The organism is Microcoleus sp. AR_TQ3_B6 (assembly GCF_036702785.1).
Taxonomy (GTDB): Bacteria; Cyanobacteriota; Cyanobacteriia; order Cyanobacteriales; family Microcoleaceae; genus Microcoleus.
This window is the reverse complement of the sequence record NZ_JAUBVJ010000044.1, coordinates 1-57,671: the sequence shown is the minus strand read 5'-3', so window position 1 is coordinate 57,671 and position 57,671 is coordinate 1. Positions and strand designations below refer to the sequence as shown.

The 57,671-nt window shown below is 41.8% G+C and carries 42 protein-coding genes and 2 pseudogenes (1 of these 44 running past the window's edge); 26 read left to right on the top strand and 18 right to left on the bottom strand.

The genetic code is table 11. From position 1 onward, the window contains the following. The 4 genes from QUB56_RS20710 to QUB56_RS20695 form a co-directional block, all read right to left on the bottom strand. Positions 1 to 590, bottom strand: the 5' portion of a protein-coding gene (locus QUB56_RS20710; protein ID WP_332957716.1) for a T3SS effector HopA1 family protein. It extends 526 nt beyond the left edge of the window; the window shows 590 of its 1,116 coding nt (coding positions 1-590); it begins with the start codon at positions 588 to 590; its stop codon lies off the left edge, out of view. 26 nt (positions 591 to 616) lie between these two features. Continuing rightward, complete coding sequence (locus QUB56_RS20705; protein WP_332957714.1) at positions 617 to 1,774, bottom strand: phosphotransferase; 1,158 nt, start codon at positions 1,772 to 1,774, stop codon at positions 617 to 619. Between the two features lie 538 nt (positions 1,775 to 2,312). Then, positions 2,313 to 2,525: a hypothetical protein gene (locus tag QUB56_RS20700; protein WP_332957712.1), complete on the bottom strand. Its 213-nt coding sequence runs from the start codon at positions 2,523 to 2,525 to the stop codon at positions 2,313 to 2,315. A gap of 301 nt (positions 2,526 to 2,826) precedes the next feature. Then, positions 2,827 to 3,093: a hypothetical protein gene (locus tag QUB56_RS20695; protein WP_332957710.1), complete on the bottom strand. Its 267-nt coding sequence runs from the start codon at positions 3,091 to 3,093 to the stop codon at positions 2,827 to 2,829. A 411-nt stretch (positions 3,094 to 3,504) separates the two neighbouring features. On the opposite strand from QUB56_RS20695, the gene QUB56_RS20690 reads away from it, so the two are divergent. The 4 genes from QUB56_RS20690 to QUB56_RS20675 all read left to right on the top strand — a co-directional run bounded on the left by QUB56_RS20690 (position 3,505) and on the right by QUB56_RS20675 (position 6,766). Beyond that, on the top strand, positions 3,505 to 3,837 hold the full coding sequence (locus QUB56_RS20690; RefSeq protein WP_332957709.1) for a Nif11-like leader peptide family natural product precursor: 333 nt from the start codon (positions 3,505 to 3,507) through the stop codon (positions 3,835 to 3,837). Positions 3,838 to 4,290: 453 nt separating this feature from the next. Beyond that, the gene (locus QUB56_RS20685; RefSeq protein WP_332957708.1) at positions 4,291 to 4,659 is read left to right on the top strand and encodes a Nif11 family protein; all 369 of its coding nucleotides are present in this window, start codon (positions 4,291 to 4,293) and stop codon (positions 4,657 to 4,659) included. Positions 4,660 to 5,318: 659 nt separating this feature from the next. Beyond that, a complete protein-coding gene (locus tag QUB56_RS20680) occupies positions 5,319 to 6,587 on the top strand; it encodes a nif11-class peptide radical SAM maturase 3 (RefSeq protein WP_332957706.1) in 1,269 nt (422 codons plus the stop codon). A 29-nt stretch (positions 6,588 to 6,616) separates the two neighbouring features. Continuing rightward, positions 6,617 to 6,766, top strand: a complete 150-nt coding sequence (locus QUB56_RS20675) for a hypothetical protein (RefSeq protein ID WP_332957705.1) — start codon at positions 6,617 to 6,619, stop codon at positions 6,764 to 6,766. 101 nt (positions 6,767 to 6,867) lie between these two features. Here the strand turns inward: QUB56_RS20675 and QUB56_RS20670 are convergent, their stop codons facing one another. Continuing rightward, the gene (locus tag QUB56_RS20670) at positions 6,868 to 7,308 is read right to left on the bottom strand and encodes a nitrogen fixation protein (protein WP_332957704.1); all 441 of its coding nucleotides are present in this window, start codon (positions 7,306 to 7,308) and stop codon (positions 6,868 to 6,870) included. 196 nt (positions 7,309 to 7,504) lie between these two features. Next, complete coding sequence (locus tag QUB56_RS20665; RefSeq protein WP_332957703.1) at positions 7,505 to 7,714, bottom strand: hypothetical protein; 210 nt, start codon at positions 7,712 to 7,714, stop codon at positions 7,505 to 7,507. Positions 7,715 to 7,851: 137 nt separating this feature from the next. Between QUB56_RS20665 and QUB56_RS20660 the strand changes: the two genes are divergently transcribed. From QUB56_RS20660 to QUB56_RS20640, 5 genes are all read left to right on the top strand, one after another. Beyond that, positions 7,852 to 8,004, top strand: a complete 153-nt coding sequence (locus QUB56_RS20660; RefSeq protein WP_332957702.1) for a hypothetical protein — start codon at positions 7,852 to 7,854, stop codon at positions 8,002 to 8,004. A 449-nt stretch (positions 8,005 to 8,453) separates the two neighbouring features. Continuing rightward, positions 8,454 to 10,103 carry a sigma factor-like helix-turn-helix DNA-binding protein gene (locus QUB56_RS20655; RefSeq protein ID WP_332957699.1) on the top strand — a complete coding sequence of 550 codons (1,650 nt, stop codon included), beginning with the start codon at positions 8,454 to 8,456 and terminating at the stop codon, positions 10,101 to 10,103. 4 nt (positions 10,104 to 10,107) lie between these two features. Further along, a complete protein-coding gene (locus QUB56_RS20650; RefSeq protein ID WP_332957698.1) occupies positions 10,108 to 11,577 on the top strand; it encodes a DUF1822 family protein in 1,470 nt (489 codons plus the stop codon). Between the two features lie 28 nt (positions 11,578 to 11,605). Further along, on the top strand, positions 11,606 to 13,966 hold the full coding sequence (locus QUB56_RS20645) for a CHASE2 domain-containing protein (protein WP_332957696.1): 2,361 nt from the start codon (positions 11,606 to 11,608) through the stop codon (positions 13,964 to 13,966). 123 nt (positions 13,967 to 14,089) lie between these two features. Next, a complete protein-coding gene (locus tag QUB56_RS20640) occupies positions 14,090 to 14,800 on the top strand; it encodes a DUF928 domain-containing protein (protein WP_332957694.1) in 711 nt (236 codons plus the stop codon). Positions 14,801 to 14,830: 30 nt separating this feature from the next. Here QUB56_RS20640 and QUB56_RS20635 read toward each other — a convergent pair whose 3' ends face one another. The 7 genes and pseudogenes from QUB56_RS20635 to QUB56_RS20605 all read right to left on the bottom strand — a co-directional run bounded on the left by QUB56_RS20635 (position 14,831) and on the right by QUB56_RS20605 (position 30,080). Beyond that, complete coding sequence (locus QUB56_RS20635; RefSeq protein ID WP_332957692.1) at positions 14,831 to 17,701, bottom strand: CHAT domain-containing protein; 2,871 nt, start codon at positions 17,699 to 17,701, stop codon at positions 14,831 to 14,833. A gap of 62 nt (positions 17,702 to 17,763) precedes the next feature. Then, positions 17,764 to 19,710: a ShlB/FhaC/HecB family hemolysin secretion/activation protein gene (locus tag QUB56_RS20630; RefSeq protein ID WP_332957691.1), complete on the bottom strand. Its 1,947-nt coding sequence runs from the start codon at positions 19,708 to 19,710 to the stop codon at positions 17,764 to 17,766. After that, positions 19,700 to 22,429 (bottom strand): two-partner secretion domain-containing protein, encoded by a 2,730-nt coding sequence (locus QUB56_RS20625; RefSeq protein WP_332957690.1) that lies wholly within the window; start codon positions 22,427 to 22,429, stop codon positions 19,700 to 19,702. Before QUB56_RS20625 ends, QUB56_RS20630 begins: the two co-directional genes overlap by 11 nt. A 394-nt stretch (positions 22,430 to 22,823) precedes the next feature. Continuing rightward, the gene (locus tag QUB56_RS20620; protein WP_332957689.1) at positions 22,824 to 22,964 is read right to left on the bottom strand and encodes a hypothetical protein; all 141 of its coding nucleotides are present in this window, start codon (positions 22,962 to 22,964) and stop codon (positions 22,824 to 22,826) included. Between the two features lie 163 nt (positions 22,965 to 23,127). After that, positions 23,128 to 27,453 (bottom strand): S8 family serine peptidase, encoded by a 4,326-nt coding sequence (locus QUB56_RS20615; protein ID WP_332957688.1) that lies wholly within the window; start codon positions 27,451 to 27,453, stop codon positions 23,128 to 23,130. 726 nt (positions 27,454 to 28,179) lie between these two features. Continuing rightward, positions 28,180 to 28,827 (bottom strand): annotated as a pseudogene (locus QUB56_RS20610) (IS1 family transposase); the annotation flags it as partial. A 29-nt stretch (positions 28,828 to 28,856) separates the two neighbouring features. Beyond that, a pseudogene (locus QUB56_RS20605) lies at positions 28,857 to 30,080 on the bottom strand (ISL3 family transposase). Positions 30,081 to 30,329: 249 nt separating this feature from the next. Between QUB56_RS20605 and QUB56_RS20600 the strand changes: the two are divergent. Both QUB56_RS20600 and QUB56_RS20595 read left to right on the top strand, forming a co-directional pair. Beyond that, positions 30,330 to 30,893, top strand: a complete 564-nt coding sequence (locus tag QUB56_RS20600) for a hypothetical protein (RefSeq protein ID WP_332957687.1) — start codon at positions 30,330 to 30,332, stop codon at positions 30,891 to 30,893. 30 nt (positions 30,894 to 30,923) lie between these two features. Further along, positions 30,924 to 31,469, top strand: a complete 546-nt coding sequence (locus QUB56_RS20595) for a hypothetical protein (RefSeq protein ID WP_332957686.1) — start codon at positions 30,924 to 30,926, stop codon at positions 31,467 to 31,469. Between the two features lie 276 nt (positions 31,470 to 31,745). Here the strand turns inward: QUB56_RS20595 and QUB56_RS20590 are convergent, their stop codons facing one another. Genes QUB56_RS20590 through QUB56_RS20580 form a run of 3 tightly spaced genes read right to left on the bottom strand, consistent with a single transcriptional unit; the run spans position 31,746 to position 34,156 of the window. After that, complete coding sequence (locus tag QUB56_RS20590; protein WP_332957685.1) at positions 31,746 to 31,871, bottom strand: DUF6760 family protein; 126 nt, start codon at positions 31,869 to 31,871, stop codon at positions 31,746 to 31,748. Between the two features lie 5 nt (positions 31,872 to 31,876). After that, entirely contained in the window at positions 31,877 to 32,269 is a 393-nt protein-coding gene (locus QUB56_RS20585; protein WP_332957684.1) for a phage tail assembly protein, read from the bottom strand. Between the two features lie 24 nt (positions 32,270 to 32,293). After that, positions 32,294 to 34,156 carry a tetratricopeptide repeat protein gene (locus QUB56_RS20580; RefSeq protein WP_332957683.1) on the bottom strand — a complete coding sequence of 621 codons (1,863 nt, stop codon included), beginning with the start codon at positions 34,154 to 34,156 and terminating at the stop codon, positions 32,294 to 32,296. 213 nt (positions 34,157 to 34,369) lie between these two features. Between QUB56_RS20580 and QUB56_RS20575 the strand changes: the two genes are divergently transcribed. The 7 genes from QUB56_RS20575 (at position 34,370) to QUB56_RS20545 (ending at position 45,087) form a co-directional block, all read left to right on the top strand. After that, positions 34,370 to 35,623 (top strand): pentapeptide repeat-containing protein, encoded by a 1,254-nt coding sequence (locus QUB56_RS20575; protein ID WP_332957682.1) that lies wholly within the window; start codon positions 34,370 to 34,372, stop codon positions 35,621 to 35,623. Between the two features lie 65 nt (positions 35,624 to 35,688). Beyond that, positions 35,689 to 36,912 carry a DUF4159 domain-containing protein gene (locus tag QUB56_RS20570; protein ID WP_332957681.1) on the top strand — a complete coding sequence of 408 codons (1,224 nt, stop codon included), beginning with the start codon at positions 35,689 to 35,691 and terminating at the stop codon, positions 36,910 to 36,912. A 160-nt stretch (positions 36,913 to 37,072) separates the two neighbouring features. Continuing rightward, the gene (locus QUB56_RS20565; protein WP_332957679.1) at positions 37,073 to 39,376 is read left to right on the top strand and encodes a hypothetical protein; all 2,304 of its coding nucleotides are present in this window, start codon (positions 37,073 to 37,075) and stop codon (positions 39,374 to 39,376) included. Continuing rightward, positions 39,360 to 42,647: a hypothetical protein gene (locus tag QUB56_RS20560; protein WP_332957678.1), complete on the top strand. Its 3,288-nt coding sequence runs from the start codon at positions 39,360 to 39,362 to the stop codon at positions 42,645 to 42,647. Before QUB56_RS20565 ends, QUB56_RS20560 begins: the two co-directional genes overlap by 17 nt. Positions 42,648 to 43,240: 593 nt before the next feature. Then, positions 43,241 to 43,741, top strand: coding sequence for a hypothetical protein (locus tag QUB56_RS20555; protein ID WP_332957677.1), 501 nt, complete (start codon positions 43,241 to 43,243; stop codon positions 43,739 to 43,741). A 43-nt stretch (positions 43,742 to 43,784) separates the two neighbouring features. Further along, on the top strand, positions 43,785 to 44,489 hold the full coding sequence (locus QUB56_RS20550) for an eCIS core domain-containing protein (protein ID WP_332957676.1): 705 nt from the start codon (positions 43,785 to 43,787) through the stop codon (positions 44,487 to 44,489). Between the two features lie 16 nt (positions 44,490 to 44,505). Further along, complete coding sequence (locus QUB56_RS20545) at positions 44,506 to 45,087, top strand: DUF6714 family protein (protein ID WP_332957675.1); 582 nt, start codon at positions 44,506 to 44,508, stop codon at positions 45,085 to 45,087. A gap of 434 nt (positions 45,088 to 45,521) precedes the next feature. On the opposite strand, the gene QUB56_RS20540 is transcribed toward QUB56_RS20545, so the two are convergent. Both QUB56_RS20540 and QUB56_RS20535 read right to left on the bottom strand, forming a co-directional pair. Next, positions 45,522 to 47,627, bottom strand: a complete 2,106-nt coding sequence (locus tag QUB56_RS20540; protein ID WP_332957674.1) for an ATP-binding protein — start codon at positions 47,625 to 47,627, stop codon at positions 45,522 to 45,524. A gap of 327 nt (positions 47,628 to 47,954) precedes the next feature. After that, positions 47,955 to 49,208 (bottom strand): DUF4255 domain-containing protein, encoded by a 1,254-nt coding sequence (locus QUB56_RS20535; protein WP_332957673.1) that lies wholly within the window; start codon positions 49,206 to 49,208, stop codon positions 47,955 to 47,957. Positions 49,209 to 49,610: 402 nt separating this feature from the next. Between QUB56_RS20535 and QUB56_RS20530 the strand changes: the two genes are divergently transcribed. The 8 genes from QUB56_RS20530 to QUB56_RS20495 form a co-directional block, all read left to right on the top strand. Continuing rightward, a complete protein-coding gene (locus QUB56_RS20530; RefSeq protein WP_332957672.1) occupies positions 49,611 to 51,275 on the top strand; it encodes a phage tail sheath C-terminal domain-containing protein in 1,665 nt (554 codons plus the stop codon). Positions 51,276 to 51,377: 102 nt separating this feature from the next. Next, positions 51,378 to 51,848, top strand: coding sequence for a phage tail protein (locus QUB56_RS20525; protein ID WP_332957670.1), 471 nt, complete (start codon positions 51,378 to 51,380; stop codon positions 51,846 to 51,848). Between the two features lie 188 nt (positions 51,849 to 52,036). Then, positions 52,037 to 52,528: a phage tail protein gene (locus QUB56_RS20520; protein ID WP_332957668.1), complete on the top strand. Its 492-nt coding sequence runs from the start codon at positions 52,037 to 52,039 to the stop codon at positions 52,526 to 52,528. A gap of 16 nt (positions 52,529 to 52,544) precedes the next feature. After that, positions 52,545 to 52,874 carry a hypothetical protein gene (locus QUB56_RS20515; protein WP_332957667.1) on the top strand — a complete coding sequence of 110 codons (330 nt, stop codon included), beginning with the start codon at positions 52,545 to 52,547 and terminating at the stop codon, positions 52,872 to 52,874. A 239-nt stretch (positions 52,875 to 53,113) separates the two neighbouring features. Next, positions 53,114 to 55,555, top strand: coding sequence for a substrate-binding domain-containing protein (locus QUB56_RS20510; protein ID WP_332957665.1), 2,442 nt, complete (start codon positions 53,114 to 53,116; stop codon positions 55,553 to 55,555). A gap of 3 nt (positions 55,556 to 55,558) precedes the next feature. After that, positions 55,559 to 55,717 (top strand): hypothetical protein, encoded by a 159-nt coding sequence (locus QUB56_RS20505; RefSeq protein WP_332957664.1) that lies wholly within the window; start codon positions 55,559 to 55,561, stop codon positions 55,715 to 55,717. Continuing rightward, a complete protein-coding gene (locus QUB56_RS20500) occupies positions 55,717 to 56,229 on the top strand; it encodes a phage tail protein (RefSeq protein ID WP_332957663.1) in 513 nt (170 codons plus the stop codon). The genes QUB56_RS20505 and QUB56_RS20500 overlap by 1 nt, the downstream gene beginning before the upstream one ends. Before the next feature lie 37 nt (positions 56,230 to 56,266). Beyond that, positions 56,267 to 57,671 (top strand): hypothetical protein (locus tag QUB56_RS20495; protein WP_332957661.1); only part of this gene is annotated, 1,405 nt, incomplete at its 3' end.

The following is a 57,671-nucleotide window of genomic DNA, read 5'->3' as shown; positions in this document are numbered from 1 at the left end:
TGTGGCCCCACATTGCCTACTGCCATGTAAAATCCGTTTTGAACGAAATTTTTAGGCATCCGAATAGCTATATAATCACCAATTTCAGCTTTTTGTTGGCTTGCTTGAAGATGGCGATTGCGCTCGATATGTAAAGTCAAACCGCCTTTATTTACAGCTAAAGTATCATCAGTTTCTTGTCTGACTACAAACCAACCTGGATCGAAGTACCCTTCCCCATCGTTACTTTCGTGCAAGCGTTCATAAAAAGCTAAATCCACTCCCAGAATGCTGTTATTTTCTAAATTTTGATACAGGGACTTGGCATCTGAATTCGCATCTGTATCAAGGGCAGCTTTCAAGGAACCATTATAATGAATACCATACAGAAAGCTGCGAAGTTGCAGGTTGATATATCGATTTTGAACTTCTGTTGACATTTTTTTAAACCGATTGACGATTTCCAAAGGAAGTTCTAACGGTTTGTAATCGGGGTGGAGAATACAGAAATTAGGCTGAATCTGAATTTTGATGATGTCTTGCAGAGTATCTAGCACTCTGTTTTCAGGAAAACTTTGTTGTTGAGTGGGGGGAGAATCTATTAGTTGCATGTTGACTTTAATGACGAGAGAATATTTTAAGCAGCTTGGGTGACTTGAGTTAGGCTAGCAGCAGCATTGCCGAAAACAGTTGGCATTGATTCTTCGGGACGACATAGCAAACTTTTGGCAACTTGGAGCATACAAATTCCCATATTGCCAAAAGATTTTTGATATTGAATCATGGCTTGAATTTGTTGAATTAATGCTAAACCAGCGAATTGGATAACGTGCTTTAAGAAGTCGGGGCGCTCTTCAATTATTTCTGGGAAGGTATTAAAATAAGCTACAGTCAAGGCACTAATGGAAGGCTGAATCTGTTCGAGGGGAGTTGCAGCTAATCGTAACGATTCTTCGATGGTGAGTGTTTGACTGATAACTAAGCTATTTAACCAAATTAGCAAATAGCTGGCGATTAAGGTTCCTAAATCAAAAGCGGGTTCTCCCCAAGCAGAGCGTTCCCAATCAATTAGTCGGACAATGTTGTGGTTAGATTGTGGCCAATCTTCGTGAAGGAGAATGTTGTTTAGTTTCAGGTCGTTGTGAGTTAAGCAACAAGGCTTGTAAGCAGTAGAAAGTTCTGCTATTGCTTGTGCAAGGCTTTCGTAGCGTTGGTAAAGAACAAAGAATTTTAGACCATCTTGGGGAACTAAACCGAAGATTTCTGGAGTAATTCGTTCTAAACTGCGAATTATGTTAGGAACTTGGTCTTTTAGTTCAGTCTCAGTATCTTGGGAAAAGAAATCTTGATAATTTTGATGGTTGTAAGTTGAGTGATGGATTGTGGCTATAATAGTGCCCAGCGAAGATGCGATCGCACTCGGAAAAACATTCTCTTTAGCATAGAAATCAGCTAAATCGCGATAGTCATCTAGATACTGGGAAACCATGATAGAATTTTCCCTATCAAAATGTAACACGACTGGCAAAAATCCACGGAAGTTTCCCAGTTCGGGAAACAGATGCAAAAACTCTTGGATTCGCCATTCATTCAAAAATTCGCCAGCCGTTTTTCCATCAGAGGTATAACGTTCCTGCTTCACCAGGTATTTATGACCGTTAGGGAGAGTTACTAACAAATTAAAATTTTTAGCGGGGATTGAATCAATCTGAACCAGGTCTTGGTCTGCATCAGTACAGAGAGCTAAGCCTCTCAAATAATTGGCAACGTTGTGGGAACTTAAAAGAAGTGCCATAATTTAAGGATATACAAAGAATTTATCGCAACAGGGAATTGTTGTGGTTTTTAACATCTTAGACAATTAGAGTAATTTTGTATCCTAGCTTGAGGTGATTTTCTAGCTAAAATATTCAAAATTATGTCTGCAAATTTATGCAAATTGTTCGAGAGCCGATTTCAGGGTGCAAGAAATTATCAAATATTGAAGCTAGCAATAGCGATCGCATTTGAGCAAGTAGATGAGCAATACCTTTGGAATGGGTTTACTGACTGCTGTTATAACACCTCATTTATATGAGACAAGTTCTCTATAGGAGAAAGATTATATGTAGAATCATGCTTCTCGCTCCCAAAACACAACACACCCCAAAGAATTTTTACCCACCTGCCACCTAAGACATAAGCAACCAAAGTACGGACGATCGTTCAAAAGTTTGAAAAGCCATCTCCCTTTTTCGGCACGCTATATATAGCGTGCCTGTATAAGTCCTGTGAGAGAGCAATTGTTGGAACTAGCTTTCCAACAACTTTTCCCCACTGCTATAAGATGAGGTTCAGGGTTTCATTAATCTTCCAATGGGAAATATTCTTCCGAAGGGAATTATTCTTCCGAAGGGAAGTATTTTACCACCCTTGACTTCACCTGCTTGCTCCTCAGACAATAACTCTTCTGCTTGGTTGCGTCGTGCTTCTGCATTAACCACAGCTTCAGCAATCAAATCGTTAATTTCAAGTTGACTCGGTTTTTTTCTGGAATTAGCGTCCATTTTTACTTGTCTCCTCAATTAATTGTGCTTGAATATTTTTCAGCGAAGTATGGCTTATTGATAACTTTCAGGTTAACGTAATTTAATTAATGATTCCAAGTATTTTTAGTTTATTTTGAGACCAAAATAAGCTAATTATGTCTAAAAAAATATAGTTGTTAAAGAAATCAGCTTTCCAGCTTGGGTTGCAATATACGAGCTATTTTAATCATGCTCAAAAGCTCTAAATAGAGCTTTTACTTAATTTTTTTACTTAAAAGCCCTTCGATATTTATTTAAAGGGCTTTGTTTATTCAGCTATTTAGCTGAAATTAGTTCCGGCAATATTCTGACTAATATTGCTTGGAAATTCGATGGGATGAATTATTATTCCACATATGATTGGAGGGAATGATCTTCTTCCCAATGTGGTTGGAAATATGGGTCTTCCACCTTTGACTGCGGCTGCTTGCTCGTCAGACAATAACTCTTCTGCTTGGTTGCGTCGTGCTTCTGCATTAACAACAGCTTCCGCAATCAAATCGTTAATTTCAAGTTGACTTGGTTTTTTTCTTGAATTAGCGTCCATTCTTACTTTTCTCCTCTTTAATTGTGTTTGAACGTTTTTAAGCTAGCTATGGCTTATTGATAACTTACAGATTAACCTAATTTCACTAATAATTCCAAGTATTTTTAGTGGTTTTTTAAGACAAAAACAAAGTAATTATGTCTCAATAAAAAAGGGCTGTTAAATAAAGTAGTTATACTTTATTTAATTTTTGTAAGATTTTGCCATTAAAGTATTTGCATCTATACAAAGCTGTTGAATATCCCATAAATGACCATTTCATAAAAAGACATAATTAAAGTATTTAAATCTGAACTTTTTTTCCCGCACATTGAATTATTATTAGAACTTGTGGCAACCTTTAATCAGAACTGCTGAATGTTCTGTTTTCGGCTTTCTACTGCCTTTAAGTTTCATTCAAAGGAATAATATATGTCTGTAAATTTGTTTGAAAGACTGAAAGAATTTTTGGTAAGGTTGGTTAAAGATCAATCCTTCCGCACTGAACTTGATAACGGCACAGTTGAGGAACGTCAGCAAATATTAAAATCGGCTGGCTACATTTTTTCAAAAGAAGAATTTGAAACTGCTGCTCTCCATATATTAGAGTCAAAAGAGCGGGGCGAATTCACTGAACTCACTGAAGAGGAATTAGCTGGAGTTCTCGGGGGATTTGTTGGCGCAAAAGCTCTAATTCCTCAATTCACCATAGACAGCGCGATCTCGCAAGCGCCATACGGAACAGTTACCGCAAGCAACGAATAATTACATTTTTCATTTGTCGCTTTGAGGATGACAAGCGCAATCGCTATATTTTAAGAAAGTATTTGTTGCCACACCGAAGTTAATTCCTCAAGCGGCGAAGATTTAAACTAGGAGTTTACTAATAAAAAATTTACTTTCTTTCACTCTAACAGATTCAACCATTTAAATTAAGAGGACATTACGCCTGGCTAGTATCACTATATCTGACGTGAAGCGTGCGGGGTCTGAATTGTTTGAACGAGTCAGAGTTTTCTGACTGACTTAACGGATTAGTTGTTTAATATCCCATAAATTACAATTTTAAAAAAAGACATAATTAAACTATTTAAGTCTGAATTGTTTTTTCAGCATATTGACTTATTCTTCCAACTCTTGGCAAACTATAGTCAGAACTGCTGAATGTTTTGTTTTCAGCTTTCTCCTGCTTTTTAGTTTGATTCAAAGGAGGAATATATGTCTGTAAATTTGTTTGAAAGACTGAAAGAATTATTGGTAAGATTGGTTAAAGACCAATCCTTCCGCACTCAACTTGATAACGGCACAGTTGAGGAACGTCAGGAAGTATTGAAATCATCTGGCTACATTTTTTCAAAAGAAGAATTTGAAACTGCTGCTCTCCATGTATTAGAGTCAAAAGAGCGGGGTGAATTCGCTGAACTCACTGAAGAGGAATTAGCTGGAGTCCTCGGGGGATTTATTGGCGGAAGGTATCGAACTATTCAAGCCGTATACGGCGCGGTCTCGTGGCCACGAACCGCCTCGTTGACACCAACAGACTCGTTTGCCCAACCGATATACGGAGTAATTATCGAACCCGACTAATAATTACATTTTTCATCTGTCGCTTTGAGGATGGCAAGCGCGATCGCTATCTTTTAAGCAAGTATTTGTTGCCACACCGAAATTTATTCCTCAAGCGGCAACGATTTAAACTAGGAGCTTACTATAGCAATCCTAAATCAGTTTCAATAACTGGTTAACTTTTAACTTCCAGGCAGAGCCTGGGAACCGATGTCCAGAGGCTCTGCCTCGGCCTAGACTGTGGAGGCAGAGCCTCCGGATCTGCGTTACCAGGCAGAGCCTGGTAACGAGTATAACGAGTATAATCATTTAGGATTGCTATAATGATAAATTTACTTTCTTTCACTCTAACAGATTCAATCATTTAAGTTAAGAGGAAATTACCCCGGGCTAGCCTCATTATATGTGACGCAAAGCTTGCGGATCCGGAATTCTGTTAAGGAGTGAGAGCTTCCTAACCGACCTAACATATTACAAGCAATTGTATACCGCAGGTGGTTTTATTAGCATTAGTAGAATTAGCGTTGTCAGAGTTCTCCGAACTGAAAATATTTACTCCGTCTCTATTTCTTTTGTGTTCTGAGGCTAAATAAAAATGGAGACCTAAGGTTTTGAGTCTGTCTCCCACAGGATAAGAAATTAACTTAACCCATTTATCTCAAAAAAAACTAAAGGTTTTTATGACATACCGTCGCACGAGTTACGCTGTTTGGGAAATTACTCTAAAGTGCAATTTGGCTTGTAATCACTGCGGTTCGCGAGCCGGACACGCACGCACCACAGAGCTTACTACAGAAGAGGCCTTTGACCTCGTTCGGCAGATGGCAGAAGTCGGCATTAAAGAAGTTACATTGATTGGTGGCGAAGCATTTATGCGTCCAGATTGGCTGCAAATTGCTGAAGCGATTAATCAAGCGGGGATGCTTTGCAGCATGACGACTGGAGGTTATGGCATCTCGCTGGAAACAGCACGTAGAATGAAAGAAGCAGGCATTGCCACCGTCTCGGTTTCCATTGATGGCAAGGAGGAAACGCACGATCGCTTGCGCGGACGGCAAGGCTCTTGGAAATATGCGTTTAAAACGATGAGCCATCTCAAAGAAGCCGGCATAAAATTCGGTTGTAACACCCAAATTAACCGCCTGTCAGCGCCAGAATTTCCTTGCATCTACGAACATATTCGCGACGCCGGAGCGATCGCTTGGCAAATTCAACTAACCGTGCCGATGGGTAATGCGGCAGACAACGCCCATATTCTCCTGCAACCCTGCGAACTACTGGATATTTATCCTATGCTAGCCCGCGTAGCTCGTCGGGCAAAGCGCGAGGGTGTTCAAATCCAGCCCGGTAATAACATCGGTTATTATGGCCCTGACGAACGGTTTTTGCGGGGACGCGGTGACGAAAACGAGTGGGCATTTTGGCAAGGCTGTTCTGCGGGACTTTCTACTTTAGGAATTGAGGCAGATGGTGCGATTAAAGGCTGTCCCTCTTTACCCACATCAGCTTATACTGGTGGCAATATCAGAGACCATTCACTCCGTAAAATTGTTGAAGAAACTGACGAGTTGCGTTTCAATTTAGGAGCGGGAACGCCTCAAGGAACAGCGCATTTATGGGGCTTTTGTAAAACCTGTGAGTTTGCGGAGCTTTGCCGGGGAGGCTGTACTTGGACTGCCCATGTTTTCTTTAACCGTCGCGGAAATAATCCTTACTGCCACCATCGGGCGATCGTACAGGCAGAAGAGGGAATTCGGGAGCGCGTTTCTCCTAAAGTTTCCGCGCCAGGCCTGCCGTTTGATAATGGTGAATTTCAACTAATTGAAGAGGCTCTTGATGCTCCTTGGGTGGAAAATGACCCGCTTCATTTTACAAGCGATCGCATCCAATGGCCGGCAACTTGGGCGGATGAACAGGAACCCTCCGAATCCCCATTAGTTAAAGTTTAATCAATTGCAGTTGTAAGGATGTATAAGTTATGACAGAAAATCTCAATTCCTTCAATGATAATTCTCCAATTACTATCCTTCCGCGCAGGGCATGGAGCAGCGAGTTAGCTTTTTTAAAAGCTATGTTAAAAGCCAAACAAGCTTTAGATAAAAAAGAAAAAGCTTTGGGCACAAACTAAATTCTAATCTTTACAGATTAGCTAGGCTTTCTAAATAGAGTATAGTAAAAGCCCTCTAATTAATCATCAGAGGGCTTTTACTATGCAGTTGATTGAATTGATTAAACAGTCCTAGGTGTCGCTACCTCAAGTAATTGTTCAGATTGAATGTAGTTATCTGTAATAATTTGCGGACAGCGCATACACGCTGCTTTACCTTCTTGCTGCCACCACCGACACTCGCGACGGATAGGGCAAGGTGGTAAATTCTCCGACACTGCATCCATTTGGTTTGCAACTCGCGTTGCTAGACCACAATTTGCGCCATCAAAATGCTGGCAACCTGTCTTCGCACATGGAGCCGCAATCCGAAACACTTCTGTTGGCGTAACGGACCCGCTCAAAGCAACGAGTTCGTCAGTTAGAGGCTGAACTTGTTTAAGATAAGCGACTTGAGGGTTTTCTACTGTGCCAGCAATTACCCCAAATACTGCACTATTCCCGACTTCAGCTCGCGCACTGGGGCAAAGGGTTGTAGAACTATTAACATCGATTTCTTCCATTAGACCTCTCCGAAAATTTCCCAGCTTTTCATGTAAGCAGTTTCTAGCAATTTAAGACGGAATGCTAAATCACCACAAACTAACCAAGTGATAAGGCTTTAAAGAGTAGTTGATAAAAATCCGTCTATTCAATCAACTATTTTAATTGATTTTTTTTCCCAATCCTCGACTGCTGCAAAAACTCTTGAATTCGCCATTAAGTCAAAAATTCGCCAGCATTTTTTCCATCAGAGTCATAAGGTTCCTGCTTCACAAGGTATTTATGACCGTTAGGGAGAGTTACTAACAAATTAAAATTTTTAGCGGGGATTGAATCAATCTGAACTTTGTCTTGGTCTGCATCAGTACACAGAGCTAAGCCTTTCAAATAATTGGCAACGTTGTGGGAACTTAAAAGAAGTGCCATAATTTAAGGATATACAAAGAATTTATCGCAACAGGGAATTGTTGTGGTTTTTAACATCTTAGACAATTAGAGTAATTTTGTATCCTAGTTTGAGGTTATTTTCTAGCTAAAATATTCAAAATTATGTCTGCGAATTTATGCAAATTGCTCAAGAGCAGATCGCACTCCCGAACCAAAGGGCGATCGAGCTAGCCAACAACCAGAGCCGATCGCACTCCCGAAGCTCGCGGGCGATCGCAGCCCAGTTGTGGGACAATGCAATGGCAAAGGCAACCAGCCAGCTCTTCTGAAACAGCCTGTGAGGTATAGCGCCCCACTTTTTGAGAAATAGACTGAGAAGCTCGCCTGCAGTAAATTCAACTCAAGGAGTTATGTCTCAAGAGTTAGACACCAACTTCACTTTCAGCCGCAGCCCAGGGGGAAACAACAGATGCACTGCTAGTCTCTTGCTCAAAGAGAATGTTGCATCCCCGACTCAGAGTGCCCCGCATAATTGCCGACAGGCGGTGTCAATAAGTTAGTAGTACGCTTTCTAAAGTTTTCTGACAGCCTCCATGCTCAAGCCATTTGCACCCCTCCTCAACTGCCGCTCAACAACATCTCCAACCTCGTACTGGCGAACAACCGGAGATCGCATATCTACCTAGGCTGAGACATTGCTTTGGACAAGGCGAGTCGAGCTTAAACTAAAAAATCCCGTCTCAATTTTTCCTTTATTGTTCTTGGAGAATCGGCTAAGATGCCCAACCCTTTTAACCAGGAAATTATTCCCAGACTGCCTGAGCGGCGAGACAACGCCGAGAATTTTTTTACCTATCTCATACTGGCAACCCGCAATCGTCGCCCTGTCATTCAGTGGCAAAATCATGCTGAACTTAAACGGAACTTTGAGTTATACCAAAAATGCAACCAGGCGTTTTCACAGTTGTGTAGCCAGCCTAATCAAACTAAAAATATAGCTGAATTTTGGCGGCAGATAGCGATCGATCCATCACTGAGTGTCCAAGACTGGGAGCCAGAAAATAGAAAAACGCTAGCTTTGCAACACTTGGCTAGTTACTTTGAAAAAGACTGCTACTACGCAGCTATAGAAGTAGGGTCAAAGTCAAGCGATTGCTTTTGGGAGGAGTATCTCTACTGCGCCAGGGTTTTTATTTGTAATTACGAAGATTTTATTAAGCTGTTACAGTCTTATAACGTTTCTTATCAGGCTTCTTTAGATACCTACGTTCAGCAAAGTTTGATCAAAACCATCCAGGCATCTATCAGTAAGTTCTCGCGGTGGCGGTTGCTAACTCACGAAAGTGATAAATATCTCCGGGAAGCCCTACAAAGAGCTGGAAATCAAGAACCTAACATTTCTCAATTTATATTTGCACGAAAATATTTTAAACAAGTTTATCGCTTTAATAAGGTTAATAATCCCGCAATTCGGAAACCAGGGCAAAAATGGCCGAATCCTGACAGCGAAGACTTTCAGGCAGCGGCGGAGTGTTACAATGCTGAAAAGTATCTGCCTTCAGCACCCCATGAAGTTTCGGCAGGTTTAAGCATTAACGGAGAGCAAATGCAAGCTTGGATGAAAATCTGCATTGCTGCCTTACAAAATTATCCCAAATCCATCAAGCCTCAATACTCTATAGAAGCACTTCAAGAACAAGGTTATGAAGGATTCTTGGATAAGTCACAGCTAGAAAATGCCAATATAGCAAAAACCAAAAATTCTGGCACAGCAATAAGAGGATTACTTAACCGAACTGACTCTGCTCTTCGCAAACAGCTAGAAAGCCTCAAACCTGACCAGCACAAAATTCTTTTACTTTATTACGGTGCTGGATTCAAACAAAAGCAACTAGCTATTCACTTAAATTTGAATCAGTCATCCATTTCTAGACGACTTGATGCTATTAATATTCAACTCCTACAAGCTATGGTAGAAATATCCCAGCCCCATCAATGGGTTACCGATTATGTATTTGAATGGCTACATAAAAATTTTCGCGCTCCCCTGCACTCAGATTTAATTCAAGTCGCTTTAGTTCAAGCAATTAAAGAACTTGAATCTGAAGAACAAGAGGTTTTACGCCTCCGGTACGGTCAGCAGGTAGCGGAAGAAAAAATCGCTACTGAGTTGGGCATGGATTTGTTAGCGGTCAGTGCCATAATATCTCAAGCTCAGCAGAAATTACAGGCAAATTTAATCAAGGTACTGAATACTTGGGTGAAGGAGTATGTGGAAACATGGCTAGTGAAGTTTTATCAAGCTCAAATTTCAGCTACTGGTCGAGCTCTGAATTTATCTGTAACAGGTAAAGATACCCCCCAAATTATTGAGAGTATCGTTCAAGAATGCTTGCAAACTTTGATGAGTTGTAAAAAAGGAGAATAATAAAATGTTTGACTTAAGCCAATTACAGACTTTTGATTTTGAAAATTCCCACCTGTTACGGTTAACAATTAACGAAGCCGATCGAGAAATTGCCTGGCAGCAAGCTCAACATCATTCTAATCCAATTTCTCGTTATAATGCTTATCTCAATGGGGCTTGTTTAAACGCTGTCTTAAACTGGTTATCAGAATGGCTGGCAGGAGAAGCATTCCCTCAACCTTCAGTCTGGCACAGTCAGGATATTTCTAGCATTTGGGAAGTGGTGAATGGCACTGCAATTGAGATTGGCGATACTAGATTAGTATTAATCCCCAGTGCCGAGGGAGATTTGGAAGAATTGTGTGTACCCCAAGAGTGGGTTGATATTCCTAACTGGAGTGCTGATTATTATCTCCCTGTGCAGGTGGATTTGGATGGTGATGAGGATGAGTTTTGGGTGGAGGTGTGCGGGTTTGCGACGCACCGCCAACTGAAGAATGAAGGCACATACAGCGCGGGCGATCGCACTTATGCTTTGCCAACAAAGGAATTAACCCAATCTCTGGTTGTCATGCAAATTACTCTAGGGTTAAACTTGCAAGCAGAAGTCTCACCCTTGCCAAGTTTATCCGAGCTAAAAGCGACTGAATTATTACAGGATTTGGGTAATCCATCGGTATATTCTCCCCGGCTGATATTCCCATTTGAACAGTGGGCATCTTTCTTAGCCAATGATCAATGCAGGCAACAACTATATAATCAGCGAATTCTTCCGGAAGTAGCAGCAGTAGCTGCTGCGCCATCTGTGATGATTCAAAGTCAAGCAAATTTACTTCAGCGGGCAAAGAATTATTTCCAAGCTGGGTGGCAGATGACTGATGAAATAATTGAGAAGCTGGGAATTTTCGATCCTAATTTGGTTTTTGCAGTCGCAGGTTCTGAAGCGTATCGGTACGGTGGTTCTAGCAGCCATTCGGGAATTCCTACATTGCTTGACTTATTGCACGATCGCAATAAAGGGAATCAATTGCGGGCTGCTGACTTATTAGGTCGTGTTGAGCCTGGAAATGCCGAGGCGATTTCAGCATTGACTAACTTGCTGAAAACCACGCAAGATGATGATGTGCGCTGCCAAGCAGCCGTCAGTTTGGGAAAACTTGACCCAAAAAATTCCGCTGCGGGGGTCAGAATTGGTAAAATTATTGAATTAACAATACGCCTTGATACTGCTCGCGTTTTGCTGGAAATAACTCTCTTGCCTGAAGAAAGCGATCAAACTAATGTTTACTTGCGGGTATTGCCCGTGCGATCGAAAACTCTGCCGCTAAATCTCGAAGTATTTGTCCTAGATGAAGATGGCGAAGTCTTGTGGGAAGAACAGGCCGATAGCGATACTAATAGATTTCAAAATGACTTTAGCGGAACTATGGGCGATTATTTCCAGGTTAAAGTCGTTTACCAGGAAGTTAGCATCACGGAAGATTTTACTATTTAACTCAGTTAGGAGCAAAATATCAAAGATTATGAGCAAGCTAGTAATTTTGGAAATAAGCAAGGCGGACAGTGAGCAACGCTATCCTGTCACGCTCAGAATTGGTGATAGTATTCACTCTATCAAGTCTCAAATTAGCGGGTACTTGCCGCCCGCTAAAGATTTGAGAGAAACATATCATAATTTGCAGAAAGCTCGCGATAGTGGCGGTTTTGGTTCTTATCGTAAGTTTGAACAAATGAAAAAGGGTAAAATCACAAAAATATCTGTTAAAAAATCAGCAGATTGTGTAAAAAACAGTGTTAATGATTGGCTAAGTTCTAAGGATGAATGTTTTTCTTCAGTCCAGGAGCAGCTCTTAGAAGTATTGATAACTGAGAGAGGGAATGTTAGGTTAATGATTCAAACAGATGATGTTTATCTATGGCGTTTGCCTTGGCATTTATGGAATAAATTTGAGCGATTTAAAATTGAGCCAGTTTTTAGTCGTTTAGTTTTAACTAATACTACATCTTATTTTAAGAAAAATTATTCTAAAAATAGAATAAAAATTTTGGTAATTCTCGGAGACTCTACAGACATTGACGTTCAAGGAGATTTAGTATTATTAAAAGAATCCATTGCTCATAATGATGCAGAAATTGAAACTTTAGTAGCTACTAGCAGCAGTAAGCTTAATAATCAGTTATGGGAACAAAATTGGGATATTTTATTTTTTGCCGGTCATAGTTCTACGGAAGATAGTAACAGGCAGGGTCAGCTTGCTCTGAGTGAAACTGAAAGTATAGCGATTGAACAGTTAAAGTATGGTTTAGAAAATGCCATTAAGCACGGTTTAAAATTAGCTATTTTTAATTCTTGTGACGGCATGGGATTAGTAAATGAACTGGCTTCTTTGCAAATTCCAGCCGTAATTGCCATGCGAGAACGCGTGCCGGATGAAGTCGCTCAAAAGTTTTTAGAATATTTTCTAGAGGCATTTGCTAGAGAAAAGAAGTCTTTGCCTGACTCAGTTAGGAAGGCACGGGAAAGGCTGCACGGGATGGAGGTTGAATATCCCTGTGCTAGTTGGCTGCCGATGATTTATGAGCATCCGGCTGTTGAGTTTCCAAGCTGGGATGAGTTGCTCAAGGGGAATGAGGAAGAACGTCAGCGTGTTTCGATTTGGCGCAATCTTCAGACTGTGTTGGTGGCTAGTGTGTTGGTCACAAGTGCGGTCATGGGTGTGCGATGGATGGGAATTTTACAAACATTGGAACTGCAAAGCTATGACAAAATGTTGCAAATGCGTCCAGGGGAACGAAAAGAAAACCGAATTTTAGTGATTGAAGTTACTGAAGCAGATCTTTACCTACCGGAGCAAAAAGATAGAAAAGGTTCTTTATCAGAGCTAGCACTCAATTTAACCTTAGATAAATTGCAGAAATATCAAGCTAAAGTAATAGGTTTAGGAATTCATTACGATTTTCCCATCAACCCAAAGTTGCCTAGCTTAATGGCTAAAATAGAGCATCAAAAAAACTTAATTGTATCTTGTAAATCTCCCCATCGTAGCCGAGAAAATTTAGGTACTAAACCGCCACCCAATATTCCCGAAACAGAGTATAAAGAACGAATAGGTTTTAACGATATTTCTGTAGATTATGATGGTACTCTCCGTCGCCATCTTATCGCTTTGAAACCAGATGTAGCTAGCCTTTGTGACGCAGAATATGCCTTCAGTTCTCAATTAGCATTTCGATATTTGGATCTCACAAATAGTATCTCTCCTAAATACAACAAAGGAGAGTTGCAATTAGGGAAGGCAAATTTAAAACGGTTGCGAGAACACATGGGGGGTTATCACAAAATAGATGATAGATCCTACGAAATATTGCTCAATTACCGAGCCTATCGTTCACCTTTACAAGTGATTTCAAGAGTCACCCTTGCAGAAGTTCTCAATGGTCAGCTTAAACCTGATGATGTGAAAGATAAAATTATTTTGATTGGTACTAGCGCTGAAAGTTTTCGAGCTTATAATTCCACTCCTTATAGTACAGACCAAGAAAGCTACCAAAAATTACCTAATATCATCATTCACGCCCAAATGGTTAGTCAGCTTATCAGTGCTGCCTTAGATGGAAGGCCTTTAATGTGGTGGTGGGATTTTTGGGTAGATGGGTTGTGGATTTGGGGATGGGGTGTTGTTGGTGGTGCGATCGCTTGGCGCTGCCAGTCCAAGCAATATCTAATCATTGTCATGGGTGCAAGCATTGCTATATTATACGGTGTTTGCTGGATTTTCTTTACCCAAAGTGGTTGGGTGCCATTGATCCCTTCGGGTTTGACTTTAGTTGGTACAAGTTTTGCTGTCCTAGTATATAATCGGTCTCAAAAGACAGCAAACTAAATTTAAGAGTGTGGAATGTTGGCTAAAATTTACCCATTTTTTAAACAACTGACCGGATTTTTGGCTATAAATTTTCTAACGCTCGGGTTGATTAAACTAGAGATGCAGCCAACTAGGGCTGTAATGATTGGACAACGCCCGACTACCAACTCAAGCGGACAATTCAAGGAACCATTGTTCAAGGCGCCACCATCACCACCACCGGATGTAGATAACTCAGATAATCGGTCTGAGGGAGGCTCACGAGGCTGTCAGGATGTTGCCAATCAGTCTACGGGATCTGAACAACAGCCTCTGACGGCATTGGTTCCACTTTATGAGAACAAAGATTCAACGTCAGTTTTTGGATTGACGGTTTCTGCTAATCCTACTCTTTGGTTTTATGTCCCCTATCAGTCTAAATTTCCTGGTAAGTTTTTTCTTTATGATTGGGAAAAGAAACCAGTACATGAAGCTTCCTTTACTCTAAGTGGGAAACCAGGAGTTGTTCAAATATCATTGCCATCATCAGTTTCCTTACAAATCGATCGACAGTATCAGTGGTACTTTAAGATTTATTGCCAAAGGGGACAACCACCCATATCTGTTACTGGTAAAATCCAAAGAGTCAATTTTTCCAATCCGGCTCTCAGGAGTCAGCTAGAAAAAGCTACAGTGAGCGATCGCATTAGTATTTTAGCAGCTAACGGTATTTGGTATGATGCACTAACAGCAGCAGGAGAACTTCGCCAAACCACTCCCAATGATGGTCATTGGCCCTCTCTTTTACGACAAATTGGCTTATCCAATATTGCTTCAGAGCCAATAGTGGAATGTTGCAAAACAGGAAATTGACAAAAGGTAATGCGTAAATTAAAAGTAAAGTTATAACCAATTCCCTACTAAGATATAAGGCGACCAAGTTTTTGGACTGTTGTACTTAGGATTCTTTAATAAAAATAGTTGAGCTTGGCGCAAAGCTTCAGCTTTCGTTTGCTTATTGGTAAGTAACTCTTGATAAAATTGCTTCATTAAAACAGAGGTTGAATCATCAGGAATATTCCATAAAGAAGCTAAGGTGCTGCGTGCCCCTGCTCTCACAGCTACTCCCGCAAGTCCCAAGGTTGCCCGATTGTCTCCGGCTACTGTTTGACAGGCACTCAAAACCAGTAATTCAATGGGCTTATATTGCTTTTCGTTTCTGCTTTTGAGTAACTGATTTAGCTCATTTATATTGATGCGTTTGTCCCAATTGATAATGAATGTATCTTCAGCGTTGGAACTGAAATTTCCATGAGTGGCAAGATGAACTATACGACTTTCATTCAAGTTAATCTTTGCTCGTAGAGACGAATCAATAAACTCAGAATTTAATAATAAAATACTCGGCCCTTGGGATTGAATTTCCTTCAGCTCTATCTTGACATTAGGTAGGGCAGGAAAATTTTGACGTGCTTCGCTTATTCCTGCCATTAGAATTTTGATATTTTCCAATTTGAATTTTCTGGCATCTATTAATTTTAATCCTGGTTCTAAAACTAAACTATAGGACTCTATCAGATAACGCGATCCATCATAAAGAGCAGCCATAGGAATATTTCGCAACTCACCGTCTAGGACAAATACTAAGGTTTTAACATTGTTTTTATCTAAATCTGTCCTAGCTGATCTTAGTAACCAGCTATAGATGTTTTCCAAGGATTTATTCAATGTTTGTATCTGAGGTTTATCTGTATCTACTATTTGTTCTCGCAGTTTTATAAGAGCATCTTTTACTATCTTTGAGTCTATCTTAGTCCGGTAGTGCTTGAGTTCCTCTAAACCAGGTAACTTGATGATAACTTCTAAGCTATTTTTTAAAATGATCGGGTAAATGACAGCACTTTCTTTGTCTATATTGTCAATATTTACCTCTTGTGGCTGTATGCAAGCTTCTCTAAAAAAGTTATCCAACTCAGCCACCTGAAGCGCCTCAATCACATTCCTAGCTTGCTTTAAATTCCCTGGACTAGGTTTATTTTCCTGCAACAACAAATCCACCAATTCTCGATAAACAGGTTCTATTTTATCGCGAAAATCGAACTGCCCATCCCGACTAATCGGCACCAAATCATTGCGTATCGACTGTAGCGTATTAAATGCAGCCGTATAAGCCGCGATCGCACCCTCAATATCTTTCTCCTCCCCATCCCGGCGAATCCGCCCCAATTGCCACTGCCACTGATAGGCAAGATCCGGCGAATTTAGCTTAACATCCTGCGACAACAACAAAGCTTGTTCCGTACACTGTTGAGCCTCCAGCCATTGCTGATTCTGTTCGTACACTTCACCCAAATTGCCCAAAGCATAGGCTGTTGCCCTTAAATCACCCAAATCCCTAGCCAACTTGATAGCTTTTGCTCCCAATTCGACAATTTCTCTCCCAGACACAGACTGCATATTTTCAAGGACACTTTCAGCCACCATTGAATAATTTCGCAAACAGTAGTTTGATATTTTTTGTGGAGTTACGCTAGATAAATTTGTAACATTATTAGCATTTTTTTGTTGTTCACTATTAAGGTGAACCAAACTATTCATCAAACTGACTTCCGCATAAACTATCTTGTGACTTGGTGGCAACTTACTTAATTGAGACAAAATTTCTAACCGCAATTCATTACTTTTTTTAAAATCTACCGCCAATCCGATTTGAGGGTCAACTAAAAGACTTAATAAATTAAGTTTTGCCTGGACTTTCACAAAGGAATTACTTGTCGCCACTTGCGCAGCTTTTTCATATAAATCTCTAGCAGTTTGGTAGGATTTTTTATGAGTGTCATCGTCCAATTCCGACAAAAATTTATTTCTATTTCCTAGAGATTTGTAAGTCTCACCTAAACTTAGTAATACCAAAGCTTTTTCTTGAGGATATTCTTGTTGAGTAATGACTCCATCTACTTGTTGCAGCAGCTCTTGTGACTCATTCAAATAGCCAAGCTGTCTCAATACATCGCCAAGGAGACGTGTTCCGGTAATTTGAATATTTTTTAAATTAGGGTTTGATGGCGTTTTAACACTTTCTTTGATTGCCTCTAATTTTTGAGTAATTAACTGCTGACAGTCTTGATTGGGAATGGCGAATTTTTCTGGATTGTTTGATTCGACAACTGGAATAATTGTTTCGCAAGCTTGCTGATATAAACCTAATTCTTGCAGAGCTTTAATTTGAGCAATTAGGCTACGTTTCCAGCCTAAATTATCCTTTAATTTAACATAAATATTCGTGGCTCGTTGCCCGGTTTGCAAAGCAAGATTGACTTGTCCCTGTTCCCATTGCCCATTGTATTGAATATCGAGAATTTGGGCGATCGCCTTTAATTCCTCTGGCGAATTTACCCCAGACTCATGCGGTAACAAAGTCCGACTCTGGGCGATCGCCCTATTTGCCTCGAACCAACGCCCCAACTGTTGATACGTTAACGAAAGATTACTCAGGGCGATCGCCTGATTCAACCAATCTCCCCCTATCTCAAAACCCGCAACAGCTTGCTGCCAATAATTCACAGCCTCTCCAAACTCCCCAGCAGCATAAGTTCTTCTAGCCAAATCCTCCCATTCCTTGGGCGATCGCGGCTCATCGCTAATCCCTAAATTTCCAGCAATTACTGCCAATTTATCCACTTTTTGCCAACTAACTTGAGATTTTTCTATCCCACTTCTTGCCAAATTTGATGCCGATTGAGCCTTGACATTTACCGCAATAAATGGTATCATTAATGCCACAAATAGGATAGTAAACAGCCTCAGACTTCGCCGCCACCTCTGACGCGCTAGTTTCAAAAATAGAACCTGGATTGGACGGAAAAATGTAAACCTTTTTCTTGCCATGTTCTCCCCCTAGAATTCACATCAACTAAAGGAATACCCCAGTAAAAATTGACAGACATACTATCACCCCATTCCCACCGCAAACCCGTACCTACAGACATCAACATTTGACGATCGAAGTTCTCTCTACCCGAACTGTTCCAAACAGTGCCAACATCAACAAAAGGGGTAACTTGTAAAACTCCTAACCCTCGATCCGATCTACCAATAATAGGAAACCTGAGTTCCGCCGATGCAGAAATTCCATTGTCGCCCAACAGGATATCCTGTCGATAGCCTCTGACACTATTTCCACCCCCAATACCAAATTGTTCTAGAGGTAAAAGCGTCCTATTCGCCAATTGTACATCAGTTTTTGCCAACAAAAAAGTGTCTCTTCTTAAGCGACGAATCCATTGTCCCTGACCGCGCCAGGCAAAAAATCTGCTATCAGGAGCGTCGCTATTAACAGTAGCATTAAACGCTCCAAATCCTACACTAAATTGAGAGCGAAAAGCAAATAATTCATCATTGTCCCGCGCCGTCCAATCTTGAAAAAACCTAACCGCTGATATTCCCGTGCGCCCTTTGGCATCTGCTCCCGCAGAAAGAGGGAAATCTTCCCCTAAAATTGAACTGCCACTTTCCCGCCTAGTTGCTGTCACTCCGATAGCTAACTCTTGTCTAGGATTTATCAATAAAGGTTGCCGCAAAGTTATATCTAAATATTGTGCTGCCGCTTTTATATCAACCTTTTCAAAAGGTTTCTCTACGACGCGATTGGCAGTAACGCCCGCTGATAAATTAATTGTGCCATTGTTAGGATTTAATGGCAATGTATAGCTTAAATCAAAAGCATTACTGCCCTCAGTGTTGGTGTAAGCCACACTCAAGCCATCGCCTTTTCCTAATAAGTTTGCTTCGGTTAGCTGTAGCTGGCGGCGGAAACTGCCGACACTCGGAGCCCGTCGATTATCTAGCAGCAACGCAGCACTGAATGTTTTTTCTTCCTCGAAGTTAACTTCTAGAGCGCTTCTGTTGGACTGAGAACCGGGTATCAACTCAGCAGAGATATTTCTAATTAAAGGATCTAGTTCGAGCAATCGTAGGGCATCTAGCAGGCGAGAAACTTGTAAAGGCTGGGAGGATCTCGCCAAACGGCTGCATAAATAATTGAGATTTAAGCGCTGCTTTCCCGTCCGCCTCCTGACCCGAATTGATTCTAAGCCACCTTCAACGATTTTGATCGTGACTTCCCCAGCCGCCCCTCGGTTTTGCAACCTTTGATTTGGTTCTTCGCTAGTGGTGGGAATGTAGGCAAAAGAGTTAATATATCCTCGGTCATTATAGAATTTTGTTACTTCGGAAATCAGTTGCTGCAATTGAGGAAATGTGATTTTGGTTTCTGAGAAGCGGTTAGTATTCCTATCTAATCTTAGGAATTTGTTAGTAATTTCTGTTTCCAGGGTTTGTTGACTGAAAACTGTGTTACCAATGAAGCGAAAATTAGTGACAGAGATTGCCTCAATTACTTCATTAGTTTTGCTATCTTCCGAGGTTTGAGTTAGAGGAGATTGCGGTTCTGGCGATCGTACTGGCAGCGGACATTCGTAAACTTGACTGCTATCCGGATTCGGTTCAGTTTTTCTTTCCTGCAAGCTAGGAGATGGATTAGCTGGCTGCGGTAGGTTTGGCTCAGAAGGGACGGTTTGCGGTACTAAAGGCTCTGAGAGGTTAGGATTTTGAGTTTCGGTAGGTGTTTGTGTTATGAAATCTGGGCGCTCGTTGAGTTCTTCTATGGGGAATAGGGGAAGGGTTTGTGCTTTCACCGGCCAAAACGTCGAACTACTAGCTAATATTCCTGCAGCTATTTGTAGGAATCGATCGCCCCATTTCTGATTTCCTTTATCGACCATAGCAGCCAGGGGTAGGATTGGAAGGGCTGTGGAGAGTAACCGCAGCAGGATTAGCGGTAAAAATAACTTCTCCTTTGCGGTTAAGGGCCCAACCTTGAGCCGATCGGATGGGGGCGGGAGTGGGGCGAGCTGGTTGGGGTGCAGCAGTTCTGGTTCGTTGCTCTACAGGGGCTACAGCGTCGGCTAAGCCAACTGCGGCTGAGCCATTGCTGAGTGTTTCCGCCGGATTTGCTGGCAAGCCGCGCCCAGTTCTGGTAAAGGTTTTATCGGTTTCCGACTGTCGTTGACCGGGACAAATTTGGGCGATCGCGTCGGGATTGGCGATCGTATCTGGCAACTGAACGACTCCCTGGGCGGGGTCAACGTCGGGGGTGTTGAGAAGTACCTCGCCGTCGAGCTGCGGGCCCGCCAGGGAGGTAGCGGTGATGTCGCTGGTGAGGTTAGAGGCGGGATTTCCTTCACGGCGCGATCTGGTTCCCAAGAGTCCTTCTGGGGCTGTAATTTCGACGCGGCCGGCTTCGCTGCTGACTGCATTGGCTGTGATGTCGCTGTTAGTGCCAGCAATTAAGGCTCTGGTATCAATCTTGACGTTGCCACCTCTGGCATCGCCGATCGCTGTAACAGTAATATTGCTGTTGTTACGCATTTGTAGGAAGTTGGAAACTTGGAGGTTGACGTTGCCGAAGTCACCCGATCTAGTTTCTGCGGTAATGGTTCCTCTGTCTAATCGGATGTCACTGGCTGTTACCTCCAGGTTGCCAGCCGATCCCGTACCTCTACTCCCATCCACAGCAACACTTGCCCCATCCCGTACCCTCAGCAGTCCCGTATTTATCGTTACACTCCCTGCTTCTCCGCTGCCCGTTGCTAGTGCGGTCAAACGGCTGGGCAAGCGTCCGTCCCCCCTGACTAAGGGAGAAACCTCTGCTGGCACGATGCCGGAAGTTCCAGTCACTTCAATAGACTCTGAGGCATTGACTGTCAGAGAACCTCCCTTTCCACCTGCAAAAGTATCTGCTGATATCGCGGCTCCATCCCGAACTATTAACTGCCTCGTTGTTACTGTTAGGTTATCTGCATTGCCAGCAGCATCAGAGTCCGTTTCTATCCCTGTGGACTGGGCGAACAAGCCACTAGGAAGCCCGTCTATACCTGTGCCCGTCAGTTCGACAGACTCTCTGGCATTTACAGTTAAAGTCCCTGCTTGCCCGCTACGTTGAGTTGCTGCCGATATCTGACCGCCATTTTGAGCGATTAAGCGTTCTGTTTCAATACTGATATTGCCACCGCGCCCATTACCTGAAGTGAGAGCCGATACTCCAGCCCGATCTTGAATAATCAACTTCTCGGACGCTTGAATGAGTATGTTGCCTGCATTCCCGGCGCCAGTGGTGCTAGATGAAATTTCACCTCCATCTCGCAAAATTAACTCTCTGGTGGAAATGGTTAAGTCTTGTGAATTGCCAGAAGAACCATCTTCAGCCTGAGTTACCAGGGCACTAGAAATTTCACCGTTTGCCGATCGCCCAATCACTTCTACAGACTGGGAAGCAGTGACAGTTAATCTTCCCCCTGAACCCTCAGAAAAAGTATTTGAGGCTACCTGTGCCCCATCTCGCAGAATTAATCGACCAGTGGCGATCGTCAAATCTCCTGCATTTCCCCTTGCTGGCAAAGTTTTCCCTTCAACTTGAGCAAAGAAACCGCTGGGCAAAGTGCCATCAGAATTAGTTCCACTCAGTTCTATGGAATCTGTCGCTGTGACGGATAAATTGCCCCCTCGACCAAAACCGTAGGTTGTTGTATCTACATTACCGCCACCTTCAGCGATGAACTGTGCTGCTTGGATAGAGACTGGATCTCCGTCTTGGCTTCCGAATGTCTGAGAGATAATTCCTGAGTTCTCCGTCAGCACCACCCGCCGTCCCTGTACTTGAATAGTGCCGCCACCTTCACCGCTAGCATCTTTATCACTAGCGTTTACAGCCGCGCCCTGTGATAGTTGAATATCTTGGAAGTTCTCGACACCTGCATATCCCAAAGCGAAACCTGAGTCATTGAAAGTCAAGCTAACTAAACTGTTAGCACCGACACTGCCAAGTTCAATTCTGCCTCCGGGTGCTGTCAAAAAGCCACCGGGAAGCGCTACGTCGCCGCCCACTAGCCCTAAAGTTTGACCGGGTAAAACTTTTAAGCCTACGGGCTGCTTATTTCCTTGGCCGCTGTCTTTCTGGGCAGAAACCGCCACAGATTGATTGACAATTTGACCGGGATTCGAGCCAAATTGCAAGCTAGTGGGAATGCTGATAGTTAGCAGAGGATTTGCTTGAGGATTGGTGGCACTGAATGATGTGCCGTCAGCGAAGTTGATGCTATTGGCTGTAGTGCCTAGAAACGAGCCGCCGATATTCAGGCTGGCATTTGGGCCAAAAATAATGCCGTTGGGGTTGAGGAGAAATAGGTTGGCGCTGCCATTCGCTTTGAGGATGCCATCAATGTTAGAAATTGACCCACCTGTGACGCGAGTAAAGATATTTTGAATCGTATTAGCGTTGTTAAAAAATGCTGTACCGCGGGTGGGGACGGAAAATTCCCGAAAGCTATGAAATAGGTTGGGGCCCGCTGCTGTGCCGCCTTGAATCTTTAAGGTGTTGCCGTCTGGGGTGACGGTGGAGTTGAGCGGTAAAGTGCGATCGGGGACAATTTGGGCAGTTACCACAGTTGGAAAGCCACAAACGTAAAATAGAATACAGAATATTTTTGCTTTTGTTTTATGGTTCACGAGAAAGGAAAATATAAAAGGGTTATGAATCAAAATGTTGAGCTAATCTTACAAGATAATGAGCTGAGGATGTAACCATCACCTGATTAATTGTAGGGAAACGGCACGGCGCCGTGTCCTGACAATGGGTAACAGGTAAAATCACCCGGATTGGATGATGAAATTGCCTGCAAGTGCGATCGGGTATAGCCTTAGTTGCCTATTTTTTTACAAAGTTTATATTTAATTAGAACAGCATCAGTAGAACCTGCATACAGTTGACTTTTCACCAAGCCACTAACATGACCATTTATATATGTTGCAAACATTATCTATCAGAAGGTTATATGTATCATCTAAATGGACTGTTGCCAGCAGAGATATATAAATTATCCACTGATACATTACTGCCATCTAATTTCATCACTAGACTATCTGACAATCCAGGCTGAGTCGTGCCATCAATAATCACTAAATCGGTAATCTGGGGCAATGGTTATAGTAGCCAAATGGTAAAAGCATTGGTGCTAGTGTTGTAGCTCAAATTACTGAGAGGAACTTTGAATAAAACAGTATCTTTGCCAAAACTGCTAGTAGCCCACTTCAAAATATTCTATCAACTGCCTGAGCCGCTGTCTTTTGTATTAGGAACAACCTCAAGGGCCTGGTCGAGTCTCGATCGGTGATCCGTAAAGATTGAGCTTCCAACTGTTCCACGTTCCTTCTAATGGGTTGCCATAATTATCAATAACCTGTAACTTCCATTCACCCCGCGATGACTCACCCCAGTGTCGAAGAGAGATAAATTTCCACTGAGGAGAATCAGGCACAATCTTCTCGCTCTCGCTTGAATTCGCGGGGTTAGGTATGGGACTTGCTAACACTGATTCAGTTCCATTTGGTGAAATTAGTTTCACCGTGAAGTCGCCCCAGTCTGGATGGGTGGCATCAAAAATTACTTCTGCTTTTTCAACAGTAATATTTTGGGAAATCGTAGTATTCTTTGTTATTCCCTGTGTGCTGCCATCAGGAATCCTTTCAGGAATGCCATTAGGAATCCTTTTAATCACATCCTGCAAACCAGAAGTCACTGAAACTTCGTTTCCCACTGGTGTCCAATTAACAGCCTCTTGCACCGCAGCGGCAGCATCGATCGCCCCAAAGCCATATTCATAACTCACCCAACGTTGTACTCCATTCTGCTGCCATTTTGGCTGCCCATTCTCATATTGGCCACTGGGGTCATTTCTGTAAGCCGTCCTAACTAAAATGTGCTGTATGTCGCGTGTGGTTAAGTTAGGATTAGCCTCAAGCATCAAAGCAATAACTCCAGAAACTAAAGGCGCCGCCGCAGAAGTCCCGCCAAAATCATTAGCATAGGGAGGCTGACTTTCCAAAATATCTGTTGTTGTAATCCCTTGTGAGTTATCGGCAGCGCCATTGTCGGAGGGGGCTGAAATGAAAATTGCTGCTCCGGGTGTACTATAGGGGGCGTGCTTCTCTGCTCGGTCGATCGCTGCTACGGCGATCGCATGACGGGAACTCGCAAAACTATTATAATTGACATTCCCATAGTAATTCCCCTCATTGCCACCAGCAAATACATAGGTATTTCCCAGCCCTTTTCGACCTTTGGTAACTCCACTTTCAAGCGCGGCTAGAGCTAAAGGTTGCCGCTTCAGGTATTCAGGACCCCAACTGTTATTAAAAATATCGATCGACTGATTGCGATTAGATACTCCGGCTGGTGTCGGAGGATCAAACAAAGCATTAGCAACTTCTTGTCCCGAGGGGTCAACTTCGTAATTGAGTGGATCGATTTTACCCAATAGCCGTATTCCTGCTAATCTCGCTTCAGGAGCTACACCAACTATACCTTGACCGTTTTCACTAGCTGCTGCAATTCCAGCCACTGCCGTTCCGTGAGGGTTAGCAGCCCTAATTTTTAATTTCCAGTGTTCCAAAAGTTCTTGTCCAAGCAGTTGCATTGCGGCCGAATCATACTGACTGGGGTCGGGATTTTTAATTTCTAATTCCCAAATTCCACCCACAGAAGTCTTATAAAATGTACCTTGATTCAGGGGAAAGCTTGGGGTGGAGGTATTTCCCGTTAACGCAGCCGTGACTTGGCGAAGTTCCAAATGATTCCTACCAGGCCACCATCGTCTTACTCCAAACGAAGCGCGTCGATAGAAAGGATTGAATGGATCTATTTTGGGACTTGACAGCAATACCTCTAACTGTTGTGGTTGTGGTAAATTAGGTAGTAGAGATTGAGTGAAATCGAAGTTATGTTCAACATCTTTTACCATTCCTGTGAAAGTTACAGGAAAATCAAACTTGATGCTATTCCCACTATTACCTTGTGGTGATAAAACAGGATCTATAAACCTAGTGATGGATGAGGGCGATGGATTGTCATCTCCATCAGTAAAATCCCAACTCAAACTAGGGCTGTACCGATTAGCTAAATCTGGGTGATTGCGTTCCAAACCATCATCAACAATAGCAATAGTCACGCCCCTCCCTCGCACTGGTAGACGATTTGTAGGATTAGTTACATTCCAAGCTGCGGGGACATTCGCGTTTGCTAAATTCCACTGTTGGGGGTATAAAGTGTCATTCGGTGCGTCCAACAAATTTAATTTGACAGGCACCTGCGGGTAAGCATATTCTACTCCTGACAGTCTTTTTAGCTGAGCCGCCACTTCTTCTGGAGAACTTCCTTCTCGAAATTTCCAGATAAATGTGTTAGGAATCTGACCGGTACCGCCCCGATCGATCGCACCAACCTTAGCTGCTAACTCCCGTGAAGACTGTCCAGGTGTTACCCAAACAACCCATTCCGTTGTTGCAGCTAAAGCTTCTCGTGGGTAGCTTTTGAGATTTGCAGCACCGACGATCGCCAATCTCACTTCATCAGACAACCCATCTGGACCCGGATCGCTAATTAGAGCAAATTTTTCACTTGCTTCTGAAATAGCAGAATCTGCTCGATCGTAGGCGATCGCCGACAATTGATAACGACCCGGTGCTAAACTGCTCAAATCCGCACTAAAGTTAAATCTGCCAAGCCCATCACTGTCACTGGTAAACTCAGTAACATCATTAGCGATCTCAATTCTCTCACCACCTTCTGTTTGGAACCAGAAATCGACTTTAGCAATATCCCTGACTCCTTCACTATCAAAAACCTTAGCGCCACTAAAGCTAATTTTTTCACCCTTGGTATATAGAGGTAAAATTCTAAATTGTAAATCGCCTGGTGCAGTATTAACAAACAAATTGCCTAGCACTTCATTGCTGGCTGCACCTGCTCGGTCGTAGGCGCTCGCCTTCAACTGGTCTTTACCCGCTGTCAACCCATTCAAAGTGTAATCAAAAGTTGCCCAACGATTGTCTAAACTGTCAGGAATGAAAGTAGTAGCGTCACTAATATCTGTCCATTCTCCCCCCTCTTCCTGCAACCCAAAATCTACTTTTTCTAAATTATGGGCTCCATTGGTATCAAAAACTTTAGCATTTGTTAACTGAATGGCCTCGTTTGGTTTATAAGTAGTTGATAGGCTAAATTGCGAATTTTCTGGCGATCGGTTAATCGGCGTTGGTATTGGAGTCGGTGTCGGAGTTGGAGTCGGTGTCGAAGTTGATGTAACTGTAGCCTCGTTTACCGTAAAGCTTTTGAGTACCGTATTGCTAGTAGCGCCTTCTCGATCGTAGGCGATCGCCTTTAATTCATAAGTCCCTATCGCTAAAGCAGGTAGAGAATAACTAAAAGTTGCAAAGCCCTGACTATCGGCTATAAAATTCGCCGCATCTTCTAAATTAGTCCACTGACCCCCTTCTCTTCGCAGGGATAAATCTATTCGGGCTATATCAATTACTCCATTAGTATCCGCCACTTTTCCACTTTTCAACTCAATCGCTTCACCTATTGTAGAATTTAATTCTAACTCAAATTGTAAATCGTGCGGGGCTGTATCTTTGGCGGGATTTAATGTGAGAAAATCGATTAATTTATTCCCACCTTCAGAAGTAGTCCAATCCTTAGCTGGATCGATGACTTCTTTCAGCAAAACCGCTTTACCTGTCGCACCCGTCAACTTAAAAATGATATCCTCATAGTCCCTATCTGAACCCACATCAACCCGTTGATTTTCTATGGGAAATGCCTGGCCAGCACCAGTAATATCTGCTATTTGACCGTACAGCCAGGCATCATTTGGGTTGCTGCTAGATAATGAAAACAGCGGATGCTTATCTCCACCAATGTCAGGATTGTCAAAAACCTCTTGCACCTTACCATTTGGCACCAACATCACAGCAAAAGCCTTTCCGGGAATCATGGTAAATGTCTTGATGCCCTTATAGGGCTCATTATTATAATTTTCGTCTCCCAAACTGCCCCTAAATTCAGGATTTGCACCCTCTGTCGATTCAGAAATCACGATATGACCTAATACAGAATCACTCAGCGCTCGCTTTGAAGCTTCCTTAATAAATTCTTGAGAATCTGAAGTGAATTCCTCCATACCATCGAGACTGAAAATAGCTACTTCACCTTTATATCTACCGCCATCGTGGAGCAAATCAAAGCCGACTTCACCTTTTTGATCGGGGGTAAAAAACCCAGCCTCAACCCCCATGCCCGTTAACGGATCGACTTTACCATCTGGAGTTAGACTGACTTGATAGTTTGTGTTGCCGGAAACCGGAGAAACATTTAAAATATAGTCCGCCACCTCTAAATTATCGATGCTAATAATTACCGGATTTTTGTCGCTAGTTGAAATACTTTTGATTAGCCTCCCTTCTTTTTCCCGCAGTTCCATATTGATATCACCGCTAAAACCGACCGCAGAGATTCGGGCACTACCCATAGTGGGGAGACTGAAAAAATACGTATCTGTAGGCTCTGTTTTACCAGTGGAACCGATATGGAAATAGTTATCTTTGAGACTACCAATTTCAATATTAGACATTTGCACCCCGATAAATAAACTTAGGTTTATAAAAAGCAACTAGCAGGAATGCGCGTAGGCGTAGCCAGCCTTAGGCCTCGCTTTTACGCCCTACTAGCTACCTAGTCTCTCGATCGTCTGCAACTGAGACCTACAATCTGTCTGCTTAAGCGAAGCCTTACTTTTTACTCCAATCGTCTCTTTTGTAATAAAAATTTACAAATTTTCATTAAAATTGAGAATATAGCAGCGATTTGACCGTGATATTTGTACTGTCTAAACTACCGGTGTAGCTTGTGCTGCCAGTCAATGCCCCGATGTCAAGTTTAGTCATGTTACCCCGAAAAATAATTGGTTTAATACGCCCTCAACTATCTATTGGGAGTACCCTGAGGTTTTTATGCGAATTGCGGTAAATCGTTACATAAGTTTATATTTGAGTTGCCGAACGCCCAAAACTTAAAAGCTACCTTACATTACGTCCCTCAGTGAGGGATAATACCTAATTATTCGACTCTTCCGTACTTAGTGTCCTAAATTTTTAGTTTTCCGGTTTCCTAAACCAGAGCTGGCTGGGATTTCAAGGCAATTACCCCCAGTTGAGCAAGTTGCTCAACAGCCCAAGCATCTGTAAATAATCTTAAAGCCTTACCTAGCAAAGCTTTGAGGATAAATTTAAGTTAACGCGACCGCACTCAGTATGAAGCTTATAAAGAGGGTAGTGATAAATATGTAGTGATTAGATATTCATTGGCTAAAAACATAGTTGTAATAATGAATAAAATACCAAATAGCACCAATATAGTTTTCTAACTTTTTAGAAAATGAAAGAGTCTTTCTTACGATGCGAGAAACACGTTGGCGCCAACTCTTATTAAATCTTTCAATGTGATTAGTTTTTCCACTGTCTTTACCAACTGGCTGATGGCGTAGCGAAGGAAAAATACAAGCATAAGCCTGCCAAAAATCTGTATAGCAAACAGCACATTGTCGATATACAGGAGGTAGAGACTTCCATAATTGTTTTGCTCCTTCTTCGCTACGATAGCCAATATAAACACCAATAATTTCTCTGGTTTCTCTATCCATTGCTAACCATACCCATTGCTTATTTTCTGGGCAATCTACAAATGACCACAGTTCATCACATTCAACATTCAATCTGACTTTTTTTTTAGGTTTAACCTTTCCTGTGCGTTCGATTGAGGCATATTTATTATTTACGTAATCCTGTAACCATTTTTGAGAAACACCCGTGCTTCTAGCTATACCAGCCAAAGATATCTTCTCCAAAAGAAGTCGATCGATTAAATCTTTTGTTTGTGAGCTAATTACTTTGTTTGTCGGAGTTTCCACAAATTGGCGACCGCAACTTTGACATTTGTATTTTGTTTTTTAGGTTCTACCGAACCTAGTATGTAAAACTAACTAGCAAAATGCCAATGTAAGAAGCTCCTCAGAATAAAGTTGTCAAAATTTCTCAACCCATAGGCTTTTCTTTTGATGAGCTTTAATTTGTTATTAATTCCTTCCACAACTCCTTGAGTAGTCCTCCGATCAAAATACGCAATAATTTGTCCAATCCACCTAATAATTGTCCTACAGCTTTTGGGGAAAACGGAAATTGCATCCTTTAACCAATCACTTCAACTAAATAATCCTTCTACCAAATCTTTTGGGGATTCAAAAATTTGGATAAACTCTTCTTTTAATTGATGCATTTTGTGTTATGTAGGAGCCACTTTTTTGACTGATTATAACTGATATTTTTCGATTTCAGTGAGGTAATCTTCATTTTTTAGTAAGACACATTTACTTTTTTATTGCGGAGAGTATTTGCGCTTTTTTCGATTTTTTTTTAAGGCAACGGCTGCTTTATTAATTTTTTTTCTAGCTCCATCTAATTCTTCATTTACTTGCTTCATAACATGAAATCTATCGACCACAACTTCTGCTTGTGGCATTAAAGCTTCTGAGACATTTTTATAAGGCTTCCACATATCTATACTGCAGGCTTCTATTTGTTCTAAAACCTCTTCTCCCCAGGCTTCTAGGTATTTTTTGAGTTCCACTTGAGTTCGGTTTTTGATAATTTCTACTATAATTTTTTTATAGATATCTACTAAAACTACACAATAATTTTTCTGTCCTTTAACGACAGCAATTTCATCAATTCCTAGCCTTTTTAATCCAGATGGTTTTTGTCCGCTCAATTCCTTGACCCATTCTTTTAACATGGTTTCTATTTCTTGTTCGCTGACTCCATTCCTTTGAGCCACATTTTTCAGATCGCTTTCTAATAATTCTGACAAAATCTTTTTTTTCAACCTCTCTGTATAAGTTCTAGTTTTTTTAACAAATTCTAAGTCTTCACTAATTTTTTTTGGGCAACCTTCACACCTCATTTGACGGCGATTTACTTGTAAATATACTTTTTGCTCTCCCAACGGCAAATCCCTCACTACATAATAATGATTTTGATGGAGTTTATCAGTTTTCTTCCCACAGTCGGGGCCAAGGGCTTTTTTTTTGTTATTATCTAAGTAAATCGTGATTCCTATATTTTCAATAATCAGATAACTTTTGACGGTCACTCCCTCAATATTAAGGAGTTTGGTCATTAGATGAAGTTGAGGATTCGAGGCCATAAGTATAATTTTTATTTTAATTTCTGTAAGCTCTAACTTTATTAGATCCCCAAAATACCTGTAAGTCAATATATACTTGCTTTGCCAGCACCTAAATTTTATAATTTATAGTTAATTTTTATAAAAATTATTAACTTTTTTACGTCAGGGGGTGACAACCCCGTCTTGACCCATAGCTAACAAAGGTTAGACCGATTTATGGTAAAAAAAAATGGGGTCAATTTTTATAAGCAACCCCATATATATACAATGTTACCTCCATTTTACCAAAATTGTTTCCAAAGACAACTAAAAAAAGCGGAATACTTAACTCTGCAAATTAGAGTTTTTCTGCTGCAAGCACATAAACAAGTAAGTATTGAATCCCTGCCAACAGTCATGCCATACCCGATCGCATTTGAGAGTAGAAGACGCGCCATTCAAAGATTTTTCAAATTACCGACTCTGAATATTGAAAAATTGTGGTTCCCTCTGATTAAATACATTTTAAGGACTCTATTCAACAAACAAAAATACTTAATAATTGCTATTGATAGGACGCAGTGGCGTGACCGAAATATATTTTTCATCTGCCTAATTTGGCAGCAAAGAGCTTTACCATTGTACTGGCAGATTTTACCCAAAAAAGGGTGCAGTAATATCGGAGAGAAAAAAAAATTAATTCAACCCATTTTCCGGCTGATCAACAAATATAAATTCGTGCTCATAGGAGAGCGGGAATTTGGTAGCGTCAAACTTGCCAAATGGTTAAGCGAAAAGAATGTAAGGTTTGTTTTAAGAATACAAAAGGGGCGATATATTGAATCAGGATAAAATTTTAAACGGTTAAGTGATTTAGGTTTAATGCCTGGTACTAGCTTTTATTTAAAGGATGTTCAAGTTACCAAGCAAAAAGGGTTTGGCTTATTTGATATTGCAGGTTATTGGCAGCGTCGATATAGAGGTCATAGGGAAGACGAAGGTTGGTATCTGCTCACAAATTTAGGAACTCTGAAAGAAGCTGTCGCCACATTTCAATGTCCCAGTGGCAGAGAAGCTATGTTCAAAAATTGTAAAACGGGAGGCTATAATCTTGAAAAAAGTCACGCTTCGACTGAGCGCTTGAAAACTTTAATTTTATTGATAGCTTTAGCTTACATTTGCGCCACTTTACAAGGAAAAAAAATTCAAAAGCTCGGTATTCAAAAATATGTGGACCGCCTCAAAGAAGCAAAGCGAACTATACGCCGACATAGTAGTTTTTGGATGGGATTGTATGGTCATTATTGGGTAGTAGGAATAGAAGGTTGTGAAAAAATGATTGAGGAATTAATGGCAATAAGACGGAACAAGCTACCATTTTTTCAGAGGGGTTTGAGGGCTATGTCCCTGATGATACGGACGTTGTGACGGCGTTGTCACCCGGTGAACTTTTTTACATACTAGGTTCGGTAGAGCCATTTAAAATTATCGATGTTTTTGCCATGAGGTTACTAGAATACGACAGGGTGGCTTTAGGTATTTTTCTGGTAATTTTATCTCCAAAGCATTAGCGAGAGGACAACCAACAAGAAAACCAATCGAGTGCGGTCCTTTAAACCGAACTACCTCCAAAAAGAGCTTTTCGAGCCGAGCAACTGCTATGAGCAATCGCAAGATATCAAATGGTTTCTATCAGGCTCCCGTTCAAGCCTTCGGGTTCAATAAACCGATTTGCCTTACCCAAAGCCGGCGATTAGTATGTTCTAAATTCAAAATGTCTTCTAAAGACCAGTGGAAATGAAATGCGATGCAGGCTACCTCCTCATACACTTGGTCTAGGGGGTAGCGAAGGACTCCCCCGATAGTTCAAGCTCCACATTAAAGTCGTTACTGCATTTGGGACATTTAACAGGAAGAGATGCAATACCCTGTTGATTTATTCGGTTATAAAACTCTCTTAAATAGGCAAGATCGTAGGTAAAAAGATTCTCTAACAAATCAGGCGTTACTTCAACTAAATCGCCCAAATTGGTAATTACGAGGGAAAGCATCACTAAAAATCCATAAGCTGGATTATCCTGTACTAAACGGTTTTTTTGAACAGAAATTTCATCTTTGGCAGTGGCAAGGCGCATAAATCCTTGGGAGTGAACTTTTCCCTGGTCATCTACTAAGCCTCTAGGGAGGCTAAATTTAAATTCTGTTTGCAGTGAGTTTTGATTAGGCATAAGCGGGGTTCCTAACAGATTGGATCAAATTGGGAGCTTGAATTTTTCTAATAACAAATCTCGTTGTTGCTGAGCTAGCTCGTAATTGGGATTAATGTTTAAAGCGGCTTCAAAGGCTTCGAGAGCTTCTTGATATCGCCCCACTCCTTCTAAGGCTACACCTTTACCAGTCAAAACATAAAAGTTGTTGGGTCTGATGCTGCTAGCTTTTTCGTAGGCATATAATGCTCGATTATACTGTTTCAAAGTTACTAACACTATAGCTAGATTGTACCACGCTTCAAAGGATTTAGGGTTAAGTTCAATGCTAAGGTTTGCGGAATTTAGGGCGTTTTGGTAATCGCTCAACTGCCATAATGCTACGCTTTTGTTTGCTAAAACATCAGCACAGTAGCTTTTTGCTGATTTTAAAACATTTTCGTATTCTTTCAATAGCCACATTCCTAAATTTTCTCGGTCATACAAAATTTTATTACAAGTTAAATTAGCATTAAAATTAATCTCGCTGTCAAAAGCTTTTTCGTAAGCTTGGATTGCCAAACTATTTTGTCTTAACGTACTGAATATTCTGCCAGTGTTGAACCAGGCTTGAGTGTAGTTAGGATTAATTTCTATTGATTTTTGTAGGGCAACTAGGGCGTCTTGATACTTTTGTAAATGCCACAAACTGACTCCTTTGTTGTTCCAAGCTTCGGCCATATTTGCATTAATATCAATAGCTCGTTCAGCGGAATTCAGCGCTTCTTGGTATTGGCCCAGTCCGAGCGACGCACTACTATGTTGATTCCAGGCATAAGCGGGATTTTTATCTCCCCAACTGCCATCTCCATTGATTGCAGTATTGCAGGCTGCTAGTGCTTCTTTGTAGTTAGCTAATCGATTGAGCGTGGCGCAGCGATTGACTTGAGCGAAAGCAGATTTAGGATTAATTTGAATGGCTTTGTTATAAGAAGTCAGTGCTTTTTCATTCTGCCCTAATTTTTCTAATAGAATTCCTTGGTGCGTCCATACAGTAGCATCGTTAGGATTAATCGCTAAAGCTTTTTCGTAAGATGCGATCGCGTCTAATATTTTTCCGGCCCTTTGTTGCGCTATAGCGCGGTTGGTAAAAGCTGGTGCTGGTAGCGCATCTATCGCGCGATCGCAAGCCGCGAGTGCTTCTTCCTGTCTCCCTAAATCTGATAGAGTGCTGCAGCGTTCCACTTGGGCGATCGCATCATCTGCATTAATACTTAAAGCTCGCTCGAACGATGCCAGGGCTGTTTCATTTTCCCCTAACTTTCTTTGCGCTAAACCTCTATGATACCAGGCATTCGCTGGTGTTCCATTGCCCCAATTTCCATTTACTCGCAATGCTTTTTCCTGGGATGCGATCGCTTCATCATACTTACCCAATTCATATAATGCTTCTCCACGACGAGTCCAAGCCTGAGAATTTTTGGCGTCAAACCGCAGTAAAAAATCATAAGAATTTACCGCTTCGGCATATCGTTTTAACTGTAAAAGGGCATTGCTGCGACTAGACCAAATCTGGCGGTTTTTGCTGTTTGGTTTCAGGGCGATCGCTCGTTCGCAAGCTGCCAGTGCTTCCGCATAGTTCTGCTCGCTTTCTAATACCTGACACTGGGCAACCCAGAACTTAAAATCTTTTAAGCCAAAGTTGTCTGATCCTGCTTGAGATAGCAGTCGATCGCTCAAGTGAGCGGGGTTATCCCCCATTGCCAATGATTGAAGCTCAGCCGAAAGACTTTGTGTCTGTAGTGGCAGCATTAATGCTGCCACTACAGAAATAAACCTGCATGAGGTACGGCCCTCAAGGGCTATACTTATTCGATTTTTAACAGCGAAAGCTAGGAATTGCAGTTGTTCAGGAGATATTTTAAACATATAATATCCCAGCCAAATACATAAACTGAGAAAAATTTTTCAAGCGCAGTTAAACTAATTTATAGCAGATTTAAATTTTCCCGATAAAGTAATACATTTTTTAACAATGACACGACTTAGGCAAAAAGTAGCTTGATACACAACCTATAGTAGTAAGGTGCGCAGTAGTTATCATACATATAGAGTGTATGCGTCTATGAATGAATTTTACTAATGCTAGCTAAAATGATGAGAAGCAAAATTTTGACCCACTGGTTAACGGCGATTGCTGGGCTGTACCTGTTGGGAGTAGGAACAGAAGCGCGATCGCAAGATACCTCAGCGGTGCAACGGTTGCGGGAAACTAGAAACTGTGCGGGATGTAACCTCAGCAACGCCAACCTGCCAAACATCTACCTGCACCAAGCCAATCTGAGAAACGCCAATCTGAGAAACGCCAACTTGAGTAATGCTGACTTAAGTGGTGCTTATCTGAGAAATGCCAACTTGAGCAATGCTAACCTGCGCGGTGCCAACCTCAGGGGTACTAATTTAAGAAACGCCGATCTTAGAGGAACAAATTTTAGAGATGCTAAACTTAACGACGAAACAGAAATTGATACCAAGTGGCGTATTGTCTGGGAAATTGCGAATCAGTCCATCAGCGGTCGAGATCTGCGGGGAGCCGATTTAGAAGGTGCGAACTTGAGCAACCTAAATCTTAGTGAAATTAATCTAGAAAATGCCAATTTAATCGGTACTAACCTCAGCGGCACTAACTTGCAGAATACTAACTTAAGTAATGCCAACTTATTGCGAGCAGACTTGTTTATTGCCGAGCTTACAAATGCCAATCTCACTAATGCTAACCTCACTAGGGCCAACCTCAGTCAAGCCAACCTCAGCAAAACCAACCTCAGTCAAGCCAATCTCCATCAAGCTAATCTCAATAGCGCTAACTTGCGCGACGCCAATCTGAGTAATACAAACCTAATTTTTGCCAATTTCAGAGAAGGGGACTTGACTGGAATTAACTTAAATAGAGCCAACTTAAACAGCGCCAGCTTATTTAATGTAACCCTTAGAGATATTTACTTGAGCCACAATAATTTTCCTGGTGCTAACCTCAGAGGCGTAAATTTTAGAGAACTTAACATCAGAAAAATTAAGCTGAGCAGAAGCAATTTTGATAACCTGAGTTTAAACGGTGCTAATTTAATTAGCGCTGAGTTAAATGCAATTAATTTACAACAAGCTATCTTAACAACAGCCCAACTTAGAAAAGTAAATTTAACAAAGGCTAATCTGATTAATGCCGATTTAAGCGGTGTCAACTTAAGCGGGGCAGACTTGAGGGGTGCTGACTTAAGAGGCGCTAACTTAAGTAATGCCAATTTAAAAGGAGCAACTTTAAGTGGAACTAACTTAAGTACTAATACTAATTTTTGTGGTACAATCATGCCGGATGGGAGTCAAAAGCGTTGCTAATTGGTAATTGGTCACTCAAGAGCGTTTATCCAGTCTCCAATCCAAAATCTAAAATCTAAAATTGTATGACTCATCAATTTTTTCCACTACCGCCGATCGATCCTTTTGAACGCCTTCATATTTATGACGGCTTGATGATGAATAGGCAACGGTGGCTCTTGGCGCACGATTACCACCGCCGCCGCCAAAACGTTCACTATCAATCGCTCAATCAGCCGGGAATTGTTTGTGGATTGGGAGTAAGATTAATTGCTCCACCTCCTGAAATTGCAGCAAAATTTCGCGATCGACGTTGGTTAGAAATTCAACCAGGAATTGCGATTGATGTAGAAGGAAATCCGATCGTTGTTAACGAAGCTATTGACCGAACATATCGAATTAAAACCGAAGCGCCTGTAACTGGAACTCTGACCGTTTACTTGGTAGTTAGTTATGTAGAACCTGACAATCCCGAACAACAGCAAAATACTGAAACGTTACGAGAATGGCTGCGATTTGACGAAAAAATTCAGCCTCCCACTGCCAAAGAAATAGAATTGTGTCGAATTAAATTGCAACCAGGTCTAGTTAAACTAGAAAACCCAACGGATGTTTTATTTCCCTCATTTAATCAGTTAGATTTACGCTACCGCATCCAAGCCAAAGCCAGACCTCAAGCAGTAATAAAAGTGGCTAATATGAAACAAAAAGAGACAGATGACCTGTACAATACTGCTCGGCTAAATTTGAGCGATCGCTACCGAGAAAATCTTTCTTTTTTAATCCAATCAGTCGCCGCACTTTACCCGAATTTGCAAGCAGAAACAGAAATCGGACAAGCTAGCTTGCAAACGCCCCAATCTGTCGCTCCTTATGATTTGGTTTATCTCGCCGATTGGCAAATAGTTGAACTAGATGAAACAGAAATTGACACGCTAAAGACTTATTTAAAAACGGGTGGTATCATTTTAATTGATTCTCCAACTAATAACGACTTCCTAGTCGAGAGTATCAACAACATCATTACCCAAGAGCTAGAAACTAATTGGCAATCTTGGCAAGAATTGAGTCGCAATCATCCCCTTAAAACCCAACCTTTTTTGTTTGCTACTCTACCAACTATTAATCAATCGCCCATGGAAATTTGGCAAGGAGGTGGAATTATTTTAGTCACCGGCACTTTGTCAAATGCTTGGGGATTAGATGACGAATTACTAAATCGAAATGACATCCGTACAGCTCAAGAGTTAGGAATTAACATCCTGCATTTTGCCCTACGTCGGCGTCAGATTATGCAGTTGATACAATAAACATTTATTAATGATGCACTTAGGGGGGGCGGGTTTATTTATCTCTTGAGTTAGTTTCAAATGTTGTGGGGGTTATCCCGCCCGTCCAGTGTAAAAAACACTTGCACTAGCCAAGCTACTGGACAGGATATGATTATCAATTATATGGGGAGAGCAAAAAGTGCCAAATCTTGTTAAAGCTATTGTTTCCAAACGGGAAATCAGATTAATCCCAGATCTCGTCATTGAATCTGGCGATCAAACTGCTAATGATGAGAATAAATTCGAGGTAACTGTCGTCAATGAAAGCAACAAGTTCGCCAGCTTTTACATCGAGCTACTAGCAATTGGAGCCGATGCAGAATCCAATGTTAAATGGTACAACCTAGAACCCGAAGTTTCTGCTAAAAAACCCCCTGGCGACCGCACCACTTTTCACGTTATTATCACCAAACCGCCCATCCCCGTTTATGATGCAACGATCGAACTAACTTTAAGAGTATTTTCGGTCGAATTCCCCAATTTATCTATTAGTCAAAAAATTAATTTAATTGTTGAGAAAGCACGTAAACCTTTAAGGCTATATCTACCAATTAAAGACTTCAAAGTTTTGCCGGGGGAAGAAATAGAAATTCCAGTTATAGTTTATAATCTCAGCCAAAAAGCTACGGAGGTACAACTAAAAATATCTGGCTTAAAACCCGAATGGATAACTCAAGGAACCCAACAAACATTGCAAATAGATGCGGGAGACTACCAACAAACAAGTTTCTGGTGTCAGGCTGAAGAAAATACTCGAACTCTCAGCCGAAAATATGATTTCGCTATTGAGGCAAAATCCAACACTAGCAACCGTAACCCCCACGAAAAAGGAGTTTTAGAACTTTTACCACAAGGAAATGTAGATTTTATTTGCAAAAATAAAGTGCAAAAAATTCCGGTTCTAAAAATCAAAGGTGCTAAAAAACAATCTAAAGTGGCCACTTACGAATTGAAATTTGCTAACAACAGCAATTTACCTCAAGAAATCCACCTACAAATTTCCGCACAAGATATACAGCAATGCGGTTTAAAGATCCCTGAACCAATAGAACTTGCTCCCGGTGAAGCCAAAACAATGTATTTAGTGGCGAAAAAGCGACGACCTTGGTGGTGGTTAAAACGACGGCTATTATTTGAAGTATCGCCAATTTTAATTAATCCTAATACAGCCCAATCCGATCCACAAATTAGTTCAAATCCTAGCAGCCAAGTTTTAGAACTGCAAATTTTACCGATCATTCCATTTTGGCTGCAATTATTGGGGGGACTTTTACTGCTGTTGCTACTTTGGCTATTGTGGTATCTAAATCCCCAGGATTATCATAAAGGTTCTGTCAATTCCGTCCGTTTAATTGGCAATAGCAGCTTAGTTGTTAGCGGTTCCAGCGACCAAACTATTCGGCTTTGGCAAGTAGATCGAAGTTCTTGGCAACTAGATAGGCGCCGACTTAAATATGAAGGTTTTATTGCCGAAAAAACCGAAAAATCCGTGCGCGTTATTCACCAAAGTCCCCGAGAAGATTATATAATTGCCTCCGGATTAGAAAGTGGTGATATTAAACTTTGGAATATATTATTAAAGACAGAGCCACGGTCTATTTATCAGGGAACAGACCGCGTTTTTGCTCTCGATTTTACCAAAGATTCTGGTTATTTGTTCAGCGGTCACGGGAGTGGAGTTGTGCGTAAGTGGGATCTAGAATCCCCAAAAAAGCAACCTCAAACTGCTAATAGTCGCTTTACTATTTATGCGCTGGCTATCAGCGAAATTCGGGAAAAACAACCTAATGCCCTAGCTGTGATCGCCGGACGGTACAATAAATTATCCTTGTGGAACTGGTTGAACGGCGAAATTTACGAACTCGAATATTTCTCGTCAAAGGGGAAAAAAGATAAAAAGTTTTCTCCAATCGCAGGTCAAAATCAATACATTAATAGTTTAGCGCTCGCCGACAGTCAAAATTTATTAGCTTCCTCTGATAACCAAGGATATATTAGTTTATGGGACATGAATAAAATTCGCCAGTGCATTAATATTACTTCTGCTGCGATTGCAGAATACGGCTATTTCAGCCCCTTCAAAACTGATGGCTTGGGAAATGTAGTTATTCCCTTAGATTGCGACAATGCTATTATTGATCGGTGGCATCAAGGTCAGGATAACCAACCCGTTCGATCTGCTGCTTTAAGCCAAAATGGTTGCTACCTAGTCAGTGGAGGAGATGATGGACGAGTGGTACTTTGGCCTTTAGAGAACCGCAAGCGATCGCCTCAATACCAAGACGGAAAAATCATCGCCGATTTTCCGGGTATTAGAATCAACAGCGTTGACATTAAAGCATTAGATGATAACTTGTTTATCTTAACCGGCGATGATAAAAATCGAGTAAAATTATATCGTGTTAATGGGAGTGACGAAAATAACAATGCAAAGTGTCAATAACCCTCTATTCATCGAAGACATTTTTTCCGTAGAAGCGAATCAAGTGATTAGAGGATTTACTGCTAAACGTGACATAACTGTCAAAAATTTGGGCGAAAAAAATGCAGATATTGATATTTGGATTGCCGTGGGAGATGCTAAATCCGAACCTTTGCTAAGTTGGTGTACTTTCAGTAGACCAAATCCGCTAAGATTAGAGCCAAAAGGTGAGTGCGAAGTCACTTTATCCTTTGAAGTTCCCGCACAAGCAAACGTCGATTTATACAAGTATGACATTTTGATCGAGGCTCCCGCTCAATACCCAGACAAACTCTTTCGTCGTCCTCAGCAACTACGGGTATTGCGTTCCGAACGGGATGCAGAAGCAGACACGGAACCAGGATTTACCGTGCAGCCATTAACCAATTCAACTAACCCTTACCTTCTTCCATTTGGAGAAAAGTTAGAAGTCAAAGTTACAGTAGAAAATCGTTCTAGAAGAGTCGATCGCTTTTATTTAATTTGTCCCGAATTAAGCAACGATTGGTATAGCATCCGCTATCCCGAGAATAACATTGAAACGGCTGGTTTAGTGCAAGAAACCGATGGGTTACAACTCAACCCAGGGAACACAGGCGAAATTACTCTAATTTTGCATCCACCCCAATATACTATTGCTGGCAATTACTTTCCTACTATCCGCTTAATCTCCAGCAACCGAGAAGATTTAGTTTTGCTGGATGTGGTGTATTTGCAACTTCTTGCGAATGAAACATTGGATGTCGAACTGCATCCGCTTTTGCTTAGAATACCGACGCAGGAGGGAATATTTGAACTAAAGTTAACCAACCAAGGTAATATTACTCGTGAAATTGCGATCGCCGCCAGCGACCGCGATCGGCTTTTTAGCTATACCCCCGAATTTCCTGCCGCACTCCTGCCACCAATATCTACTACCAATATCCCGTTTAAACTACAACCTCGCAAGTGGTGGCGGCGTCCTTTATGGGGAAAAGCACTAGAATTTAATTTTGACATCCAACTTGAAAATAACCGCGTTTTACTCCTCCCCGAAACTCCCAAACCTTCAGCACTTCCCAAAGAATTACCCCAAGGAACTTTAATCTGGGAACCGCGTCCTTGGTGGCAAGTTTGGCTACCTATTTTACTATTGCTATTGCTGTTATTGGGATTGATTTCAGTTGGTGCATTTCTATTTTGGCAGAAAGCTTTCATTCAGCCCAAAATCAACCGAGTAGAACCAGTCACAAAAGTTTATCAAGAATTAGCAGCCAAACCAGTTAATTTAAACTTAACCCTGACTAACTGGCGCGGTTGGGAGTTTAAAAACAGGAAATTTCAAAATAGCAGCAAACTCTCCATGGTAAAAATTATTCCCCAAAGTCGCGAAGGAAATGGTAATGTTAAGAGTTACGGCTATAACGAATTATTGCAATTTTGCCAGGAGAGTGACAATCAGCTTAACTGCAAAAATTTACCCACAGAAACCAAACAAGCAGGCCAGTATACCTTCAAAGTCGAAGTTTATCCCCAAGGTCAAAATAAACCTTCTGATACTCGAGAAACCGATACCATTACAATTGAACCAATCGATACGCCAAAAATTATTCAATTTTCATCTAGCAGGTCAATTTCCCGAGACATTCTCGGAGATCAATTACTTCTAAATTGGAGAATTAGCAACCCCCAGCAAATACAAAACTTAATTGTAACTCAGCAAATTAATAACAGTTCGCCTGTCAAGAAAACATTCATTTACTGCAATCCTCAAAACTCACCTACTCAAGGAATGCAAGCGAAGCCTAACAACATAGAAAAAATCAAAGGGCAAGAATTTTTAGTTTGTCGAGGCGTAGCTATAAATGTTACTCAACCTGGAGATTATACTTTCAAACTCGAAGTAGTCTCCAAGCAAAATGTTACCCAACCTTCAGATACAAAACAAACCGATACCGTTACTATTGAACCTTCGCCTATCCCAAAAATTATTGACAAAGTTTTACCTAACAAACTTAACTATGAATATAAAGAACCCGTGTTTTTAAACTGGCGTCTCAGTTACCCAAGCCAAATCAAAGAACTGAGAATCATTCAACAAGGAAGTGATGGTTCAGCAGTTCAAAATACTGTGCCGTTAAATCAGTGTAGAATTCAAACCTCAAGTCCTTTAATTACTCAGCCGAATAGTCCTGTAAAAACTGGCTCTGCCAATAACTTAGATATGGTTATATGTGAAAATATCCGCGTTCTACCTACTACAGCAGGAAACTATACTTACAAATTACAAGTGTTTTCCATGCAAAATTCTAATCAACCTTCTGATACTCAAGAAACGGATAGCATTACAGTTAAATCGTTACCCGTACCAAACATTACTGAAATTTTATCCACTAAACCATTTTATGAAGCTGCTAAAAAGGAAGAAATATTACTAAATTTTAAAATTGGTGATGCCAATCAAATTAGAGAATTAAGGCTAGCAAGCCTAGCTGCTGATGGTTCGCTTAACAGTAAATTAAAAACTTATAATATTAATAATAGCTTGCCACTAGAATTAAGAAAATTTTGTGCTTTAACCACTTATTTGATTTGCCAAAATCTGCCGACGGGTGCAAAAGAAGCGGGTGATTACACGTTTAAACTGAGCGTAATTCCTAAGCAAGCTGAGGGAGCCACCGAGATTACTAAAAATACGCCACTTGTTAAAATTAAACCAATCCCGCCGAAACCAGCTACCCCTGTCAAGATTGTTTATTTTCGAGTCAATGGTCGGGATGTTAGTGAAAAGGCTAAGTACATTTATGAAATTAATAAAGACAGAAAACCAGTTGATATTATTGCCTCTTGGAAAGTAGAAGATGGGGAAGATATTAAAGTTGAATTACTGCCCTTGGGAGAAGTTCAAAAACCCGAAGGTGCTAAAAGTTTGAGGCTGGATAAACCTCCTAGCAACATCACGATTACGTTGAGAGTAACTAATAAAGCTGGCGAACAAAAAACGCAATCAGTGGTCATCGATACTGTTGAACCCAGGGGCTTAACTCAACCCCAAACATCTACACCCGGAGAAACTACACCCGGAGGTGCTTCACCCGGAGGAACTGCACCCGGAGATGCTTCACCTGGAGGAACTGCACCCGGAGGTGCTACACCTGGAGGAACTGCACCCGGAGGCGCTATACCTGGAGGAACTGCACCCGGAGGTGCTTCACCATCACCTTCTAATGCAGATACACTGTCGCCAATTGAATTGCCACCCAAACCGGATTGATGTTTGCGTAGAGTGCGAGCCTCATCTCTTTTTCGATATAAAATTAGCTCCAAACTAAAGAAAGTTTACAATTTGGCTCGGCTCTGTGATTTGACTCGCAGATTAAACTGAACTTCCCCCTGTAAATATACTTACACCGGCTCAAAAGCCTCTCATCACAAAGGTTTCAGTTATTGAGTAAAAAATTGTGTAGCCATGTAGATGATTGATATCTCTTTGCGATCGGCAATTATGTTGAATCTACAACAATAGAGCGCTCGCGCCTGCGTCAGCTATTGCCGCTCAATGGGTACAAACTTTCAGCTCAACAGTTGCATCCTTTCTTGAGTAAGAGTTTTAGGACTGTTAGTACAGTTTTATGGGGAAGTCCAGTTTAAATTTTATTTTGTGCTAGCTTCTGGTTGCAAAAATCATGGCAAAATAAAATAAATTTTTCAAATATAGGCTAGGAGAAGGAGCTGGGTAGGAACAGGCAATGGGCGCAGAAAGAATCTCAATCGAATTCTTCCTTGCTGGTGCAAAAAAGTTCATCTCGGCAGTAACCTTTCACCGATGCAATATACGATGCGCCAGCGCCAAAGCAGACGCCTTCAGTGCAGACAAAACGCCGTAACGTTGACGGAAGTAGGGTAACAGTAGAAGTTCAAAGTCGAGCAGGAGTACAGGCAAAGCTTTCAGTTGGTGCGCCTGGGGATAAGTACGAGCAGGAAGCCGATGCGATGGCAAATAAAATCATGACGATGCCTGCACCGGAAAGCGAGCAGCCAATTCAACGAGAAATAGCACCAGAGGAAAATAAAGAAGAGGAAGTGCAAGCTAAACCTCTGGCAGCTTCGATCGCTCCGCTGGTGCAACGGGAAACTGTCCCAGAGGAAAACAAGGAAGAGGAAGTGCAAACCAAACCTCTGGCGGGTAACATCCAACGGGAAACTACCCTAAAGGAAAACAAGGAAGAGGAAGTGCAAACCAAGCCTGCACCAGAGAGTAAGTCCCAAGCAAGTGGCAATGTAGAGAGCCTGCTAAGTGCTAGTAAGGGGGGTGGTAGCCCTTTATCGGATGAAGTGCGGGCCTTCATGGAGCCGCTTTGGTGCTGATTTTAGCTCTGTCCAAGTGCATACCGACGGTGCAGCAGCTCAGATGAACAAAGAGTTAGGCGCTCAAGCTTTTGCTCACGGTAGCGATATTTACTACGGTGCAGGGAAGTTGCCTGCTAAAGATGAGCTGACTGCACATGAATTAACTCATGTGGTACAGCAGACAGGCGCATCTTCTAGACAGCGCAGTGCAGATAGTAGCGTTCAACCCAAATGTACTGCTTGTGAAGCAGAAGAGGCAGAAGTAGCGAATAAAAACCCATCAATTAATTTCTCGAAATCTGCTAAACATTTACTTCAGCGCCAAGCAACTCCTGGTGCTGCTTCACCAATGCTTCCGCCGGGAGATTGCCAGCCGGGAGAACACCGACGACTTCAAGATGAAGTGGATAAATGGTGTAAAGGCAAGAAAAGGTGTAATGAATCGCAGACACTTGAAGAGCTAGAAGAAAGCGCTGAAAATAGCTCAAAATGTATTAATGCTCGCCTACGAATAAATAATAAATGCTTCCGAGGAGGCGATGCTACACATAAACAAGCTGTAGAGGAGGCAATAAAGAGGCTTGTGAGATGTCAGAAAGTTCGCGATCGCGTCAAAGCACGCCAATCTAAGCCGGAGGTGTCACCAGACTTTATGAAAAAAATGGCAGAAATTACAGGACTGACAGGAACGGCACTGCTGATGTATATCATCATTTCTGAGGGAAGTCGGGTTTTTCCACCGCGCAACCTAGTTCCTGTGCCTTAATCACCAAGCAATAATTATGATTAGCTCATCCATTGTCTTAGATAAACTCACCAGTAGTTTCCAGACACAGCCTTATCCAGGCGATCTCAACTTAGTTTACGATAACACTGGCTACCACTTGGAGTGTGTAGAAATTCAGCAAACTTTTGCGGGTAAACATTGGAGCGAATTATCTCAAGAAACACTAATTAGAGAAAATTCGGCACTTGCTTTTTTGACCCCTGAAGCATTTCGATTTTATCTTCCAGCTTATTTATCAAATGTTGTTCGAGAGTTTGATGAAAGTGATGCTTTACCGGAGATTAGTGTCTATTACTTGACGCTTCCTGTGGAGGCTGATTCCTTAATCAATTTAAGCTGTATTCAGCAGCAACCAAACGAAATTAAGTTAGAAGTAAGCCAATTTCTGATTGAGGAGCTATCCCGCTCCAATCAAAAGGTTCACCAATTTATGGAACGAATGTCTGGATTCAACCAGCAACAAGGTCAGGCGATTCGATATTACTTGGAATATCTAAAAGCTGAGAAAAATGATTATTTCTTTTCTAAGGAGCCAGAGATAGCAATCGAACGCTATTGGTTCATTTTTCCGCTTTGAATAGCTGGTTTAAACGGGAAAAGTATTTTTGAATAAGCTGATGTTTCTAAGCCTTGGGCAAAAGAGATGGTAAGCAGGGAAAAACAGCAGATCTTCCTAATTCTAGTTTGGACTTCCCCCATACAAATGTACTAACAGTCCTAAAACTATTACTCAACAAAGGATGCAACTGTTGAGCTGAAAATTTGTACCCATTTATAAACAATAGCTGACGCAGGCGTGAGCGCTCTATTGTTGTAGATTCAACATAATTGCCGATCGCAAAAAGATATCAATCATCTACATGGCGACACATTTTTTTACTCAATAACTGAAACCTTTGTGATGAGAGGCTTTTGAGCCTGTGTAAGTATATTTACAGGGGGAAGTTCAGATTAAAGCCTCCTGTGATTTTTCATCCCTGGATTAAAGCGACAGGGTTTTCAGGTTCTTTCCTATAACCAGCCCCTAATTTCCGCGTCGGTTAGCGTTCTCTCCAACTTCACATACTCAGTCCGAGCCGCAATCAGCAAGTGTTTCATCTGCACGGGTTCCCCGGCATCTGCTGCCATAAAAGCTGCATTCAAGGCAATATTACGGATATTCCCCCCTGCTACGTTTAGCCGCCCTAATTTGACACAATCCAGTCCCTCTGTAGGCGTATTTTTTGGGAAAATTCGCCGCCAAATTTCAGCCCTATCTTTGGCATCTGGGAAACTATATTTCACTACAAATCGAATCCGGCGTAGAAAAGCTGTATCCAAAGAATCTTTTAAATTCGTTGTCAAAATCGCTAAACCTTGGTAAGATTCCATGCGTTGTAGCAGATAGCTAACTTCCATATTGGCATAGCGATCGTGGCTATCTTTGACATCAGAACGTTTGCCAAAAATCGCATCGGCTTCGTCAAATAACAAAATTGTCGCTCCACTTTCGGCAGCATCGAAAACCCGGCGCAAGTTTTTCTCAGTTTCGCCGATATATTTGCTGACTACAGAACTTAAGTCAATTCGGTAAAGATCGAGTTGCAATTCCCCAGCTAGCACCTCTGATGACATAGTTTTTCCAGTTCCAGAGGTTCCGGCAAATAAAGCGCTAATTCCTAAACCTCGATCTCCTTTACCTGCAAATCCCCATTCTTTGTAAACTTTGGTGCGTTGCCTGACATGAGCGGCAATTTCTCGCAAGGTTTGGCGTTCTGTTTCTGGTAATACTAAATCATCCCAAGTGGCGGCGGGTAAGATACGTTGAGCTAAGTCATCTAACCGGGGACGAGATTGGGCGCGACAGATGTCCCATAATTGATTTCGGATTGTAGCGGGCGGATTGATTTTACTTGTTTGTGGGGAAGGAAGATTATCTGTAAAACCTGCCCCGATTTTTTCGGGGTTTTGACTAATCATTTCCTCACAAACAGCATAAATCGTGGGGGCGTTAAGGTTGAATTGTTCGACTAATACTTCTACTTGTCCGTTGAGAACAGGTACAAATTCTTTTAAAGCGTTTTGCCAGATTTGTCGTTGTTCTTGTTTTGTGGGTGGATGGATATCAAAAGTGATGAAAGGACGCCTTGTAGTTTTACGGCGATCGCGCGTTATTATAATTATGGGACTGGTGATATTAACAATCAGTTGAGCGATGGCGTTCTCTTTTGCTCCATCTTCTGAGTCCATTTCATCGCAGTCTAATAACAAAGCAGATCGCATCAACTTCGCTTCTCTATACCAGAGTAAAATCAAGTTATTCAATTCGGCAGTAACTGTCGGAATTACTCTGGTAGATATTACGGCTAATTTAATTCCTAAGATTTCACAGGCAGTGGATGCGATCGCCAATTTAGATTCTACTTCAGCCCCGCATAATTGTACTATTGGTAATGGGTAATCTGTAATTGGTAGTGAGTCCAGAGAAAAACCATTTTGCTGCTGTACCCAGTTTTTTGACCACAGTGCTGCTATTTGAGATGCTATTGTCGAGTGCGAACCGCTTAACTGCTGGTGGCGCGATCGTACCATTTCTTCGCTAGCAGAGACTGGCTTGATAATACCTTTAAATGCTTCATCTAAACAATCTACTCCTATTAAATAGTGCAAAATTCGCTCGTTAATTCTCAACTCACTATGGGTTATAGTTTTACCGCGCACAACTTCAATTAACTGCCAGCGACGTAACGGAGCATCTGGAGAAAGAGCACTCCAATGGGGTGCGGTTAAAGCTGACATTGCCAGATTAAATGTAGGATAACTTAGCTGTCCATTTCCCTGAGCCTCTGCGCACAAAAAATCAAAGTTTTGCTGTAATTCCATGCCTGCACATAACAGAAGTACCTCTCGCTCGAAATCAGATAAATTGAATGCAATTGCTAGTTCTTGTAATGCTGATGGAAAAGGCATTACTGACGCCGCTGCCAGTTCCAATCTAGCTTGTTCTACCTTTAATGAGAATAGGCAATTTTCCGGTTCAGTAATATAACTTGATAAGATTTGCTCGATTACTGCTACCGATGCCCTCAGGTATTTAATATTGGCATCCTGCCATTGACTGCTTTGTTTAATGTTCATTTAAGAGTATTGCTTACTTATTGTGCCAAAACATTAGTCAGGACTTACGCAAGAAATCATTTTTTACAGTATCTGTAGTTGTAAGGTGCGCAGGACCAGCCTGGTCTAGTGTGGTGAAAAAGGCTCCCAAACACCTGAAAGAAGGTTGACGATGTTAGCGGAACCGTCAAAGAGGATCGCTCGATTGGACTTTTTTCAAGCGCGCGAGGGAATAAACAAGATTGATGGCCGATCGCGAACACCTATGATGACGTAAATACGTCGAGTGCACGCCTGCGGCGATCTGTTACTACGTACCCTACTGTACTCAGCTTGGCGGTGGGTAGTTTACCCAATTACGACGCACGGACCCATATACCCACTATCCCCCTCTACATCGAGGGGACTCTCGGCACCATCGATCTGCACGCGTACCAAATATTCTCCTCCCTTCACATCCAAAATCGGAAACACCACCGTGTCGATAGGTTCATCACGGGGTTTGGCTGTAAAAATGTAACCCACCGGATTGTTATTCGATCGCTCGTTCAAAAACAATAGCACCCGCTGGTTCCTACCAATGGTTAAATCAACTTGCACCTGGAATTCTGCCACATACAGATCGTCCTCGTTTCCCCATAAATCCAATACTTCTGGCTTTCCTACAATCTGCGGACACAAGACAAAAGGGAGTACATTCGACGCTATTGCCCGATCGGGCTCAGTGGGCGTCAGCTTCACGATCGGATGCAACACGCACAACTGCTGTACCCCCGCCCGCAAACTTTGCTTTTCTTCTTCTGGTAGCAAAGATAAATTCAACTGCAGCTCTTTTTCGCTCACCTTTTGCGGCGTTACCCTCGCCTCGCCGATTCTCACCTGTACTCCATCGGCCTGCAACTGCTTGCCACGCATCATCAATATACTACCCGCTACAATCGGTTGATTTGCCCCCGCTTCTGAGATCGCTTCCTCAACCATCGGCTGGTTGGGCGTTGTATAAAATTGTACGCTCTTTACTGGCAAGGCTCTGGGGCTGTGTTTGTTGCCTTCAATCAAAACTGCACCGCCTTGGCAAGCAAAAGATAGCACATACGGTGTTTGGAATAACACTGACCAAATTTTCGATAGTTCCTCCGTATTCATCTTGCTCGGAACAATCGTCACCCGATCGACTTGCTGTTCCAAGGTAGAATCTGCCAAATATCTAAAACTCGAGTGATTCAGCGTCGCTCGAATCATCTCAGGCGTGAATATCGGGTTGTCAACAATGGTACGCACAGCGCTACCGAGCAAACGTTGGGGTTCCAACTCTATGTCATTGCCGTAAAACGTCATGATGTAGAATAGGTCCAACGCCGCTTGGGCCTGTTTAGTTAATTCTCCCTTGGGGCGACGGTTGCGTAAGTCGGCATTCTCCCAAGCCCGACTGGGTGTCGCTTGATACAGATAAATATTCACTCCTACTTCTGGCGTTTTACCCCCACTTGCTTCAGGGCGCACGGTGGTAACCTTGGCTCCTGGTAGATCGAGTTGGATCGCCGATTGCAAAAGCCTTTGCAGGGTGGCTGTGACGGTGGCGATCGCTAGATAGTTACTCATCTTCTCTAAAAGTTAATCCAGGTTAAATTTAAATTTTGATGAAAGTTATTAAGAAAAAACACAATTTATGCAGATTTCTGGTCAACAAAGTTTAGTGTACTATAATCTATGTCAATTATTCGATTAGCCACTTTAGCTTAGCTGAAAAATGGTATAAATCAGATAAGGCATTTAGGATTGATCAGAACACGAGTCCAAAGATCAGCCTCACTTAACAATTAGCAGCGATCAGTTATCAACAAAAAGTGGTGCTTCAACTTCTTCATGCAAATTTACATATAAGAATTTGAATAAGCAAGCCACCAGCTTAAAAATAGTAACAAGGATAACTGGTAGATGAAATATGGTAAGTGAGTATGGTATGCGGTAATTAGTAAATTTTTCCCTTTAAGGAAGAAAGCTATGGCAAGACTTGATTACTTTGCCCCTGGTGTATACGTCGAAGAAATTGACCGAGGTAGTCGCCCCATAGAGGGCGTACAAACCAACATCGCTGGCTTTATTGGCTTTACCGAAGCGATTCGCAATGGTGCCGAAATCGGCAAACCGATGCTAGTCACCTGTTGGAATCAATATTTAGAATACTTTGCTAAAGAAAACTCCGATGGATTCACAGATTTTGGTGCCTATTTACCTTTCGCCGTTAACGGTTGGTTCTTAAACGGAGGCGCTAGGTGTTGGATTGTTAGCATCGGTACCGAACTCCCAAAACCCGCAGAAAGGACGACTCAACCAGGACCAGAATCCACCGCACTGACGGTGAAAACCTCTGCCAAACGCGAATCTTTGCAATTTATCCTCAAGCAGGGAGAAGAAGAAACAGATACTAGCGCAGTCAACGTAGAAATCTTACCCAGCGAACCGAGAGGTTATCCCGAAGATCCAAACACCCCAGCCCCTGTCCCCGCTGAATTCTTCACCGTAGTCATCAAGCGCGACGGGCAAGAACTCGAAAGGCACGAACAACTGACGATGGATCGGAACGTGCAGCCAGAGGTAGGCGACTATGTAGTGACCAAACTCGAAGAAGCATCACAGTACGTCACCGTCATAGACTTGACCCAACGCGGGCTGCCGCTTACCCGCCGTCCCCTAGACGGTCAATACGAAGTCAGCCCTCCCCCTCTTTTACCGACGCAGGAAAACTTGTACGGATACGTGCGAGGGGTGCGCGACGATCGTAGCGGGATACAAGGGTTATTCGAGATTGACGAAATCACGATCGTCGCCTGTCCAGATTTAATGCTGGCGCACAAACAGGGCTTGATCGATCGCGACCAACTGCACGGACTCATGGACTTGATGGTAAGTCTGTGCGAAAACGCCGCACCCAATCCGCCCAATCGCATGGTGGTTTTGGATGTTCCCCACGACTGCATCAAACCGCAACACGTAACTAATTGGTTAGATAATGAATTTAACCGACGTTCCATGTTTGCAGCGCTTTACTATCCGTGGATTAAAGTCCCCAATCCCCGTAATGCTGGAAAACCGATATTAATCCCGCCTTCGGGTCACATGATGGGGGTGTGGTCGCGCACAGATGAAACGCGAGGAGTCTACAAAGCACCAGCAAATGAAACTCCGCGCGGCGTCATCGGATTATCTTACGATTGCAACTTCCGGGAACAAGAATTATTGAACCCCAAAGGGATTAATTGCCTGCGCACCTTCCCCAATCGAGGCATTAAGATTTGGGGCGCAAGAACATTAGTAGAACCGGAAAAAACCGAGTGGCGTTATATCAGCGTCCGTCGCTTGATGAGCTATATCAATAAATCGATCGAATTAGGCACTCAATGGGTTGTATTTGAGCCAAACGATCAAGATTTGTGGGCAAGAGTACGGCGGACAGTTAGCAATTTCCTCGAACGACTGTGGCGTGAAGGCGCATTGTTTGGTAGCAGCCCCGAACAAGCGTTTTACGTCAAGTGCGATGAAGAAATCAATCCCCCTGAAACGATGATTCTAGGTCGGTTGTATATTGAAGTTGGGGTTTGCCCAGTCCGACCAGCAGAATTTGTCATCTTCCGCATCAGTCAGTGGAACGCTCAAGATGACCAATAAAATTAGGTAAGGGGCGAGTGAAACGAGGGAATGGTAATGAAAACAAAAATTACCAATTACCCATTACTAATCATCAATTACAAAATCAAAAGGAGTTGAATTATGCCAGAAAGCACCGATGAACTATTAGTCAGTTGTAGGTTTTATTTTGAAGCTGACGGTCTGACAGATAAGCAAATTCTGGAAGTCTCGGGTTTAAGTGCTGAAAGCCCAGCCGCCGGGGCTGACAAAGTAATGGGCTCGAGTAAAAACGCAATGAACTTGCGTCAGGCTGCTCCCACCCGAGTCAAATATACTCCGGTTGTCGTCAAAGTTGTTGCTACTACTAACAAAGACCTTTACAAATGGTACGAAGATTGCAACAAAAATGCTGGGGGTAAGTCGGAATGGTCCTCAAATCGGAAAGCCGCTTCGGTTACTGTTTACGACCAAGGAGGAGAGATGAAAGCCCGTTGGGAGTTGCAAAATGCTTATCCTACCAAATATGAAGGGCCTAAACTAGAAGCTGGATCGAATGATGTGGCTAACGAAACCATAACCCTAGTACACGAAGATATCAAACGAGTACAATAGGTAATTTGAGATTTGAAATTTGAGATTGAACAGGACTTACGTTTGCGCAAGCTAGAAACCATGTTTTTTGCTGAAATTTCTAGCTTGTGCAACTATTTTTCTTCTACAGAAATCCGTTTGTTTTAAGCCCTGCTTGAATTTAAATCGGAAATCTGACCTCAGAAATCTAAAATTAGCCAGAAGGTAAAATGCCAAACCTGATTAACGCTTTTCCAGAAATCCTCACAAATTGCCGATTTTATATCGAATTAAAACTAGAGGGCAGCCAAGAACCAGTTGATGCTTATTTTATGGATTGCAAAGGGTTTAAACGCACTCAAGATGTCATAGAAGTTACCGAGGTTACACCCCAGCGTTGGGGTGCAGCAAAAATGGGTCAGGTTGTTTGCACAAAGGTTCCGGGGAATGTTAAAACTAATAATATAACCCTACGTCGGGGCATGACTAACTCCACAACTTTGTGGAAGTGGTTTGAAGCAGTTCAAGAAGGAAATTGGGCTAAACAACGTCGAGATGGTTCTTTAACTATTTATGACCAAAGTAATAACTCACAGGCAATATTCCAGTTTCAAGGAGCTTGGCCTATTAGTTACGTTGTTTCTGATTTAAGTTCTGCTGGTGGGGATTCGGAAATTGAAGAAATGGAAATTGCTGTAGAAATATTTGCTCGGCAACAATAAGCGGTAAGGTTTCAAGATGTTTCAAATGGAATTTGAATTTACTTTACCAAAAGGCTTTTTAGATGCAGATGGAAATTTACACCGCAAAGGTGTGATGCGTTTAGCCAAAGCGATCGATGAAATTTTGCCATTGCGTGACCCCCGCGTTAAGTCTAATCCTGCCTATTCTACAGTAATTATTTTATCGAGGGTAATTACTAGATTGGGTGCATTAGAAGAAGTAACTCCCACGGTAATTGAGGATCTTTTTGCTTGCGACCTGAATTATTTGTACCAATTTTATCGTCGCATTAACGAGTTGGAAGAAGACGTAGAATCAAAAGAACCTACAAAACCTTCTAATTAACAGTTAGGAATTAGCATTTAGCAATTGGTAGTTACCAATCACCAATTATTAATTTTCTCGCTGTAATTTAAGTTATTTAGGAGTTCGCGAACTTGCCCAAAAACCGGATTTTTTACCAATGGAAAGACTCTGTTGTGACCCGTACATTTAATAAAACCCCCCGGTTTTTCTGTGCCTGTACGTAAGTCCTGTTATTAAAAATTATGCGTATTATTTCTATCTAATATGGGAGGGGTGCTGTGAGACTCGCCGATTTAGTAAATTCAGTTGGCAGCAATTTTAGGGAGGTAGCAAACTTTATTTGCTACCCATTTCAAAACCTATCTCGGATAGCGACCCGCCACGCGCAAAAAGAGTATGAAAACGTTGAGTTACCCTGGGGTAAAAAGACTGAAACGCGGGAAAATTCGGTTGAGCAATCTAATATACCTGTGGAAAGAAGAAACTCACAAGCAGACAGGATGCTTAATCCCTACTCCCCACAAAAGTTATTGAACGAACCTAATGCTAGGATATCGCAAGTAAAAGTAGCAAGCAGTAGTTTAAATGAAATAGCAAACGCGGTAACGATTGCAACGGCAGATCGGTTAGCGAGAAAAACATCTCCCAGTGCAAAAACTCTACCCATTTTACCAACAGATATAGAAATTCGCGGGGGTCGTCGCGGTAAGTATCGAGTTGAAAAATGTTTAAAACATGGGGAAATAGTGCGGTTGTATCAAGGAATTCAGGTTGAGAATAACAAGCCTGTTTTAATTAAAGAATATTTGTTAACCGACCGGGATTTTAATCAAAAAGAAGCAAAAGAGCGGAAAGAAAAGTTTGAAAAGCTAGCGAATTTGAACTTCAAGAATGGGGTAGGAAAGGATTTTCGTTTGATTAGTCCTTGGGATGCGATCGCACCTAGCAACGAAAAACGCTGCTACCTAATTTTCGAGCAACCGATTCACAATAGCCTAACTTTGAGAGAGTATCTGCTAAAAAGCGGGGCTATGACTCCCCAACAGGTGCGCGGAGTTTTGGATCAAGTATTGCAAACACTTTGGTTTCTCCACAGTCACAGACTGCGAGCTTTTGATTACGAGATCGAGCAAGGCTTGCCCCACGGTTATCTCAGTCTTGATAGCCTTTTAATTGCGAGTAGCAGTCAGCCATCTGCCCTAGATCAACCGCAATTTTTTATCTACGTAGCCGATTTAGCCCTCTGGGAAGATTTATTTAAACCACCCACTGCCAATTTTAGCGAGCGCTCACCCAAACAAGATTTAATCGATCTGGGATATGTAAGTTTTTATTTGTTATGGGGAACAACAGTAGACCCTGATACCGCTCAACCGCTTAACCCCAAGTTTGAACAACATTGGCCTGAAATTAAAGATACTAGGCTGAATAAATTTATCCATCGTCTATTAGGAATTGACCAGCCATTTAAAACAGCTTTTGAAGCAAGAAAAGAGTTGTTAGCACCCCAGTCAAGGGAGCTTGAAACGCCACTAGACGTAACAGCAGAAACGGACAGCTTGGAAAAAGAAAATACTCAGAAATCTTCTTCGTTATTTCGACTGGTATTAACGATTATTCTTTTGGGTTTCCTGGCGGGATTGTTGGTGCAAATTATGTTAAGATGGCGTCAGCCGTCTAAAGTTGAAGGGCTTGTTTTTAATTCTTCGGAACCCTGCTGCCTTGCCCAGATCGATCGAGTTCCAACTGAAACAGTTACGTACATAACCGAGGCTGATGGAATTTGGAGTTATATTCTTAATACAGTTAGTTTAGTTTCTTACAATAAAACATTTGTAGAAGAACTAACCCTTCGCGAGCCGAGATTAAAAACATATACGCTCGAGATTTCAAACGAAAACATAATAGAAGAAATTAGACGGAAGAGAGCAGACTTTGCCCTTACTACTTTTATAAAAGATTTACCCGATGATATGGAGCAGGTGGAAGTTGCCTATGATGGATTGGTAGTATTTGTAGCTTTCAGCGATAACAAAAGACACCAGAGTGTTCCGAATGCTTTGAACGGCAAAATTACGCTTGACCAATTACGAGAAATTTACACAACAGGAAGCTTGAGCAACTGGTCTCCTCCAGAAGGGATTAGCCAGAACATCAAGGTTTATATGCCAGTTGATAATCCTCAGGCTGTTAAATTTTTTGAAGAGTTAGTGTTTAAAGGAGATCCACCTCAACAGTTTAAAAAGTTGGCGGAAAAACTGATTAGAGAGGCGCAGCAAAAAATAATAAATCAACAACCAATTAATGAAAATTATATTTTAGGAGAAATACTAAAAGATTTCGAGCAGAATCAAACGGTGGGATTTGGTTTTGGTTTACTCAGTCGCGTGTTTAATCAATGTGCTGTTTATCCCTTGGCACTAGGAAAAAAGGAAGAAGAAGTTGAGCCATTAGTTCAACAGCTTGGTAACCAAGTAAAACCCATAGAACCGACGATTGATTTATGTAATGATAAAGGAAGTTATTGGCCTAATGTTGAAGCATTTAAATCTGGTAGCTATCCATTAAGTTACCGTTTGGTAGTAGTTTATCCCAAAAAAGATAAAACGCAAGCGGTTGCAGGAAAAAAATTTGCCGAACTGCTAAAAACGGATGAGGGGCAACGTTTGCTGAGCGAAGCAGGACTGGTATCATTGCGAACTTTACCTAAGAGGAATTAAAAGATGAATGTAAAGAAAAAAAATGAAATGGCTCAATTGATTGATAAAGTTATTTTAGATCCAATGTTGATGAGGAAACTGAGTGATAGAGTTTATGAATTGATGCTGGAAGACTTGAGAAATACTCGCGATCGTGCTGGAAACTATAGAGGGAGGGTCTGATGTCTAAAAACGGTGAAGACACGCACGCACTGAACTACGTAACTGCTAATCGCTTTTACGTGGAAATGGAAAGTAGTATTACGGCTTCGTTTAGCGAGTGTTCGGGATTAGGAGTCAAAATCAAGAAAGAAACTTATTTTGAAGGTGGTGTCAACGATCACCAACGGATTGTTTTAGGTCAAGCTGAGTTTTCAGATATAACTCTAAAACGCGGTATTACCGATGATTTTGTTTTTTGGGATTGGGTAAGTAATACCTTAAGCAATGGCAAAAAAGAACGGCGGAATGTAAATATTTTGCTCTTTAACCAAGCAGGGGTAACCATGCAATGCTGGACCTTAGTAGCAGCCATTCCAATTGGTTGGAAAGCGCCAGCACTCCAAGGCAATTCTAACACGGTGGCGATTGAAGAATTGACCCTAGCTTATGAGGGATTGAAGATAGCCAAATCAGAAGGAGGAGGCGCGATAAAACTGCAACCGGGGCGCCATGCATCTGGTTATTTCTTATAGCAAATTAGTGTAAAACTCCGCTTGGGAGGCAATGATTATGACTTTAAAGCCTCTAGGGTTGAAAGATTCTTTAATTCAACCCACTCCTCTGGGAAATGACGTTAAACTCCAGCGATCGCTGTCTCCTTTATGTCAGTCTTTAAATCCCCTAGGGCAAAGGTTGCAGCCATTTGGTAATTCTGTGCTTCAGCCATTAGGAGAGGTAAATAAAGATGGGGAAATTGGCAACTGGGGATTAGATGCAGGGACGCCAATAAAGGAAGATGGGGAAAATTTTGCTGGAGGAATTCCTCAGTTTTTCGATAATCAATTACCTATTCGAGCTCGACCTGAGATTAACTCAAATTTAGGCGAGATACCTAATACACAAGATTTGGTCGGAAATTTTCCTACAAATTACCCCTCAAAAAATGAGCCTTTATCTCTAAATGCAGCCGCATTGAATAGTGCTAACGCTGCAACGGAAAATATCGCTCAACTTAAACCATTGGCAATTTCAAAACCTTTAGTTCAAACATCTGTTTTTGAGATTTCTAGCTTATCAGGCTTGCCTCAATTTACACAAAAGCAAAGTACATCGAGTTCTGAGAATCTGGTTTCTACTTCTGGAGAAACTTCTAGTTTATCTAATTCGATGCCAAGGAGTACGGTTGATATATCCAACAACGTATCGCCAAGAGTTTCGGCAAAGCCAGCCAATAATATTTCTACTTCTGACTCCTTAGATTTACCTCAAATCAGCAGATTCAACGATAATTATCTAGGTTTTAACAGCCTCTTAAGCTCTCAATCTATAGCTAAACCTTTACCACAACCGCCAACAAGCTTTTCGGGCCAGCTAAGTTTAGATAGAGAAAGTTTGCCTTCTTCATCTATTACTAATATGGGAAAGGTAAATGCGATCGCACCTACCTCTCCTAACTTAATTCAATCTAAACCTTCTTCAGTACCACCTCAAGAATCTGTATCACTACAGCCAGAAATAAGGGCAACAAAAACCGAAGATTTAACTGCTAAAGCGGATGGAGAAGTGGATGCGATCGGAGCAACTTCTTCCAACTTAATCCAAACCCAAGCTAATTCAGGATTACCTCAAGAACCTCGATCGCTACAACTAGAGTCAATTGGAAAACAAACAGAAAATTTAACTAATAGAACTGAGGTAGAGATGGATGCGATCGCACCAGCTTCACCAAACTTAATCCAAGCCAAACCTTCTCCAGTATCATCTCCAGAAACTGTAGTGTCACAACCAGAAATAAGTCGAAAGCCACCCAAAAATTTAACGCCTCAAACAGATGGAGAAGTGTATGCGGTTCCCAACTCTCCCAACTTAATCCAATCAAAACCTTCCCCAGTACCAACTCAAGAAACAGAAAATTTAACGCCTCAAACAGAAGAAAAAGTAGAGGCGGCCCCAAATTCTGCCAACTTAATCCAAT

What these genes read in the sequence shown, in the direction of transcription:
- QUB56_RS20545 (WP_332957675.1), top strand. Translation starts at nt 44,506, where the DNA reads ATGATTAGCTCATCCATTGTCTTAGATAAACTCACCAGTAGTTTCCAG.
- QUB56_RS20580 (WP_332957683.1), bottom strand. Translation starts at nt 34,156, where the DNA reads ATGTTTAAAATATCTCCTGAACAACTGCAATTCCTAGCTTTCGCTGTT.
- QUB56_RS20615 (WP_332957688.1), bottom strand. Translation starts at nt 27,453, where the DNA reads ATGTCTAATATTGAAATTGGTAGTCTCAAAGATAACTATTTCCATATC.
- QUB56_RS20645 (WP_332957696.1), top strand. Translation starts at nt 11,606, where the DNA reads ATGAGCAAGCTAGTAATTTTGGAAATAAGCAAGGCGGACAGTGAGCAA.
- QUB56_RS20695 (WP_332957710.1), bottom strand. Translation starts at nt 3,093, where the DNA reads ATGGACGCTAATTCAAGAAAAAAACCAAGTCAACTTGAAATTAACGAT.
- QUB56_RS20675 (WP_332957705.1), top strand. Translation starts at nt 6,617, where the DNA reads ATGACAGAAAATCTCAATTCCTTCAATGATAATTCTCCAATTACTATC.
- QUB56_RS20570 (WP_332957681.1), top strand. Translation starts at nt 35,689, where the DNA reads ATGACTCATCAATTTTTTCCACTACCGCCGATCGATCCTTTTGAACGC.
- QUB56_RS20520 (WP_332957668.1), top strand. Translation starts at nt 52,037, where the DNA reads ATGCCAAACCTGATTAACGCTTTTCCAGAAATCCTCACAAATTGCCGA.
- QUB56_RS20685 (WP_332957708.1), top strand. Translation starts at nt 4,291, where the DNA reads ATGTCTGTAAATTTGTTTGAAAGACTGAAAGAATTATTGGTAAGATTG.
- QUB56_RS20575 (WP_332957682.1), top strand. Translation starts at nt 34,370, where the DNA reads ATGCTAGCTAAAATGATGAGAAGCAAAATTTTGACCCACTGGTTAACG.
- QUB56_RS20660 (WP_332957702.1), top strand. Translation starts at nt 7,852, where the DNA reads ATGCAAATTGCTCAAGAGCAGATCGCACTCCCGAACCAAAGGGCGATC.
- QUB56_RS20535 (WP_332957673.1), bottom strand. Translation starts at nt 49,208, where the DNA reads ATGAGTAACTATCTAGCGATCGCCACCGTCACAGCCACCCTGCAAAGG.
- QUB56_RS20665 (WP_332957703.1), bottom strand. Translation starts at nt 7,714, where the DNA reads ATGGCACTTCTTTTAAGTTCCCACAACGTTGCCAATTATTTGAAAGGC.
- QUB56_RS20690 (WP_332957709.1), top strand. Translation starts at nt 3,505, where the DNA reads ATGTCTGTAAATTTGTTTGAAAGACTGAAAGAATTTTTGGTAAGGTTG.
- QUB56_RS20680 (WP_332957706.1), top strand. Translation starts at nt 5,319, where the DNA reads ATGACATACCGTCGCACGAGTTACGCTGTTTGGGAAATTACTCTAAAG.
- QUB56_RS20525 (WP_332957670.1), top strand. Translation starts at nt 51,378, where the DNA reads ATGCCAGAAAGCACCGATGAACTATTAGTCAGTTGTAGGTTTTATTTT.
- QUB56_RS20540 (WP_332957674.1), bottom strand. Translation starts at nt 47,627, where the DNA reads ATGAACATTAAACAAAGCAGTCAATGGCAGGATGCCAATATTAAATAC.
- QUB56_RS20600 (WP_332957687.1), top strand. Translation starts at nt 30,330, where the DNA reads ATGTTACCTCCATTTTACCAAAATTGTTTCCAAAGACAACTAAAAAAA.
- QUB56_RS20595 (WP_332957686.1), top strand. Translation starts at nt 30,924, where the DNA reads ATGCCTGGTACTAGCTTTTATTTAAAGGATGTTCAAGTTACCAAGCAA.
- QUB56_RS20530 (WP_332957672.1), top strand. Translation starts at nt 49,611, where the DNA reads ATGGCAAGACTTGATTACTTTGCCCCTGGTGTATACGTCGAAGAAATT.
- QUB56_RS20585 (WP_332957684.1), bottom strand. Translation starts at nt 32,269, where the DNA reads ATGCCTAATCAAAACTCACTGCAAACAGAATTTAAATTTAGCCTCCCT.
- QUB56_RS20630 (WP_332957691.1), bottom strand. Translation starts at nt 19,710, where the DNA reads ATGGTCGATAAAGGAAATCAGAAATGGGGCGATCGATTCCTACAAATA.
- QUB56_RS20700 (WP_332957712.1), bottom strand. Translation starts at nt 2,525, where the DNA reads ATGGACGCTAATTCCAGAAAAAAACCGAGTCAACTTGAAATTAACGAT.
- QUB56_RS20505 (WP_332957664.1), top strand. Translation starts at nt 55,559, where the DNA reads ATGAATGTAAAGAAAAAAAATGAAATGGCTCAATTGATTGATAAAGTT.
- QUB56_RS20655 (WP_332957699.1), top strand. Translation starts at nt 8,454, where the DNA reads ATGCCCAACCCTTTTAACCAGGAAATTATTCCCAGACTGCCTGAGCGG.
- QUB56_RS20650 (WP_332957698.1), top strand. Translation starts at nt 10,108, where the DNA reads ATGTTTGACTTAAGCCAATTACAGACTTTTGATTTTGAAAATTCCCAC.
- QUB56_RS20635 (WP_332957692.1), bottom strand. Translation starts at nt 17,701, where the DNA reads ATGATACCATTTATTGCGGTAAATGTCAAGGCTCAATCGGCATCAAAT.
- QUB56_RS20640 (WP_332957694.1), top strand. Translation starts at nt 14,090, where the DNA reads ATGATTGGACAACGCCCGACTACCAACTCAAGCGGACAATTCAAGGAA.
- QUB56_RS20550 (WP_332957676.1), top strand. Translation starts at nt 43,785, where the DNA reads ATGAACAAAGAGTTAGGCGCTCAAGCTTTTGCTCACGGTAGCGATATT.
- QUB56_RS20515 (WP_332957667.1), top strand. Translation starts at nt 52,545, where the DNA reads ATGTTTCAAATGGAATTTGAATTTACTTTACCAAAAGGCTTTTTAGAT.
- QUB56_RS20670 (WP_332957704.1), bottom strand. Translation starts at nt 7,308, where the DNA reads ATGGAAGAAATCGATGTTAATAGTTCTACAACCCTTTGCCCCAGTGCG.
- QUB56_RS20500 (WP_332957663.1), top strand. Translation starts at nt 55,717, where the DNA reads ATGTCTAAAAACGGTGAAGACACGCACGCACTGAACTACGTAACTGCT.
- QUB56_RS20705 (WP_332957714.1), bottom strand. Translation starts at nt 1,774, where the DNA reads ATGGCACTTCTTTTAAGTTCCCACAACGTTGCCAATTATTTGAGAGGC.
- QUB56_RS20560 (WP_332957678.1), top strand. Translation starts at nt 39,360, where the DNA reads ATGCAAAGTGTCAATAACCCTCTATTCATCGAAGACATTTTTTCCGTA.